Here is a 54,599-nt window from a genome sequence, read left to right on the forward strand (position 1 = left end):
CAGCAGGTCGCGCCGCTCGATCAGGCGCAGGTCGTGCAGCAGGAAGGCCATCGCGTCGCGGTGGCCGGGGTAGCGGATGGTCTTGTAGTCGAGGTTGCGCACCCGCCCGCGCAGCGTCTCGCACAGCGTGCCCAGTCCGCCCGAGGTGTTGAAGGCCTCGAAGGCCTCGGCGTCGAGCGTGAAGGTCTCGTGGCCTTCGAGCGGCTGCACGGTGGTCAGCTCGCCGTGCACGATGGCCTGGCAGGGGTTGCAGTATTCGTTGATGACGCCGTCGATGCTCCAGGTGAAGTTGTAGCGCAGGCTGTTGGTGGCGTTGCGCGTGAGCGCGCCCACGCGCAGGCGCAGGTCGTAGAGCTCGTCGAAACGCGCCGCGAGGTGGCCGCCGAGCATGCCGATCACACCCGGCGCCAGGCCGCATTGCGGCATCAGCAGCGAGGGCGCCGTGGCGGCGATCTGGCGGATGGTGGTGGTGGCGGCGATGTCTTCGGTCAGGTCGAAGTAGTGCACCTGCGCCTGCGCGGCGGCCAGGGCGACCCGCGTGGCCAGGTAGAACGGCAGCGCGTTGATGACGACCTGGTGCGCGCGCAGCGCAGCGGTCAGGGCGTAGCTGTCCTCGACGTCGAGGTGGATGGGCTTGATCGGCGCGTCGTCAGGCGCCACGGCGGGATCGAGCCGGTCGGCCAGCGTCACGGCGAGGCCCTGATCCGGCCCCGAGGCATCGATCAGCATGTCGGCGATCGTGCTGCCGACCTTGCCGGCGCCCAGCACCAGCACCTTGCGAAGTCCGGACGTGTCCATCTGACGACTCCCGAGCAGCGGCCGCGGCCTTGTGATGCCGATGTTAGGAGCGGCGTCTGGTGGACGGTAGCCTGCAGAACGCGCGATCGGCGGCCGATCCTGCCGTTTCGATCGGTGCGGCTGACAGTCCGCACAGGCCGGCCTGGGTGCGGCCTGGCGAGTGACTTCCGGCGGCTTGCGTCGGCTTGCCGATCATGCGAGTCTGGCCGCGACAATCGGGCCGCGGGACAGGAACAGGAGGTGCCATGGTCTACATACGCGTCGCATTCATGCTGCTGGCGCTGGTCCTCGGGGGCTGGTTGGGGTATCGCTGGGGCTCCGGCGACCTGGAGAAGGTGCGCGCCGAGATCGCCGCCATCAACCAGACCGGCCAGATCGCCCAGTCCGATTCGGAAGCGACCCAGAAACGCATCGACGAGCAGCTCAAGCTGCTGGCCGACGAACACGCCGCCAGGCTCAAGGAGCTGACCGCCGGCTTCGAGGCGCAGAAGCGCGAGCTGAGCGGCAGCCTCGGCCGTGCCAACGCCCGCATCGCCGCGCTGGGGGGTGAGCGTCAGAACATTGCCGCGCAGCTCGATCAGACCCGCAAGGAAATGGCCACCGCCACCGGCGCGCAGCGCGAGGCCTTGCGCCTGAAGGAGCAGCAGCTGGCCGAAATGGACGCCAGGCTGCAGAGCCGCCAGGAAGGCATCCGCTGCGAAGCCGTGGCGGTGCCGGAGAGCCACCTGCTCACCCTCAACAGCGTGCTGGGGCAACCATGAAGACAAACATGCTCTGGCTGGCCGCACTCGCGCCGCTGGCCGCCTGCACGACGACCCATGTGCCGGTGGTGCCGGACGCCGTGCAGTGCGAGGTGCCCGCCGCGCTGCTGCAGGCCTGCGATGCCCCCCAGCGCCTGAAGGACGGCACGACCTATGGCGAGCTGCTGCAGGTGCACCTGGCGGACCGGCAGGCGCTGGTGCGCTGCGCCGCCGATCACGACAGCCTGATGAAGGCGGTGACGCTCTGCCGCAGCGAGGTCGAGCGTCACAACGCCCGGCTCAAGGAACTGGACGCGGCGCTGAAAGCGCGCCAGTGACGCGCGCCGCTCAGATCTCGATCTTGCTGATGTAGTCCGTCAGGAAGGGCTGCACGCGCTGCGACACCGCGCCCTTGATGCTGTCGAGCCGCGCGCGCTGCGACTTGAGCGTGCTCTCGGCACGGCGCAGCGTGGTGGACTGGTCGGAGAACTTGAAGAACAGCACCTGCGTGACGCTGCGCTGCGCGTCGATCGCCAGCGCCATCAGCTTGATCTCGGGGTTGCCCTGGGCGTCGGCATCGACGAAGCCGAGCTGGAACTTGGCGCCGCTGGCGTGCTGGCTGGCGCGGTCGAAGACGGTGATCCAGGGGTTGTCCTTGTCCATTTCCTGCAGGCCCTTGAGCACCGCGATCACCACCGACGCAGCCGCCGCGGCCGGCCCGAGCATGGCGGTGATGACCGGGATGATGGCGGTGTGCATGTCGCCGTCGATCTGGGCGAGTTCCTGCGACTGGAACTCCATGTCGTGCACCAGCCAGCCCACGCCCTGCAGCACCTCGACGTACTTGCGGTACCAGGCGATCACGTCGCCCTGGTCGCCGGCCGCCTTGTTGGCCGCCAGCTGCGCGAGCAGCAGGCTGTCGGCCACGGCGGCGCGCAGTTCGGGTGTCACGGTCGGGCCGAATTCGGCGATCTGGGCGCCCACCGCCACCGCCTCGCGCTGGTCGGAGTAGGCGATCTCCGTCACGGCGGACTCGAAGGCCGGGCCGCTGTCGGGCAGCGCCAGCATCATCACGAAGTCACGGGAAACGGGCTGGCTCATGGGTCTCTCCTTCAATTGGATGTGAAAAATTTGAACAGGGCGATGCGGCTGAGTAAAGTCAATCCGGCACACGCGCGTCGTGTCGTTCATCCCTTTTCAGGGCGCCCCCGCGGCGCCGAGGAGTCACACCATGCCGTCCGCCGCCTATCTCCAGAGTCTGCCGTTCATCCTGCGTTGGGAGGGCGGCTACGTGAATCATCCGGCCGATCCGGGCGGTGCCACCAACAAGGGGGTGACGCAGAAGGTCTACGACGCCTGGCGCGCCCGCCAGGGCCTGGCCGCGCGCGATGTGCGCCAGCTCGCCGATGCCGAGATGCAGGCCATCTACGAAGCCGGCTACTGGCTGCCGCCGCGCTGCGACGTGCTGCCGACGGCGCTCGATCAGGTGCAGTTCGACACCGCGGTCAACATGGGCGTGGGCCGCTCGGTGCGCTTCCTGCAGCAGGCGGTGGGGGCGGGGGTGGACGGGGATTTCGGCCCGGGCACGCTCGGCCGCGTGCAACGCGCCGATCTGGGCACGGCGCTGGCGGCGTATTGCGACATCCGCGAGTCCTACTACCGCACGCTGGTGGCGCGCAATGCCAAGCTGGCGGTGTTCCAGAAGGGCTGGATGAATCGCCTCAACGCGCTGCGCAAGCAGATCGGCCTGCCGGGCTTCGAGGCCGATGTGCCGCTCGATTTCGGCGACGCCGGCTACGTGGCCAAGGTGCCCGATTTCGGCGAGGACCCGGACTACGACCTGCCGTGATGCCGTCCGCCGTCCAACCGGGAATCCACCGATGAGCACCTCCACCGCCGACTCCCCCGATCTCGATCGCCTGCGCGAACAGGCCACCGCCTCGCTGCGCCGCCTCGCGCAGCGGCCCGATGCCGACGAACTGGCGCAGGCCAAACACCAGGTCGAGGCGCTGCGCAACGTGCGCGAGCTCGACCTGATGGGCCGGCTGGCCGAGGCCGTCAGCCGCGTCGACCCGAAGGACGCGCGCAACCGCCGGCTCTACGCCCAGTACCTGATCGACAGCGGCAAGGCCAGTGCGGCGATCGACCTGCTCAAGCCGCTGGCCGCGCGGCTGGCCAAGGATCACCCCGAACACGCCGAAGCCACCGGCCTGCTCGGGCGCGCCTACAAGCAGATCTTCTTCGACGCCGGCGACACGTCGAGCGCGGGCGCCCGCGAGGCGCTCAAGCAGGCGATCGCGGCCTATCGCCGTCCCTACGAGGAGAACCGGCGCGCCAACGCCTGGCAGGGCGTCAACCTGCTGGCGCTGCTCAGCCGCGCGCGCAGCGTGGGGCTGCGCGTGGCACCGGATCTCCAACCTGCCGAACTGGCCGCCGAACTGGTGGCCACGCTCGAAGCCGTGCCGGTGGCCGAGCGCGACAAGTGGTATCTGTCGACCCTCACCGAGGCCCGGCTGGGCCTCGGTCTCGATGCCGGGCACATGGACGAGCTGGAGCGCCAGTTGCACGCGTACGTGAGCGCGCCGGGCACGGCGGCATTCCAGATCGCCAGCACGCTGCGCCAGTTCACGCAGGTGTGGGGCCTGGACGATGCGAGGCCGGCGGCGCGGGGCTTCGATCCGGCGGCGAACAGGGCCCGCAACCTGCCCCAGATCCTGCGCGCCCGCCTGTTGCAGCTGCCCGGCGGCGGGCTGGAGATGTCGTCCGGCCAGCTGCAGAGCCTGCGCAGCGCGCCGCCGCCCGAGGCCGGCCAGCTCGAGGCCGTGCTCGGCACGCAGGGGCCGCAGACCTTCGCTTGGTGGCGCGCCGGGCTCGAGAGTGCGCGCAGCGTGGCGGTGATCCGCCAGAAGCTCGGCCGGCGGCTGGGCACCGGTTTCCTGGTGCGCGCGGCCGATTTCGGGCTGACGCCGGGCGAGGAACTGCTGGTGCTGACCAACTTCCACGTCGTCAACGCCAACGGCGCGTCGCCGGGCATCAAGCCGGCGGCGGCCGAGGTGGTGTTCGAGGCCGCCGATCCGGGCCGGGTCTACACGGTGTCCGAGCTGCTGTGGAGTTCGCCGCCCGACCAGCATGACGCCAGCCTGCTGCGCCTGTCCACGCCGGTGGCCGACATCGCGCCGCTGGTCATCGCCAGCGAGCTGCCGCCACGGCCTGTCGCAGTGGCGGATGCATCAGCAGCAGGGGCTTCGGCCGATGCGCCGCAGGTCTATGTGGTCGGTTATCCGGGCGGGCGCGAGCTGTCGTTCTCGTTCCAGGACAACGAACTGCTCGACCACGAAGGCCCGGACGGCGGCCAGCCGCAGATCCCCGGCGTCTGCCGCGTGCACTACCGCGCGCCCACCGAGGGCGGCAGCTCCGGCAGCCCGGTGTTCAACGCGACCGCCTGGGAGGTGATCGCCCTGCATCACAAGGGCGGCAAGTTCGGCATGCCGCGCCTGAACGGCCAGCCCGGCACCTACGCGGCCAACGAGGGACTGGCGATCAATACGCTGATCGCGGCGATGCACGCCCGCTGAGCGGGGTGCGCGCCGGCCTGCCCCGGCGCGCGTGGGACAATCCGCGCCGTGAAGCAAGCCAGACCGCCGCTGGTGCCGGATCCGAAAGGTGGCACTGGAGGAAGGTCCGGACTGCACAGAGCAGCGTAGGAGGTAACACCTCTCCACCGCGAGGTGCGGATCAGAGCAACAGAGACGAGCCGGTTCAGTCCGGGTGAAACGGGCAATCTCTACGCGCAGCAACACCAAATAGGCCAGCATTGAAGCGGCTCGCTGAGCTGGCGGGTAGGTGGCATCGAGCCGGGTGGGCGACCCCCGGCCCAGAGGAATGGCGGTCACGGCGGGGGGTCTTTCGGGATCGTCTGCTGCACAGAATCCGGCCTATCGGCTTGCTTCACACTTTTCATTGACACCGGCTGAACCACCGGGATCACGGGCGGCCGTGCTGTCGTCGGGGCGTGCGCCATCGCACGACGGTCGAACTACCATCGCGCCCCCATGAGCCAAGACCTGTCCCACCAAGCCACCGTGGCCAGCGGCGTTTTGCCTTCAGCAGGCCCGATCACGGCCGAGGCCACCGAGCGCGTGCGCGCCAGCCACCTCGACGGCCGAGCCGTGCTGCTGCTCCTGCTGTGCTGCGTGCTGTGGGGCCTGAACCAGGTGGCGATCAAGGCGGCGATGCCCGAGGTGCCGTCGCTCGCCCAGCTGTCGGTGCGCAGCATCGTGGCCTTCCTGCTGGTGCTGGCCTGGATGCGCATGCGTGGCGTCGGCTGGTCGCCGCGTGACGGCACCTTGTGGCCCGGCCTGTTGTGCGGCCTGCTGTTCGCGCTGGAGTTCGGCTGCGTCTTCGTCGGCCTGCAGTTCACCACCGCCGCCCGCGCGGTGGTGTTCATCAACACCTCGCCGTTCATCGTCGCGATCGTCCTGGCCGCCATGCTGCCGGCCGAACGCCTGCGGCCGCTGCAGATCGCCGGGCTGGTGCTGGCGTTCGCGTCCATCGCGCTGGCCTTCGGCGACGCCGGCAGCGGCGGCTCGTGGCTGGGCGACGCGCTGATCCTGCTGGGCGCCGTGTTGTGGGGGCTGACGACGGTGGTGATCCGGCTGTCGTCGCTGCGCAGTGCGCGCTCGGAGCTGACGCTGGCCTATCAGCTCGGCGTGGCCGCGCTGCTGTCGCCTCTGGCCGCCATGGTGGCCGGCCACACCGATGCCTTCGCGCAGTCCGGGCAGTGGAGTCTGCTGGCCTGGGGCTCGCTGTTCTATCAGGCGGTGATCGTCACCTTCGCCAGCTACCTGCTGTGGTTCTGGCTGCTGACGCGCTACGCGGCCACCAAGGTGCAGGCCTTCGTGTTCCTGTCGCCGGTGTTCGGCACGCTGTTCGCCGGTGGATTGCTGGGCGAGCCGGTCACGGCCGCCTTGCTGCTGGGACTCGGTGGCGTGGGTGTCGGCTTGAGCCTGCTGAACCGGCGCAGCTGAGCGATCTATTCGGCCTGCTTGGGCTCCGAAACGGAAGCCCCGGCATCGTGCGGGCCGGTCGGGTCGAGGTGGTCGTTGTGCTCGCTGCCCTCGTCGCGCCGGTGCGCCCGCATGCCGCTGCGCAGGTAGCGGTTGTGGTGGTTGGGCCGCGGCACGTAGCGCGCGAGTTCGGTCAACGCCATCTGATAGACGTTGCGCTTGAACTCGATCACCACTTCCAGCGGTACCCAGTAGTCGTGCCAGCGCCAGGCGTCGAACTCGGGGTGATCGGTGGCGCGCAGGTTCATGTCGGAGTCACGACCGGTGAGCTGCAGCAGGAACCAGATCTGCTTCTGGCCCTTGTAGTGGCCGCGTGCGTCGCGGCGTATGAAGTGGTCGGGTACCTCGTAACGCAGCCAGTCGCGGGTGCGCGCAATGATGCGAACGTGATCGGGGAACAAGCCCACTTCTTCGTGGAGCTCGCGAAACATCGCCTGCTCTGGCGATTCACCATGTTTGATGCCGCCCTGCGGAAACTGCCAGGAGTGCGTCCGGATGCGTTTGCCCCAGAACACCTCGCTCCGCTGGTTGAGCAGGATGATGCCGACGTTGGGCCGGAAGCCTTCACGGTCGAGCATAATCAGACCTCAATTTTCAAGTTGAAGTCATTATTGCACCGGCCCAGTGCGGCGCAACCCCGGCAATATCCTGAGCGGGGCGGTGTGCAGACCCGGACCCCCATGAAAGCCTCCCAGTTCTTCATCGCCACGCTGAAGGAAGCGCCCGCCGACGCCGAAGTCAAAAGCCATCAACTGATGATGCGCGCGGGAATGATCAAACGGCTCGGTGCCGGTATCTACAACTACATGCCGATGGGCCTGCGGGTGATCCGCAAGGTCGAGGCCATCATCCGCGAGGAGATGAACCGCGCCGGCGCCGTCGAGCTGCTGATGCCGGTGGTGCAGCCGGCCGAGCTCTGGCAGGAAACCGGCCGCTTCGACAAGATGGGCCCCGAGCTGCTGCGCGTCAAGGATCGCCACGACCGCGACTTCATCATCCAGCCGACCAGCGAAGAGGTCGTCACCGACATCGCCCGCCAGGAGCTGCGCAGCTACAAGCAGCTGCCGAAGAATTTCTATCACATCCAGACCAAGTTCCGCGACGAGCGCCGGCCGCGCTTCGGCATCATGCGCGGGCGCGAGTTCACGATGAAGGACGCGTATTCCTTCGACCGTGACGCCGCCAGCGCAGCCAGGAGCTACGACGCGATGTTTGCGGCCTACAAGCGCATCTTCGACCGCTTCGGCCTGCAGTACCGCGCCGTGGCGGCCGACACCGGCGCGATCGGCGGCGACCTGTCGCACGAGTTCCAGGTCATCGCCGACACCGGTGAGGACGCGATCGTCTACTGCCCGACCAGCGACTACGCCGCCAACATCGAGCTGGCCGAAGCCGTGTCGCTGATCGCCGAGCGCGGCGCGGCCACCGAGTCGATGGCCAAGACGCCCACGCCGGGCAAGAGCACCTGTGCCGACGTGGCCCAGCTGCTGAACCTGCCGCTGGCGCGCACGGTCAAGTCGCTGGTGCTCGCCACCGACGAACTCAACGAAGCCGGTGACGTCGCCAAGACCACCGTCTGGCTGCTGCTGGTGCGTGGCGACCACGACATGAACGAGGTCAAGGTCGGCAAGGTCGACGGCCTGAAAGCCGGCTTCCGCTTTGCGACCGTGGCCGAGATCGAGTCGCACTTCGGCTGCAAGCCGGGTTACCTGGGCCCGATCGGCCTGAAGAAGCCGGTCAAGGTGATCGCCGACCGCACGGTGGCGCAGATGGCCGATTTCATCTGCGGCGCCAACGAGATCGACTTCCACCTCACCGGCATCAACTGGGGCCGCGACCTGCCCGAGCCCGACGCGGTGGCCGACATCCGCAACGTCGTCGAAGGCGATCCGTCGCCCGACGGCCAGGGCGTGCTGGCGATCCAGCGCGGCATCGAGGTGGGCCACGTGTTCTTCCTCGGCACCAAGTATTCGAAGGCGATGAACGCCACCTACCTCGATGAAAACGGCAAGCCGCAGTTCATGGAGATGGGCTGCTACGGCATCGGCGTGACGCGCATCCTGGGTGCGGCGATCGAGCAGAAGCACGACGCCCGCGGCATCCTGTGGCCCGATGCGATCGCGCCGTTCACGGTGGTGGTCTGCCCGATCGGCTACGACCGCTCGGCCGAGGTCAAGGCCGCCGCCGATGCCTTGCACGACGAACTGCAGGCGGCCGGCATCGACGTCATGCTCGACGACCGCGGCGAACGCCCCGGCGCGATGTTCGCCGACTGGGAACTGATCGGCGTGCCGCACCGGGTGGTGATCTCGGACCGCGGCCTGAAGGCCGGCCAGGTCGAGTACCAGGGGCGCTGCGACGAGGCGGCCAGCACCGTGCCCGCCGCCGAGGTGGCTGCGTTCGTGAAGGGCCGTCTGCGGTCCTGATCCGCATGCGCAGGCTTGCCCGGCCCGAGTCCACGCAGCGGCCTGATCCGCTGCGACGGGCGACCTTGCTGGCCGGACTGATGTCGGCGGCCTCGTCGGCCCGCTTGCTCGCTGGCGGTGCCGCCGGCCTGGGTCTGTGGCCCGCGCTGGCGCAGGCCGGTCGCCAGGCCGAGGAGCCGCTGGCCGATGCGGTGCGCAGCGCCTTGTCGGCGGCGGTGGCCGACAGCGCCCCGCCGCGGCTGGAGTTTGCGCAGATCGAGCAGCGCCTGGCGTACCTGCGCTGGCTTGGCACCACCGGTCAACGGCTGGTGCGGCGCAAACCCGATTTCGACGTGCGGCGCGAGTTTCTCGAGACGCTCTGGTACGAGAGCCGGCGCGCCGGGCTCGACCCGTCGCTGGTGCTCGGTGTGGTCGAGGTCGAGAGCGGTTTTCGCAAGTACGCGATCTCGAGCGCCGGCGCGCGCGGCTACATGCAGGTGATGCCGTTCTGGGCCCGCCTGATCGGTGATGGCGACGCCAGCCGGCTGTTCCATCTGCAGACCAATCTGCGCTTCGGCTGCGTGATCCTGCGGCACTACCTCGACCGTGAGCGAGGCGACCTGTTCATGGCACTGGGCCGCTACAACGGCAGCCGGGGCCAGGCGCCCTATCCGACGATGGTGCTGGGTGCGCGCAAGCGCTGGATGCATCCGGACGACGGCCTGCGCACGGCCGGCACTGCTGCCGCGGACACGGCCAACGCGGCACGCTGACGCAGCGGAGCCGCGCCCGACGCGATCAGAGCCCGGCCCAGGCTTTCGGGCTCGCCTGACCGATGCCGCTGATCTGCAGCACCCGCTCGACCGTCTCGTCGACCAGTTCGTCGATGCTCTGCGGCCGGTGATAGAAGGCCGGCAGCGGCGGGAAGACGATCGCGCCCATCTCGGTGGCGGCCACCATGTTGCGCAGGTGGGCCAGGTTGAAGGGCGTCTCGCGCACCATCAGCACCAGGCGGCGGCGTTCCTTGAGCGTAACGTCGGCCGCGCGTGACAGCAGGTTGTCGCCGAAACCGTGCGCCACCGCCGCCAGCGTCTTCATCGAGCAGGGCGCGATCACCATCGCCTCGGTGCTGAAGCTGCCGCTGGCGATGCAGGCGCCGACTTCGCCGGGCGAGTGGTGGTGATCGGCCCGGGCCTCGAGTTCGGCGCGGCCGAGGCCCATTTCGTGGTGCACGTTGAGCACGCCGGCCGAAGTCACGACCAGGTGGGTTTCGACGCCGAGTGCGCGGGCCCGGTCCAGCAGCCGCACGCCGTAGATCGCACCCGATGCGCCGGTGATGCCGACCACCAGGCGGGGGCGCGAGGTTGCTGCGCTCAAGCGCTCAGGCCTTCAGCAGCTCTTGCAGTTCGCCGGCCTGGTACATCTCCATCATGATGTCCGAGCCGCCGACGAACTCGCCCTTGACGTAGAGCTGCGGGATGGTCGGCCAGTTGGCGTATTCCTTGATGCCCTGGCGGATGCCGTCGTCCTCGAGCACGTTGACGGTGGTCAGGTCGCTGACGCCGCAGGCCTTCAGGATCTGGATCGCGCGGCCGGAGAAGCCGCACATCGGGAACTGGGCCGTGCCCTTCATGAACAGCACCACGGGGTGCGATTTGACGAGTTCGTCGATGCGGGTTTGAGCAGTGGTCATGGTTCAGGGACGTGGTCAAGCGGCGGGTGCCGCGATCCCGGGTTTATAAGCGAAAGCGGACTGCCGCTGCGGGCCAGGGGCCAATTTGTCGCACCGCGCCGGTGCGGTGCGCGCACGTCGACGTCAGAACGAGTACGACACGCCGAACTGCAGCATCGGCCGCAGGCGCAGCGTCTGCGGCCAGTCCGCACCGGTGTTGTCGCTCTGGCCCAGCCTGACGTCGGCCGTCTCGCGAGATGCCCGCAGGCCCAGGTCGGCCGACAGCCCCCAGCCCTGCGCGGGGTTGCCGATGCTGTAGCCCAGGCCCAGGTAGGTGGCGGTGCTGGCCTCGCTTTCGCCTTGCCACAGCCGCCCGCTGGCCGCCATCTCGCCCAGCCCCGGGGGGGTGCCGTGACGCATCTGCAGGCGACTGGCCCCCGGCAGGCTCGGCGTCAGCGCGGCCGGCCGGGTCGACGAACCGAGCAGGCCGCCGGTTGCACGCAGGCCGCCGATCGTCCTGAAGTGGTAGTCGCCCAGCAGTTGCCAGCCCGAGCGTCGCAGCGTGGTGCCGTCGTCGCTGGACGCTGGCGGGCGCAGATCGAAGCGTGCGCCCCAGAGGCTGCCCTCCACCCGCAGGCTGCCCGGGCCTGCGCTCGACAGGCGCAGGCGGTCGTTGTCGCTGGCGTGCGCGGCGCCGATGCACGCCATCAAGGTGGCCGTCACCATCACGGCTGTCGGGGCCCCCGACCGGGCCGACGCCGCTTGCGCGGTCGGGTTGCCGCAGCGAACTCGCGCGAGGTTGCTGAACACGGAAAACACCGCCATGTCGACCTCCTGAAGCGGCCGTGATCAGCCGCGTTTGTCGAATCGATGCTACGCCTGCCGACGGCGTCGCTGCGTTGTGTCTGCGCCGCGTTGTTTCAACTGTTTGCAAGACCGGGTGACACGGTTCGCACCAGCGAGCCCGCGACGGGCTGCACGTCGTTCAGTTGCCCGCTGCTGGCCACTGCCCGCCGCTGCAGCGGACGTGGTCGGCCAGATCGAGGCGCCGATCGACCTCGCGATAGCCCGTGCTGCGCAGCAGGTCCTGCACCGCCACACCCTGATCGTGGCCATGCTCGAGCAGCAGCCAGCCACCGGCGACGAGGTGCTGCGGCGCCTGCCTGACGAGGCTGCGGATGTCGTCCAGGCCGTCGGCACCGGACACCAGCGCCTGGCGCGGCTCGTGTCGCAGCGCCGGCATGTGCGGGTCGTCCTCGGCGATGTAGGGCGGGTTGCTCAGGATCAGGTCGAAGCGCTGGCCGGCCAGGTTCTCGAACCAGTTGCCGGGCTGCCAGTCGACGTCGAGGTTCAGCCGCGCGCCGTTGGCCCTTGCCACCGCCAGCGCCGCCGCGCTGAAGTCGACCGCGCTGACCTGCGCCGACGGGCAGCGGTGCTTGATCGCCAGCGCGATCGCGCCGCTGCCGGTGCCGAGGTCGAGCACGCGGGCCGGCCGGCCCAGCCGTGCGAGCAGCTCCAGGCCCCAGTCGACCAGCGTCTCGGTGTCGGGCCGCGGGTCGAGCACGTCGGACGTGATGTGCAGGGTCAGGCCGTGGAACTCGTGCCGGCCGGTCAGATACGCCACCGGCTCGCCGGCCAGTCGGCGCGCCAGCAGCTGTTGCCAGCGCGCCAGCTGGGCGGCGGGCAGCACCTGATCGTCGTTGGTGAGCAGGCCGGTGCGGCTGAGGCCGCAGACGTGGCCGAGCAGCAGCTGGGCGTCCAGCCGCGCCAGGCCGGCGTCGCGCGCCTGGGCCAGGGCCTGACCGATCGTCGGCGCGGGCGACGTCACGCCTGCGTCTCCAGCTCGGCCAGCTGCTCGGCCGCGTGCGCGGCCTGCAGCGCGCCGATCACCTCGTCGAGATCGCCCTCCAGCACCGCGCCGAGCTTGTAGAGCGTCAGGTTGATGCGGTGGTCGGTCAGGCGGCCTTGCGGGAAGTTGTAGGTGCGGATGCGGTCGCTGCGGTCGCCGCTGCCGATCAGGCTCTTGCGTGCCGCGGCGTCCTTGGCGGCCTGTTCCTGGCGCACGCGATCGCGCAGGCGCGCAGCCAGCACGGCCAGCGCGCGCGCCTTGTTGCGGTGCTGCGAGCGGTCGTCCTGGCACTCGGCCACCAGCCCGGTCGGCAGGTGGGTGACGCGCACCGCCGAGTCGGTCTTGTTGATGTGCTGGCCGCCGGCGCCGCTGGCGCGGTAGGTGTCGATGCGCAGCTCGGCCGGATTCAGCGACACCTCCTCGGCCTCGTCGGCCTCGGCCAGCACGGCCACCGTGCAGGCGCTGGTGTGGATGCGACCCTGCGCCTCGGTGGCCGGCACGCGTTGCACGCGGTGGCCGCCGGATTCGTACTTCAGCGCCTCGAACACCGCGTCGCCGATGATGTGCAGCACCACGTCCTTGTAGCCGCCGAGGTCGGACACGCTCTCGCTCATCAGCTCGGTCTTCCAGCCGCGCCGCTCGGCGTGGCGCAGGTACATGCGCGCCAGATCGGCGGCGAACAGCGCCGACTCCTCGCCGCCGGTGCCGGCGCGGATCTCGACGAAGGCGTTGCGGTCGTCGTCGGCGTCACGCGGCATCAGCGCGGTCAGCAGCTCGCTGTCGAGGCGGTCGAGATCGGCCTGCGCGGCGCCGATCTCAGCGCGCGCCAGCTCGGCCATCTCGGGCTCGTCGAGCAGTTCCTGCGCGCCCGCCAGATCCTGCTCGCGCTGCTCGTAACGCTGCCAGCGATCCACCAGCGCCGAGACCCGCGCGTGTTCGCGGTTCAGGCTGCGCAGCGTGCCGATCTGGCTGCAGACCTTGGGGTCGGCCAGCGCGGCGTCGATCTCGGCCAGACGCAAGGCCTGGCGGCTGAGCTGCTGGCGCAGGAAGGGGGTCATGTCGGATGCCGGAGGAGGTCGATCGAAGCTTCAGCGCACGCGGACGTGCCGAAGGGGCGGCCGGGCGGCGCATGGCCACCCTGTCTCGGCCAGCGGCGCTAGATCTCGCCGGCCGGCTCGGCCTTGCCGCGGCGGCTTTCGCCGCGCAGGAACAGCCGCGACACCACCTCGGCGGTGTGCGCGCGCTGCTGCGTGTCGGCGTTGTGCAGTTCGGCCAGCGCGCCGTGCAGCATCTTCTGCGTCAGGCCGCGTGACAGCGCCTCGAGCACCTCGTCGACGTCGGCGCCCCGCGCCAGCAGCTTGCGGGCGCGCGCCATCTCGGTGTTGCGCCAGACGTCGGCCTGGGCCTGCAGCGACTGGATCAGCGGCACGGTCGATCGCTGCGACAGCCAGTGCACGAAGTTCTGCACGCCCGACTCGATGATCGCCTCGGCCTGCGCCACCGCGGCTTGGCGCTTCTCGCCGGCGCTCTGCACCAGCGCGGACAGGTCGTCGACGGTGTAGAGGTAGACGTCGTCGAGCTGGCCGACCTCGGGCTCGATGTCGCGTGGCACGGCCAGGTCGACCATGAACATCGGCCGACGGCGGCGCGCCTTGATCGCGCGTTCGACCGCGCCCAGGCCGATCAGCGGCAGGGTGCTGGCGGTGCAGGAGATCACCGCGTCGAACTCGTGCAGCCGCGCCGGCAGGTCGGCCAGCCGCATGGCCTCGGCACCGAAGTGCGACGCGAGTTTTTCACCCCGTTCGAGCGTGCGGTTGGCGATCGTCACGTGCCTGGGCGCCTTGGCGACGAAGTGGGTCGCCACCAGTTCGATCATCTCGCCCGCGCCGACGAACAGCACGCGGATCTTGTGCAGGTCCTCGAACAGCTGGCCGGCCAGCCGCACCGAAGCGGCCGCCATGCTGATCGAGTGCGCGCCGATCTCGGTGGAGGTGCGCACCTCTTTCGCCACCGAGAACGAGCGCTGGAACAGCTGGTGCAGCGTCGTGCCCAGCGTGCCGGCGGTGTCGGCCTCGCGCACGGCCTGCTTCATCTGGCCGAGGATCTGCGGCTCGCCCAGCACCATCGAGTCGAGCCCGGAGGCGACCCGGAAGGCGTGGCGCGCCGCTTCCTGGCGCTCCATCACGTGGGTGTGGCGGCGCAGGTCGTCGGTGCTGACACCGCCGTGCGCGGCCAGCCAGTCGAGCGCGGGCACCACCAGCTGCGAGGTGCGCGCCGGGTCGGCGGCGATGTAGAGCTCGGTGCGGTTGCAGGTCGACAGGATCGCCGCCTCGGGCGCGGCGCGGTCGAGCCCGGCGCGCAGGCCCTGCAGCGCCGTCGGAATCTGTTCGAGCGTGAACGCAAATCGGCCCCGCAGATCGACGGGGGCCGTGTGGTGGTTCAGGCTGAGGGTGAACACGCTCATGACGCGATTGTAAGATTGCACGCTCCCGGGGTGGGCGCCAGGCCGGCGACCCTGTTGCCCCCGGCGACCGGTTCGGCGCCGCAGGCCCGCCGCAGACCGCACCGACAAACGACGACCGACTGCCGATCCGATGGGTTTTTTCGACGCGCTGGGCCACCTGTTCAACCTCTTCCTGCCTGCGCTCGGTGTGGCGGCGCTGGCGGCCCTGCTGGCCAAGGCCTTGTGGCGACGCGAGTTGAAGGGCGTGCCGTTGCAGCGCCTGGCCGCGCACGCCGCGGTTGCGGGCGTGGTGGCCACCTTGGCCGGCCTGATCGTGACGGGCCGCGACGGCCGCATCGGCAGCTATTTCGCGCTCGTGCTGGCCAATGCACTCGGCCTCTGGTGGGCCGCGTTCGGCCCCGGGCGACGCTGAATCGTCGCGCGGGCGCCGGCAGACGCTCAGGCGTCCAGCACCCAGTCGTCCACCTGCCTGAGCGCGCCGCTCGCCAGCAGCTCGGCCACCAGCTGCTCGCTCCAGTCCGGCAGGCTGCCGCGATCACGCGCGGTCTGCTGCGTGCTCGCCATCAACGGCGTGGCCTCGGCCCAGCGCAGCAGATCGGCGTGGCGCTGCCGGCCCACTTCCATCAGGTGGTACTTGACCAGCACCTTGGCGGCGTGGCGCGCATGCCGGGCCGGATCGGCGCGGAACGCCGCAAGCCGCTGACGTGCCCGCTGCAGCGCCGTCTTGACATCGCCGAACGCCGCGCCGTGCCCCGGTACCACGCGCCGCACCGGCAGACGCTCGATCAGGTCGAGCACCGCAGCCACGTCGTCGAAGGCCGACTCGCCCTCGAGCTCGGGGAAGACCACGCCGAAGCCGTTTTCCCACAGCGCGTCGGCCGACAGCAGCACGCCCTGTTCGGGCTCGAACAGCATCACCGAATGCGGATCATGGCCGGGCGCGGCGATCACCTGCCAGATCGCCGATCCCACGGTCAGTGCGGTGCCGGGTTGCAGCACGCCGTGCACCGCAAAGCGCTCGCAACGCTGACCCGTGGGCTGGTAGCTCAGCGCCGTCTCGTCCCAGGCCCGAGCGGCCTCGGCCTGACCGGGCGGCACCCGGACCGGCACCGCGTGGGCCTGCTGCAGGCGGGCGTTGCCGCCGCAGTGGTCCGAATGCAGGTGGGTGTTGACCAGCAGGCGCAACGTCTCGCCCTGTCGTGCGTGGTCGACCAGCGCCAGCGTCTGCGCGGCGTGCACGCAGTGGCCGCTGTCGACCAGCACCGCGCCTTCGCCCGGGGCGCCGTGCAGCAGGATGTTGTTGGACGACAGCCAGCCGCGCTCCAGCACGGTCAGGCCCTGCAGGGGTGCGTCGACCGGCATGCGGGGGGCGTCAGTCGCGCAGAACCGGCTCGCCACGCAGCGAGTGCGGATAGGCCAGCGTGATGCGGATGTCGATCATCCGACCGACCAGCCGCGCCGCGTTCGGGCCGCCGTCGAAGTTGACGATGCGGTTGCACTCGGTGCGGCCCATCAGCTCGTTCGGATCGCGCCGGCTCGGGCCTTCGACCAGGACGCGCTGCACCGTGCCGACGCGGCGCTCGCTGATGCGGCGCACGTTGTCCTCGATCGTCGCCTGCAACTGCTGCAGGCGCGCGAGCTTGACCTCGTACGACGTGTCGTCGTGCAGCGCGGCGGCCGGCGTGCCGGGGCGCGGGCTGAAGATGAAGCTGAACGACGCGTCGAAACCGATGTCGTCGATCAGCTTCATGGTGCGGGCATGGTCGTCGTCGGTCTCGCCGGGGAAACCGACGATGAAGTCGGTCGACAGGCTGATGTCGGGGCGGATCGCGCGCAGCTTGCGGATCGTGCTCTTGTATTCGAGCACCGTGTAGCCGCGTTTCATGCCCGACAGGATGCGATCCGAGCCGTGCTGCACCGGCAGGTGCAGGTGATTGACCAGCTTGGGCAGGCGGGCGTAGGCCTCGATCAGCGCCGGCGTGAACTCGTTCGGATGGCTGGTGGTGTAGCGGATGCGCTCGATGCCGGGGATCTCGTGCACGTATTCGAGCAGCGTGGCGAAGTCGGCGATGTCCGACGTGTCGCCCATCCGGCCGCGGTAGGCGTTGACGTTCTGGCCCAGCAGCGTCACTTCCTTGACGCCCTGGTCGGCCAGTCCGGCGACCTCGGTCAGCACCTCGTCGAACGGCCGGCTGAACTCCTCGCCGCGCGTGTAGGGCACGACGCAGTACGAGCAGTACTTGCTGCAGCCTTCCATGATCGACACGAACGCCGCCGCACCGTCGACCTTGGCGGGTGGCAGGTGGTCGAACTTCTCGATCTCGGGGAAGCTGATGTCGACCTGTGGACGGCCTTGACGGGCGCGCTGCGCCAGCATCTGCGGCAGGCGATGCAGCGTCTGCGGGCCGAACACCACGTCGACATACGGTGCGCGCTCGATGATCGCCGCGCCTTCCTGGCTGGCCACGCAGCCGCCCACGCCGATCAGCACGCCGCGGGCCTTGAGGTGCTTGACGCGGCCGAGGTCGCTGAAGACCTTTTCCTGCGCCTTCTCGCGCACCGAGCAGGTGTTGAACAGGATCAGGTCGGCCTGCTCCGGGTCGTCGGTGGGCGTGTAGCCCTCGGCGGCGGCCATGACGTCGGACATCTTGTCCGAGTCGTATTCGTTCATCTGGCAGCCGAAGGTGCGGATGTAGACCTTCTTGCCGGATGCGGCGGGCGCCGTGTCGTCGACCACGGACGTGGCGGTAGTCGGGGTGGAAGTGAGGGTGGGGGTGTGCATGGAAAGCGCCTCGGACATGGTGTAGAGCCAGCGGCTGCGCAGGGCAGGGATCAGAACGGACGATACAAAGAAAAACGGCCCGAGGTGGAGACCTCGGGCCGGCTTCATGTTGTTGTTTGGTGGCGCTTCAGGGATTCGAACCCCGGACCTGCGGATTATGATTCCGTCGCTCTAACCGGCTGAGCTAAAGCGCCAACAGCCCGCTAGTATATACAAAAATTTCCTCCGCGCCAGTGCCCATTGCGAAATCGATGAAATCTTGATGCCGGCGGGCGTCAGGCCTGGCTGGCTACCATCCGCACAGACTGGCGAAAGTCCGCTGTGGCCACCCTTCGGGATGCCGCATCGGCACGCGGCTTGCGTCGCCGACTGTCCTCCGAATCAACTCGAACCACCACACACCATGAGTCAACTGCACGCTGTTCCCGGCCGCACCAAGAAACTGCCTCCCTTGCGCGTGGGCGTCGGCGGGCCGGTCGGTTCGGGCAAGACCACCCTGGTCGAGATGCTCTGCAAGACGATGCGCGAGCGCTGGGATCTGGTGGTCGTCACCAACGACATCTACACCAAGGAAGACCAGCGCCTGCTGACGGTGGCCGGTGCGCTCGAGCCCGAACGCATCATCGGCGTCGAAACCGGCGGCTGCCCGCACACCGCGATCCGCGAGGACGCGTCGATCAACCTCGAGGCGGTGGACCGCATGCTTGAGAAATTCCCGAACGCCGACATCGTCTTCATCGAGTCGGGCGGCGACAACCTGGCGGCGACCTTCAGCCCCGAGCTGAGCGACCTGACGATCTACGTGATCGATGTTGCCGCCGGCGAGAAGATCCCGCGCAAGGGCGGGCCTGGCATCACCAAGAGCGACCTGTTCGTCATCAACAAGACCGACCTCGCGCCGCACGTGGGCGCGGACCTGTCGGTGATGGAGGCCGACACGAGGCGCATGCGGCCGAACCGCCCGTTCGTGATGAGCAATCTCAAGACCCGTCAGGGCCTCGACGAGGTGATCCGATTCATCGAGACCAAGGGCCTGCTGGTCGGTTGATCGGCCTCAGCCGTGCGCCGGCGCGGTCGACCCGAGCTTGCCGTCGGCCGTCTGGCAGGCCGCGTCGAAGACCTCGCGGGCGCAGTCGTGGCAGCAGCCGCAGCACGATGCCGCGCTGGTCTGATCCTTGAGCACCTCGAAATCGCGAACGCCGTGCACCTGCACGGCATGACGGATGTCGCGGTCGCTGACGCGGTTGCAGAGGCAGACGATCATGGTCGGTGGCGTTCGGAAGTGGGTTTGAACAAGCGCAGCGTCAGCTTAATCTAAACAAGAATCTTTCTCAATTGCCGGGCAAAAAATGGGGGCATGCCGCCCCCGTTCGTGTGCTGCCCGGCTCGGCAGCGTGTCAGCTGGCCGAACCCACCTGCGACTGCAGCCAGTTCTGCTCTCCGAGCTGAGCCACCAGCTCGATCTGGGTTTCCAGGTGATCGATGTGATCCTCGGTGTCGTCGAGGATCTCGACCAGGATCTCGCGCGAGACGAAATCGCGCACGCTCTCGCAGTGGGCGATGGCGTCTTTCAGCAGCGGGTGCGAGGCCATCTCGATCTTCAGGTCGCAGTGCAGCGTCTCGACCGCGTTCTCGCCGATGTAGAGCTTGCCCAGGTCCTGCAGATTGGGCAGGCCTTCGAGCATCAGCACCCGCTCGATCAGCTTGTCGGCGTGTTTCATCTCCTCGATCGACTCTTCGTACTCGTGCTTGGCGAGCTTCTCCAGGCCCCAGTTCTTCAGCATGCGGGCGTGCAGGAAGTACTGGTTGATCGCGGTGAGTTCGTTCTTGAGCTGTGCGTTGAGGAATTCGATGACCTTGGCGTCGCCTTGCATGGCGCACTCCTTCGCGGGTTGAGAAGAGGGCTTCCGAGAAGCAGCAACCGCACCGAGACAGCGTGTCTCAGTGGAGCTGCGGCAGGTTGCGCAGCGCCTTGACGGCGCCTTCGCCCACGGCGGCACCGAATCGCTTGGCCAGCCGTTCGGCCACGTTCTCGTGCGGCGTGTAGTCGATCACTTCCTCGGCCTTGACGATCTCGCGGGCCACGAACTCGAGGTTGCCGAAACCGTCCGCCAGGCCCTGCCGGACCGCTTCCTCGCCGCTCCAGAACAGCCCGGAGAAGGTTTCGGGGGTCTCTTTCAACCGTTCGCCGCGGCCATCCTTGACGACCTTGATGAACTGCTGGTGGATCTGGTCGAGCATGGACTGGGCGAAGGCGCGCTGCGATTCGGACAGCGGCGAGAACGGATCGAGCATGCCCTTGTTGCTGCCGGCGGTGATCATGCGGCGTTCGACGCCGAGCTTTTCCATCAGGCTGGTGAAACCGAAACCGTCCATCAGCACGCCGATCGAGCCGACGATCGACGCCTTGTCGACATAGATCGAGTCGGCCGCCACCGCCACGTAATAGGCCCCCGAGGCGCAGCTCTCCTCGACCACGGCGTAGACCTCCTTGTCGTGCTTGGCCTTCAGGCGCAGGATTTCGTCGTGGATGATGCCGGCCTGCACCGGGCTGCCGCCCGGCGAGTTGATGCGGATCACCACCGCCTGCGCGCCGCTGTCCTCGAAGGCGCTGCGCAGGCCCGACAGCAGCACGTCGGCGCTGGCTTCGGTGTCGACGGCGATCTCGCCGCGCAGTTCGACCAGGGCGGTGTGCGGGCCGTTGGGCGCGCTGGCGTGGTTGTTCTGCGTCAGCAGGCCCCAGGCCACCAGGGCGAACAGCAGCAGCCAGCCCAGGCGCAGCGTCAGGCTCCAGCGCCTGGCGTTGCGGCGCTCGCGGATGTACTCGTGGGCAAACTGCTCGAGCACGGTGTCGGTGGCGCTGCGTGCGCTCGGGGCCGCAGGGGCCACGCTCGGCGCGGCAGGGCGGGACGCCTCGGGCACCGGTGTGGCGGGCGAGGTCGGGGTGTCGTCTTCGGAGCTCATGTCGGGAGGGTGAGGGTGGCGCAGACGGGAGATCGCACTTCAGTCGCTGGGTTCAGTCGCAGAAGGCCGGCGCCAAGTCTTCGCGAGGATACCAATACACCCTGCCGTCACGCTCTTGCACCTGCAGCGGCTTGAGCGAGCGTCCGGCACACGGCCCGGCCACGCAGTAGCCGGTGCGCGGGTCGTAGGTGGCGCCGTGGATCGAGCAGATGATCCATTCGCGCGGGCCGTCGAGAAACTCGCCTTCTTTCCAGTCCAGCTCGGTGGGCACGTGGGCGCAGCGGTTCAGGTAGCCGACCACCCGACCCTCGAAACGCAGCACGAAACCGCGCACCGGCTTGCCGTATTCGAGCAGGTCGAAGACATGGGCCTTGCCGCTTTCGGCCAGGGCGTCGGAGGGGCAGAGATCCTGTGCGGGCGGGACGGGGCTCATGGTCGTCGGTGTGCGTGGGCGATCGGGGTGGCGCAGCGCATCAGCCGTGCTGCAGCAGCCAGCTGCGCAGTTCGGCCACGCTGTGGGCGACGTGGCGCGGCGCGTGTTCGTGCAGCTGCTCGATCTCGTGTGCGCCGTAGGAGACCGCGACGCTGGCGGCGCCGGCATTGCTGGCGAGCTGCAGGTCGTGGGTGGTGTCGCCGATCATCAGCGTCCGCTCGGGTTCAACCCCCAGCTCGGCCATCAGCTCCTGCAGCATCTGGGGATGCGGCTTGGAGCGGGTTTCGTCGGCGGTGCGGGTGGCGTCGAAGTAGCGGTTCAGGGCGGAAATCTGCAGCGCCTCGTCGAGCCCGCGGCGGCTCTTGCCGGTGGCCACCGCGAGGCTGTGCTGGCGCTCGCGCAGCGCCTCCAGCAGCTCGGGCACGCCGTCGAACAGCGTGATGGCGTGCTGGTCCTTGAAGTAGTGGTGGCGGTAGCGCTGCACCAGTTCGGGATAGCGTTCCTCGGCGAGCCCCGGCACGGCGTGCTGCAGCGCTTCCTGCAGGCCCAGGCCGATCACGTAGGCGGCGTCCTGATCCGACGGTGTGGCCACGCCCAGATCCCGGCTGGCGGCCTGGATGCTGCGCACGATCAGTGCGGTGGAGTCGAAGAGGGTGCCGTCCCAATCGAACACGATCAGGTCGTACTGGCGTCGGCGCATGGCGGTGGTGGGTTGGGGTTCAGAACGAGTCCAACAGTGTCGCGCACTCGGCGGGCAGCGCCGCCTCGAGCTCGATCCGTTCCCCGCTGGCCGGATGGTCAAACGCCAGCCGGCGCGCGTGCAGGAACATGCGCTCGAAGCGGCAGCCCGCCACCGCCTCGCCGCGCGCCATCGCCTTGTTGAGCGCGAAGTCGCCGTACTTGTCGTCGCCGACGATCGGGTGGCCGGCCTGCTGCAGGTGCACGCGGATCTGGTGCGTGCGCCCGGTCTTGATGGTGACGTCGAGCAGGGTGTAGCCGTCGAAGCGTTTCAGCACCTGCACCAGCGAGATCGAGCGCCGGCCGTCGGGGTGGTCGGCCGCCACCGCGCGCACGCGGCGTTCGCCGCCGGCGTCGGTGTACTTGTGCAGCGCCACGTCGATCACCTTCTTGTTCTCCGGCCAGTCGCCGATGACCAGGGCTGCGTAGGTCTTGCCGGTGTCGCGCTGGCGGAACTGATCCTGCAGCGCCGTCAGCGCGCTGCGTTTCTTGGCCACCAGCAAGATGCCGGAGGTCTCCTTGTCGAGCCGGTGCACCAGTTCCAGAAAACGCGCCTGCGGCCGCGCGCGCCGCAGTTGCTCGATCACGCCGAAGCTCACGCCCGAGCCGCCGTGCACCGCCACGCCGGCCGGCTTGGCGATCGCCAGCAGGTGCTCGTCTTCGAGCAGGATCGGGAACTCGCGCGGCGGCACGGTCGATTCGGCCGGATCGGGCCGTTCGGACAGACGCAGCGGCGGCACCCGCACGTCGTCGCCGATCGCCAGCCGGGTGTCTGCGCCGGCGCGGCCCTTGTTGACCCGCACTTCGCCGCTGCGGATGATCCGGTAGACCAGCGTCTTGGGCGCGCCCTTGAGTTCGCGCATCAGGAAATTGTCGAGCCGCTGCCCGGCGCCGGCCTCGTCGACCTGGAAATGGCGCACCTGGGGCGAGGCGGTGGCGACCACCGACACAGGCGTTGACGCCGGCACTTTGTCGGCTGTTTTTCTGCCGCCGGCCGGCCTGGCCTTTACCCCTATAATCCTTTGCACCACGTTCGCGCTGTAAGTGTTTGATTTGTCTGAGTTTAACGGCGGTGTATCACCGCCGTGCCGAAGTGGCCGCCGGGCAAGCCCTAAGGGCTTCGAGGTGAGCCGAGCAGATGAATCGAGCGCCTGCAGTTTCTGACGCGGTGCCGGCCCCGATGGCGTGCACACGGTGCATGTCGTTTCGGCCGGCTTACGCTGATGCAGTGCGACGCGTCTGGCATGGTGCCGGCTCCCAAGGTGAGTTGGCGGATGCGAGTGCGGCGCGCCAGAGACTTCGCAGTCTGAACCCCACGTCAAGGTTTTCAAGACTGCAGCATCCGTCCGACAGGGGCGCCCGGCAGATTGCCGCGCCCCTGTTTTGATGGTGCTGCAGTTTGTGTTGCGACAACAGACGCCATCCCATGGCCGAACCCTTCCATCCCCGTCCCTCGCCGACCGGACGCGCCTTGCGCGCCGGGTCGAGCTGCGCGCTCGCTGCGCGTGGTGGAGGCGTGGGGGCCGTGCCCTGCCTGTCCGATGGACGGCATCACGGCGAGCCGGATTGGGCCGAATCGGGGTCTGTCTTGTCTGCACGCGCGCCAACGCTGCGCTGCTGAGGCTTCCCCGCCTCGCACAGGCCCTCTCGTGGGGCCGCCACGCGCAGTCCAGGGCGATTCCTTCTCGGGCGGGCTGCGCTGTTCTCAGGCATCAAACAGGGGTTGTTCGCGGGTTCCGGCCTGCGAGCGACTGTTTGCATGACTCTGCTGCCGCGATGCGGAGCAGGTACGAGGAGAACGCATGAAACGCATGCTGATCAATGCCACGCAGCCCGAAGAGCGGCGCCTGGCGATCGTCGATGGCCAGAAACTGCTCGATTTCGAGACCGAGATCGAGGGCCGCGAACAGCGCAAGGGCAACATCTACAAGGCCGTCGTCACCCGCGTCGAGCCTTCGCTGGAGGCCTGTTTCGTCGATTACGGCGAAGACCGCCACGGTTTCCTGCCGTTCAAGGAAATCTCGCGCAGCTATTTCAAGGAAGGCGTCAGCGTCCGCGACGCCAAGATTTCCGACGTCATTTCCAACGGCCAGGAACTGCTGGTCCAGGTCGAAAAAGAAGAGCGCGGCAACAAGGGCGCGGCGCTGACCACCTTCGTGTCGCTGGCCGGCCGCTACCTGGTGCTGATGCCCAACAACCCGCGCGGCGGCGGCGTCAGCCGGCGCATCGAGGGCGAGCAGCGCGAAGAGCTCAAGGAAAACCTCGAGCAGCTCGACTACCCCAAGGGCATGAGCCTGATCGCGCGCACCGCCGGCATCGGCCGCAGTGCCGAAGAGCTGCAGTGGGACCTGAACTACATGCTCAAGCTCTGGACCGCGATCGACGACGCGTCCAAGGGTGGCCGCGGTGCGTTCCTGATCTACCAGGAGTCGTCGCTGGTGATCCGTGCGATCCGCGACTACTTCAGCGCCGACATCGGCGAGATCCTGATCGACACCGACGACATCTTCGAGCAGGCGCGTCAGTTCATGCTGCACGTGATGCCCGACACGGCCAACCGCGTGAAGCGGTATCGCGACGATGCGCCGCTGTTCAGCCGCTTCCAGATCGAGCACCAGATCGAGACCGCGTTCTCGCGCACGGTGCACCTGCCGTCGGGCGGCGCGATCGTGATCGACCACACCGAGGCGCTGGTCGCCGTCGACGTCAACTCGGCGCGCGCCACCCGCGGCGGTGACATCGAGGAAACCGCCACCCGCACCAACCTCGAAGCCGCCGACGAGATCGCGCGCCAGTGCCGCCTGCGTGACCTGGGCGGCCTGATCGTGGTCGACTTCATCGACATGGAGGAGAGCAAGAACCGCCGCGAGGTCGAGACCCGGCTGCGCGACGCGCTGCGCACCGACCGTGCCCGCGTGCAGTTCAGCTCGATCAGCAAGTTCGGCCTGCTCGAACTCAGCCGCCAGCGCCTGCGCCCGGCGCTCAGCGAAGGCAACCACATCACCTGCCCGCGCTGCAACGGCACCGGCCACATCCGCGACACCGAATCTTCCGCGCTGCAGATCCTGCGCATCATCCAGGAAGAGTCGATGAAGGAAGGCACGGCGGCGGTCCACGTGCAGGTGCCGGTCGAGGTGACCAGCTTCCTGCTCAACGAGAAGCGCACCGAGATCACCAAGATCGAGTTGAAGCAGCGCACCACCGTGCTGCTGGTGCCCAACAAGCACCTCGAGACGCCCAACTACAAGCTCGAACGCCTGCGCCACGACGATCCGCGGCTGGAGAACATCCAGGCCAGCTACACGATGATCGAGGAGCCGGAAGACGAAGTCGGCATCACCCGTCGCGAGAAGCTCAAGGCCAAGCAGGAGCCGCTGATCAAGGGCGTGCTGCCCGATCAGCCCGCGCCGGTGGCCGCGCCCAAGCCCGAGCCGGCGCCCGCGCCCGCACCGGTGGCCGTGGCTCGGCCCGCACCCGTTGCCGCGCCGGTCGCTGCCCCGGCCGCGCCGGCCGAAGGGGGTTTCTTCGGCTGGATCAAGAAGCTGTTCGGCGGTGGCGCGGCTGCGCCGGTCGTGGTCGCTCCCGAGCCCGTCGCGCCCCCGGTCGTCGCCAAGGAGACCACCGGTTCGCGCGGTGAGCGCACCGAAAAGGGCGAGCGTGGCGATCGCCGCGGTGGCCGTCGTGACGGCGCCGAGCGGGGTGGCGAGCGCAACGGCAGCGGGGCCGAGCGTGGCGAGCGCGGTGGCCGTCGCGGTGAACGCAATGGCGAGCGTGGCGCTGAACGCGGTGCCGAGCGCCAGGAAGCGCGCGCCGAGGCGATCAAGCCCGAAGCGCGTGAGGGCCGCGAGAACCGCGAACCGCGCGAACCGCGCGAAGCCCGTGAGCCGCGCGAAGCCGGCGGCGAGCGTCGCCCGCGTGGCGAGTCGCGGGGTGAATCTCGTGGCGAATCACGCGGCAATGGCGAGCGCCGCGAGCGCAACGTCGAGGTCGTCGCGGGCGAGGGTGATGCCCCCGCCACGCAGCGCCCGCCGCGTGGTGAACGTCGTCCCGCTCCGGCGCCCGTCGCCGCTGTGGCCGAGGTCGACACCAGCAACCTGGCCGAAGCGGCCAACAGCGGTTTCGAGGAAACCCAGCCCGGTTCGACCGACGGCAGCGACGCGGCCAACGCCGAGCGCGACGGCCGCCGTCGCCGCCGTGGTGGTCGAGGTGGCCGCCGTGACCGCGAAGAGCAGCGTCCGGAAGGCGCCGAAGGCCTGAGCACCGACGCCGTGGCACAGCCCGTCGCGGCTGCGGCTGATGCGCCGGTCGCCGTCGAAGGTGCTGTCGGCGTGTCGACCCAGGACGAAAGCGCCGCCGCACCGGTCGACGCCGAGTCGGCCGAGGCCCAGCGCGACGGCCGCCGCCGTCGCCGCGGCCGTGGTCGTGGCCGTGACGGTGTCGAGGGTGCTGACGCAACCGAAGCCGCCGAAGGCGCTGAAGTGGTCAGCGGCGTCACCGCCGCCGAGTTCAGCGAGGAGTTGCCTGCGCAAGCCGCGGTCGCTGCGCAAGCCGTGGTCGCCGAGCCGGTCGTTCAGATGGCGGTTCAGCCCGTGGCCGAGCCTGTTGCCGAGGTGCCCCCCGTGGCTGCTCCGGTGATCGCTGCGCCGGTCGTGCAACCGCCGGCGGCCGTGGTGATCGAGGCCCAGCCCGTGCCGGCGGCTTCGTTCGAGCCCGCGCCGACGGTGGTCGTCAAGCCCTATGCGCTGCCGCTCGACACGCTGGCCGAGATCGCACGCGGTGCCGGCCTGGAGTGGGTCAACAGCAACGCCGACAAGGTGCGCCAGGTTCAGGAGGCGATCGCCAACGAACCCAAGCCGGTGCGTGTGCCGCGCGAGATCAAGCCGGTGGTGCTGGTCGACGACGGCCCGCTGGTGCTGGTCGAGACCCGCCGCAACCTCGGCCAGGTGCAGCTGCCGTTCGAGACCGGTTCGACGCACTGATCGTCGCGTCTGCCGCGGTTCGCTGATCCGCGGCCCCCAGTAAAAAGCCGCCACGGTTCGCCGTGGCGGCTTTGTCGTTTCTTGTGGCGGCGGGCGCCGGGATTCAGCCCGGCTCGCCGATCAGTTCCAGCGCGCGCTGGTAGGGCGCGTGGTGCATCAGCTCGTCCCACGGCAGCGGCGGGGTCTGCGGCAGCAGGGCGATGCGGCGGGTTTCGCTGTCCGGGTCGGGTCTCCATCGGCCTTGTTCGATGGCGTCGCCCAGGCCGTCGAGCAGTTCATCGACGGCCCGGCCGCCGTCGCCGAGCGACTGGTTGCACAGCAGCACCATGTCGCAGCCCGCCTCCAGCGCGAGCAGCGCGGCCTGGCTGTAGCTCAGCTCGGCGCCGCCCTGCACGTCGGGCACCGAGCGCGCCGCCGCCATGCTGAGGTCGTCGCTGAAGACGGCGCCGGTGAAGCCGAACTGGTCACGCAGGATCTCCTGCAGCCAGCGCGCCGAGAAGCCGGCCGGGCGCGCATCGACCTTCGGGTAGATCACGTGCGCCGGCATCACCGCCGTCAGGCTGCTCGACAGCCAGGCGTAGGGCAGGGCGTCGTCGGCCAGGATGGCCTTGAGCGAGCGGGTGTCGCGCGGGATGGCGACGTGGCTGTCGGCCCGGGCCCAGCCGTGGCCGGGGAAATGTTTGCCGCAGTTGCCCATGCCGGCCTGCAGCAGGCCGTGCATCAGGCTCTTGGCCAGCAGCGTGGCGACGCGGGCGTCGCGGTGCAGCGCGCGGTCGCCGATCACGTTGCTGTGCGCGTGTTCGAGGTCGAGCACCGGCGTGAAGCTGAGGTCGACCCCACAGGCGCGCAGCTCCGCCGCCAGCACGTAGCCGGTGGCGGTGGCGGCCTCGCAGGCACGCATCGCGCCGCTGCCGGGCTGGCCGCGCTCGTCGCGCATCCAGCGTTCGCCGAGCGCGCGCATCGGCGGCAGGTGGGTGAACCCGTCGGTCTTGAAGCGTTGCACCCGCCCGCCTTCGTGGTCGACGCAGATCAGCAGGTCGGGCCGCAGGTCCTTGATCTCGGCGATCAGCGTGACCAGCTGGCGGCGGTCGACCCAGTTGCGCGCAAACAGGATCAGCCCGCCGGCGAGCGGGTGCTGCAGGCGACGGCGGTCGTCGGCGTCGAGCGTGGTGCCGGCGATGTCCAGAACGACGGGGGAGTGGTTCATTTACAGACCCTGGGTTTCGACCACCACGAAACTGGTGGCGTAGTCGGTTTCGTCGGTCAGGCTGACGTGGGCGATCAGCCGGCGCTGCGCAAACCAGTCGGCCAGCGCGCCGTGCAGGTGGATCTGCGGCTGGCCGGATGGTGCGTTGAGGATCTCGCAGCTGCGCCAGCTCATCGGCTGGTGCAGGCCCAGGCCGATCGCCTTCGAGAACGCTTCCTTGGCGCTGAAGCGGGTCGCCAGATACGACAGGCCACGCGCCTCGACCTTGGCGCGGCGATAACGGAACACCTCGATCTCGCGTGGCCCCAGCACCCGCTCGGCGAAGCGGTCGCCGCGCCGCTGCAGCGTGGCGGCGATGCGGCGGATGTCGCAGATGTCGGTGCCGACGCCGTAGATCACGATCGAGCCGGCGCGAAGGCGTTCTGGATGCTGCGCTGGTAGGCGCGGATGGTCTCGGCGTAACCGAGTTCGAGCGCGTCGGCGATCAGCGCGTGGCCGATCGAGACCTCCAGCACACCCGGCACCGCGCGCAGGAAGTCGCTCAGGTTGTCGCGGTTGAGGTCGTGGCCGGCGTTGATCTCCAGCCCGACCGCGAGCGCCGCTTCGGCGCTGCGCACGAAGCCGTCCAGCACCTCGGCCTGGCGCACGGTGCCCCAGGCGCTGGCGTAGGTCTCGGTGTAGAGCTCGACGCGGTCGGCGCCGACCTCGCGCGCGGCGCGCATCGCCGACGGGTCCGGGTCCATGAACAGGCTGACGCGCACGCCCAGCGCGTGGCATTCGTCGATCAGCGGGCGCAGGCGCTCGGCGTCGTCAGGCGAATTTCCACCGAGTTGCCAACCGTGGTCGGAGGTGAACTGGTCGGTCGAGTCGGGCACGAAGGTGGCCTGATGCGGCCGCACGGCGCGGATCACGTCCATCAGGTTGTGGAACGGGTTGCCCTCGATGTTGTATTCGACCTGCGGCCAGGCCTTCAGCAGTTCGGCCAGGTCGGTGACGTCGTGGGCGCGGATGTGGCGTTCGTCGGGCCGCGGGTGCACCGTGATGCCCTGCGCGCCGGCTTCGAGCACGCAGGTGGCCGCGCGCGTCACGCTCGGGATGCCGAGGTGGCGGCTGTTGCGCAGCAGGGCCACCTTGTTGAGATTGACCGACAGGGCGGTGCGTGCGCCACGGGCGGCGGCTTCGGGGGCGACGAGCGGATTCATCGGGTCGGCAGCGCCGCGGCGCCTGCGGGTGATGGGAGTGATGGGGACGGAAGGCTCAGTCGAGCAGCTGCTGGACCTCGATCATCAGCGCACGGGTGCGCAGCGCCGAGGTGCCGAGATGATAGTGAAGCAGGCCGCGCAGCTGGCTCTTCAGTTCTTGCGGTGCCGCCAGGCAGGCGCGCTGCAGGGCGGCCAGATCGCTGTCGTGCAGCGCCGCCTGCAGGGCGACCAGCGCGCTGCCGGCGATGCCGCTGTCGCGCGGGCCGGCGACGCAGACGCCCGCTTCGGCGTTCAGGCTGTGGCGGGCGTTGTCCTGCACCGGCGTCTGGGTGGCGGTGACGAGGTGGAGCTCGGGCAGCACGCCGGAGTCGGACAGCAGCCGGATCTCGAAAGCGCGCAACGCCGCGGCCACGCCGGCGTCGTCAGGCCCGCTGAGCGCGGGCAGGGTGGCGGCGTAGGCGTCGAAAAGATGCGGGTGCGGGTCTTGCCGGGCCAGGCCGCGCAGCAGGATCTCGTTGAGGTGCATGCCCGCCAGCAGCGCGGCGCCACCGGGCATCGCGCCGCCGCCGGCCCATTCGGCGCTGCGCAGCAGCTGCACTTCGGCGCCGTCCTCGATGCGCTTGCTGCCGAGGGCGATGTTCAGACGCTGGAACGGCAGCAGCACGCAGCGCAGCTGCGAGTACGGCCGCTTGGCGCCCTTGGCCACCGCCGAGATGCGGCCGAGTTCGCGCGTGAACAGCTCCAGGATCAGGCTGGATTCGCTCCAGTCGTGGTGGTGCAGCACATAGGCCCCGAGCTGGGCCGGCGCGGCACGGCGGGTCGCCATGCCTTATTCGTAGCCGTAGCTCTTGAGGCGCTTCTCGTCGTCGGCCCAGCCGGAGCGCACCTTGACCCACAGCTCCAGGAAGACCTTGCAGTCGCCCAGCTTCTCGAGCTCGACCCGTGCTTCAGTGCCGATGCGCTTGAGGCGCTCGCCGCCGTCGCCGATCACGATGCCCTTGTGCGAATCGCGCTCGACGATGATGGTCGCGGCGATGCGGCGCAGCCGGCCTTCTTCTTCGTACTTGTCGATCTGCACCGTCGAGGTGTAGGGCAGCTCGTCGCCGGTGAGGCGGAAGAGTTTTTCACGGATCAGCTCGGCGGCCAGGAACTTGTCGCTGCGGTCGGTCAGCGCGTCTTCGTCGTAGTACCAGGGCTGCTCGGGCAGGTAGGGGCGCACGATGTTGAGCAGGCGCTTGGTGTCTTCTTCCTTCGTCGCCGTCAGCGGCACGAATTCGGTGAACGGGTGGCGCGCCTGCATCTGCTGCAGCCAGGGCATCAGGTCGGCGCGGCGCTGCACCATGTCGAGCTTGTTGGCCACCAGCAGCGTCGGCCGCCCGGGCGGCAGCAGCGCCAGCACCTTGGCATCGTCGGGGCCGAAGCGGCCGGCCTCGACCACGAACAGCACCACGTCGACGTCACCCAGCACCGACTGCACCGTCTTGTTGAGGTTGCGGTTGAGCGCCGAGGTGCCGCGGTTGGTGTGGCGGGTCTGGAAGCCCGGCGTGTCGACGAACACGAACTGGGTGTCGCCGTGGGTGCAGATGCCGGTGATGCGGTGGCGCGTGGTCTGCGCCTTGCGCGAGGTGATGCTGACCTTCTGCCCGATCAGCGTGTTGAGCAGCGTCGACTTGCCGACGTTGGGCCGACCGACGATGGCGATCAGGCCGCAGTGCGGGTTCTCGTGCACGATCGCAGCGGTCTCGTCGCCGTCGTCCTCGGGCTCGTCGGTGTCGTCGGACTCGTCCGGGTCCTCGATGTCTTCCGGTTCGTCGGACGCGTCGAGTTCGTCGGCGTCCGGTGGCAGCATGTCTTGGGGATCGATGGGGTGGGTCATTCGGGTGTCGAGCTGAGTTGTTCGAGCACCAGGCGCGCGGCTTCCTGTTCGGCGGCACGGCGCGAACGGCCTTCACCACGCGCTTCGATGCCCGGGCCGGCGACGCTGCAGACGACCACGAAGGTCTGGTCATGGGCGCGGCCGCGGGTGGTTTCGATGCGGTATTCGGGCACGCTCTGGCGACGTGCCTGGAGCCACTCCTGCAATTGGGTCTTGGCGTCCTTGGCCCAGGCCTGCGTCACGGTTTCGGACACCAGCGGTTCGAACAGCCGTCGCACCAGCGCCTGCGCGGCTTCATAACCGGCGTCGCGGTAGACCGCGCCGATCACCGCCTCCATGGCGTCGGCCAGGATCGACGGCCGCTGCGCGCCACCGGCACGCGCCTCGCCGTCGGACAGCCGCAGCACCGCCGGCAACTGCAGCGACAGCGCCAGGCGATGCAGCATGTCCTGGCGCACCAGGTGGGCGCGCACGCGGGTCAGGTCGCCTTCGGGTGAATCGTCGAACTGGTCGAACAGCAGGTCGGAGACCGTCATGTTCAGCACCGCGTCACCGAGGAACTCGAGCCGCTCGTTGTGGTCGGCCCCGTGGCTGCGGTGCGAAACCGCGCGCAAGAGCAGGGACTGGTCACGGAAGACGTGACCGAGGCGAGCCTGAAGGGTGTCGAGCGGGTAGGTGGACAAGGTGCGGTGCGGGTGGGTTGAGGCAGCGTCAGCTCGAGCTGCCACTGTATTTGATCAGCAGGTAGACCGAACCGAACAGTTCGATCTCCTTGTCGTAGGCGAAGCTGACGATCACGCGATCGTTGTCCTTGCGGACCTGCAGGTCCTTGCCCGAGATCGCGGTGATCGAGTACTCGATGTTCTTGTAGCGGTCGAACGCGGCGCGGATCTCCGGCACGGTGTTGCCGCCGGTGATCGCGACCTTCTCGACCGCCGTGCGGATCGTGTAGTACTCGTTGATCGTGGGCACCACACGCAGGGTGACCAGTCCGACCATCGAGATCACGATGGCCCAGAACATCAGGCCGATCAGCGTGATACCGCGTTGGGTACGCGTGTTCAGCGCTCGCATGGGGGTCATTGCAGATCTCCTGGACATTCTCGGGTCAGGCATGGCGCCGGATTTTCAACGGAAAAACCCGATGCGCTTGAGGTCGCTGAAGTTCATCCAGACGAAAAAGGCCCGTCCGACGATGTTCTCATCCGGCACGAAACCCCAGTAGCGCGAATCTTCGGAGTTGTCGCGGTTGTCACCCATCATGAAGTAGTGACCCGGCGGCACTTTGCAAGTGACGCCGTCGGAGGTGTAGCGGCAGGCCTCGGACTGCGGGAACTGGCGCCCGCGCATCGCGTAGCTCGACGGCATCTGCGGGTCGACCAGCAGGCGGTGGGTGGTCGGGCCCAGATCGGCGCGGAACTGCTTGGAGAAGGTACGGCGGTCTTCGTCGTAGTAGTCGTCGAGCTGCTCCAGCGGCACCGGCTTGCCGTTCAGGCTGAGCTTCTGGTTGATGTAGCTGATCTCGTCGCCGGGCACGCCGACCACCCGCTTGATGAAGTCGATGCTCGGGTCGACCGGGTAGCGGAACACCATCACGTCGCCGCGCTGCGGGTCGTTGATCGGGATGATCTTCTTGTTGATCACCGGCAGGCGCACGCCGTAGTGGAACTTGTTGACCAGGATGAGATCGCCGATCTCGAGCGTCGGGATCATCGAGCCCGACGGGATCTTGAACGGCTCGAACAGGAACGAGCGCAGCACGAAGACCATCAGGATCACCGGGAACAGCCCGGCGGTCCAGTCCAGCCACCAGGGTTGCGCCAGCACCTTGTGGCGCGCCTCGTCGATGTCGCCATCCACCTTGGCGATGCCCATGCGCTGCAGGTCGGCACGCCGCAGCGTGTCTTGACGGGCCAGGTTTTCAGCGGCGGCGAGCCGACGCGGCAGGAAGTGGAAGCGCTCGGCCAGCCAGTAGGCCAGGGTCACGACGGTCAGGCAGAAGAGCAGCAGCGAGAAATTGCCACTCCACTTGCCGAGATACCAGCCCATGCCGTAGAAGACGAGGCCGGCGTACAGAATGCCAGTGAGGGTTCCCATCGATGATCCGGTTCGGTCAGTCTTCGACCTGCAGGATCGCGAGGAAAGCTTCCTGCGGCACCTCGACGGAGCCGATCTGCTTCATGCGTTTCTTGCCGGCCTTCTGTTTTTCGAGCAGCTTGCGCTTGCGACTGATGTCGCCGCCATAGCATTTTGCCAGCACGTTCTTGCGCAACGCCTTGATGTTCTCGCGGGCGATGATGTTGGCGCCGATCGCCGCCTGGATCGCCACGTCGTACATCTGGCGCGGGATCTGCTCGCGCATCTTGGCCGCCACCGCGCGGCCGCGGTACTGGCTCTGCGCGCGGTGCACGATGATCGACAGCGCGTCGACCCGGTCGCCGTTGATCAGGATGTCGACCTTGACGACGTCCGACGCCCGGTATTCCTTGAACTCGTAGTCCATCGAGGCGTAGCCGCGCGACACCGACTTCAGCTTGTCGAAGAAGTCGAGCACGATCTCGGCCAGCGGCATCTCGTAGGTCAGCATGACCTGGCGGCCGTGGTAGGCCATGTTGAGCTGCACGCCGCGCTTCTGGTTGGCCAGCGTCATGACCGGGCCGACGTAGTCCTGCGGCATGTACAGGTGCACGGTGACGATGGGCTCGCGGATCTCGGCGATCTTGCCCACTTCGGGCATCTTCGAGGGGTTCTCGACCTCGATCACGTCGCCGCCGTTGAGCTGCACCTCGTAGACCACGCTCGGCGCGGTGGTGATCAGGTCCTGGTCGAACTCGCGTTCGAGCCGCTCCTGCACGATCTCCATGTGCAGCAGGCCCAGGAAGCCGCAGCGGAAGCCGAAGCCCAGCGCCTGCGACACCTCGGGCTCGTAGCGCAGCGAACTGTCGTTGAGCTTGAGCTTCTCGAGCGCGTCACGCAGCTGGTCGTATTCGCTCGCTTCGGTCGGATACAGGCCGGCGAAGACCTGCGGCTGGATTTCCTTGAAGCCCGGCAGCGCCTCGGCGGCCGGGCCGGCGTTGTTGGGCAGCTTCTTCTCGAGCGTGACGGTGTCGCCCACCTTGGCCGCCTGCAGCTCCTTGATGCCGCAGATGATGAAGCCCACCTCGCCGGCCTTGAGCGCCTCGCGGTTCTCGCTCTTGGGCGTGAACACGCCCAGGTGCTCGATCGGATAGACCGAGTTGGTCGCCATCATGCGGATGCGCTCGCCCTTGCCGAGCGTGCCGTCGACCACCCGCACCAGCATCACGACGCCGACGTAGTTGTCGAACCAGCTGTCGACGATCATCGCGCGCGGCGGGCCGTCGGGGTTGCCCTTGGGCGGCGGCATGCGGGCGATGACGGCCTCGAGGATCTCGTCGATGCCCATGCCGGTCTTGGCCGAGCAGGGGATCGCGTCGTCGGCGTCGATGCCGATCACGTCCTCGATCTCGGCCTTGGCGTTGTCGGGATCCGCGTTGGGCAGATCCATCTTGTTGAGCACCGGCACCACCGTGACGCCGAGGTCGAGCGCGGTGTAGCAGTTGGCCACCGTCTGCGCCTCGACGCCCTGGCTGGCGTCCACCACCAGCAGCGCGCCTTCGCAGGCCGACAGCGAACGGCTGACTTCATAGCTGAAGTCGACGTGCCCGGGGGTGTCGATCAGGTTCAGGTTGTAGACCTGACCGTCGCGTGCCTTGTACTGCAGCGCAGCGGTCTGGGCCTTGATCGTGATGCCGCGCTCGCGTTCGATGTCCATCGAGTCGAGCACCTGGGCCTCCATCTCGCGATCGCTGAGGCCGCCGCACCGCTGGATGATCCGGTCGGCCAGCGTGCTCTTGCCGTGGTCGATGTGGGCGATGATCGAAAAATTGCGGATGTGGTCCATGGGTCGTCGAGACGCTCGGCGGCTCTAGCCACAACGGTGTCGGCAACACCTTGTCGGCTCAGATCGTGCAGCGATGTGAAGGCGCGCGGCGCCGGGGCAGAAACAAAAAAAAGGCACGCCCAAGAGATGACGCGCCTTCCAACAAAAAGGTATGGCAACTGCTTTGTTGGGACTTTATTGTAGCCAAAACCTCCCGGCGCAAGCAGTCCGGGCGGTTGGTGCCGGCTGCGATCAGGGCCAAGGTGGTGAGGGTTTCCGGCCGCGGTGGGCCCTCGTCCGCCGGGCGTGGGGCGTCCGGCAGGCGGGTGTTTCGTCAGTTCAGGGCGTGCCTGGATGCGTTCAAGAAGGCGTCGGAAATCCGACTGGCGTGCTGCGGTTTTCTTCGATGTGAAATCCCCGTTCGGGCGTCGAGGGATTCGAGCCGATGGCGCAGCACGCCGGATCGCTCATTTGCCGGGCCGGATCACCGCGTACTGGGCCCACTCGCCGCGGCGGAACAGCAGGTTGACCGGCTTGCTCTTGTCGAGCTTGCCGACCACCGCCTCGAACTGGCGCAGGTTGGTGATCTCGGTGTTGGCCACCGCCAGGATGATGTCGCCCTCGCGCAGGCCGGCCCGCCCGCCCGCGCCGTCCACCGCGTCGACCCGCACGCCGCCCTTGACCTTGAGCTCCTCGCGCTGCTTGGCACTCAGGTCGCTCACCGTCAGGCCCAGCAGGCTGACCGTGGCGGGTGCGGCCGGCTTGGCCGGTGCGGGCTCGGTGCTGGCCGGCCTGGCGGCGGCTTCGGCTTCGAGCTCGGCGACGGTGACGCTGAGATCGCGCATGCTGCCGCGGCGGAACACCTGGATCGTGGTCTTGGTGCCCGGTGCGGTCTTGCCGACCAGGCGCGGCAGGTCGTTCCACTTCTCGACCGGCTTGCCGTCGAAGCGCGTCACGATGTCACCGGCTTCCAGGCCCGCCTTGCCGGCCGGGCTGCCGTCCTCGACCGAGCGCACCAGCGCGCCGGCCGCCTTGCCCAGGCCGAGCGACTCGGCCACGTCCTTGGTGACCTCGCCGATCTGCACGCCGATGCGCCCGCGCACCACCCGGCCGCTGGTGCGCAGCTGGTCGGCCACGCGGCTGGCCTCGTCGATCGGGATCGCGAACGAGATGCCCATGTAGCCGCCCGAGCGGCTGTAGATCTGCGAGTTCACGCCCACCACCTCGCCGCGCAGGTTGATCAGCGGCCCGCCGGAGTTGCCGGGGTTGATCGCCACGTCGGTCTGGATGAACGGCACCAGGTCGCCGGTGTCACGCGCCTTGGCGCTGACGATGCCGGCCGTCACCGTGTTGTCGAGATCGAAGGGCGAGCCGATCGCGATCACCCATTCGCCGACCTTGAGACGGCTGACGTCGCCCAGGCGCACCGCCGGCAGGCCGGTGGCGTCGAGCTTGAGCACCGCGATGTCGGTGCGCTTGTCGGCGCCCACCACGCGGGCCTTGAACTCGCGCTTGTCGGTCAGGCGCACCGTGACTTCGTCGGCGCCCTCGACCACATGCGCGTTGGTCATCACGAAGCCGTCGCTGCTGACGATGAAGCCCGAGCCGACGCCGCGCGGCACCGCTTCTTCTTCGCTCTGGCCCTGGCCGGGCGGCCCCTGACGTGGGCCCTGGCGCGGGATCGGCACGCCGAAGAAGCGGCGGAAGAACTCCTGCATCTCCTCGTCGGCCGGGTTGTCCGAGCGCGCCGTGCGGGCCTTGGCGGTGGTGCGGATGTTGACCACCGCCGGGCCGACCTGCTCGACCAGTTCGGTGAAGTCGGGCAGTCCGCGCACCAGCGGTGCCGCCGCGCCGGCCTGGGCAGCTGCAGCCTGCGCGCCGCCCGACTGGGCCAGGGCCGGTGTCGGCAGCAGGCACGCCGCCGTCAGCAGGGGGGCGAGCCAGCGCAGGGCGGCAACGCTGCGAGGGGTGGAATCGGATCGCTTGTGCACGCTCGTGCGCGACGAATGTTCAGACATGCAAACCTCTCTGTTTGAGATCAGCGTAACAGGGCACGGTCTTTGTTGGCGCCGCGGGGCCGATTTCAAGCCCCCGCCGCGACGGCTGCGATCGCCCCGGCTGCGCCGCCGTGCGCAGCGGCCTCGTCAAGGCTTGCGACGCTCGATCTGCGCCGCAAACTGGCGCAGCGTGGCGCGCGGCACGTCGCCGACCGCCGTGATCCACCAGTCGCCATGGCGCTGGCCGATCGCCTGGGTCGCGCCCTGGCTGGCCGCCGGCGCCTCGCGCTGATGCCGGCCGGCGTCGTAGCGCTCGATGAACAGCGAGACCGTCGTCAGGCCGTCGCTGAACACCGCCTGCAGCACGCCACCTTGCGGGTTGGGTGCTGCTGCGTCGCCCGATGCGGTGCGCACCGCGTCGGGCGCGTGCGCGCCGTGCGACGGCAGGCCGGGGGGATGCGCGTAGGTGTGCAGCACCCTGAAACCGGCCACCGGCGTGCGCAGCATCCAGCCTTCGCGTTCGAGTTCGGTGTGCGTCAGCTTGGGCCGCTCGATGCGGTAGCCCTTGAGGCGGTGCATCTCGGCGAGCAGGGTCTGCGATTGCGCCTGCGTCTGCGATTGCGACCGGGCCGACCACTTCAGCTCGGAAAAGCCGGCGCTTTCGATCAGCTCGCCCTGCGGGCCGAGGATGTCGGTGCGCAGCAGCAGGCCGGTCTGGCGTTCGAGCCACAGGCGCTGGCCGTAGCGGTGCGCGTCACGCGGGCGCAGCTGCAGCACCTCGGCCTCCAGTCCGGCGACCCGGTCGATGCCGGCGCTCTTGAGCTCGTACATGTCGAGCCGGGCGGCCGAACCCGTCTGCAACACGGCCGGGTAACCCAGGCCGAGGTCGCGGTGCTCGATGATGGCGGCGTGACTGCGAGGCCACAGCACATGCACCAGATCGTTGTGGCGATAGACCTGGCGCATCTGACCGTCGAGCGTCTCGACACGCTCGATCTGGTTGTGGCCGTCGCTGACGTGGGTGATGCGCAGGCTCGTCATGGCCCCGCCGGCGCTGACGACGAAGGTGCCGCTGAAGCTGTGGCGGTTGGCCGCATCCTGGATGCGCCGGATCACGGTCGCCGGATCCGGGTGGCTCGACGGCGCCGAGGCCGCGGGCTGTGCCGATGCCACCGTCCCCGTTGCCGGCTGCGCTGCCAGGACGGCCGACTGCGCGCCCAGCGCGGCCCAGCACAAGCCGGCGATCGCCAGGGGCCGCAGCGGGCGCTGGCGTGACGGTGGCCGTTCGATCGACCCGATCGTGCGCTTCATCGAGATCCCGGCTCGTGGGCCACGCTGCGCATGAAACCCGGCGCCGGGCCGAACGCGGCCTTGGCCGGCACCATGCGGTGCGCGTTCAGGTAGGGCTCGAGCTGCTCGCGGGTGTCGGGCGCCAGCACCGCCACGGCCTCGGCCCGCGCGGCCGGTTCGACGGGCTGTGACGGTGGCGGCAGCGCCATCCGTGCCATCTGCTGCAGGGGCTCGGTGGCGGGCGGGCGCATCGTCCAGGCCAGACCGGCGACCATCGCGACACCGGCCGCAATGCCCACGGGTGTCACCCAGCGCGGTCGCCGCGCACGCAAGGGCGTGACGGATGCCGGCCTGCCATTGACGACCGCTGCGGCAGGGGCCTGCTGCGGCGGCTCGGGGCGGGCGGGCGCCAGCACGACCGGTTCGAGCGCCAGCCGCTCGCGCAGCGCACCCAGGAATGCCTGGTCGCGCGCCGGCGGATGGGCCAGATCGGTGGAGCGCAGCACGTCGCCGATCAGGCTGTAGGCGTGCCAGTCGGCGCGCAGCCGCGCATCCGTGCGCCAGGCGCGGCAGGTGTCGGCCACCTCCGCGGCGGCCAGTTCGCCGTCCACCAGGGCCGAGATCCGCTGTGCGGTGCTGTCCTCGGCTCGATCCGACTCGCTCATGATTGACTCCATGCCGTGTTTCGCTTCACCAGCGCTGCCCCTCGCGGGTGTCCAGCAAAGGCCGCAACCGCGTGGCGATGGCCTCGCGGGCGCGGAAGATGCGCGAGCGCACGGTGCCGATCGGGCAGTTCATCGCGCTGGCAATCTCTTCGTAGGACAGGCCTTCGACTTCTCGCAACAGGACCGCTTGGCGCAGATCCTCCGGCAAGGCCTGGATCGCCGCGTTGACGGTCGCTGCGATCTCGCGGCTGGCCAGGACCGCTTCGGGCGTCTCGTTGTGGCTTAGTTCGTGTTCGGGCCGGGAAGTTTCGTCGTCGTCCTGACGAGCCGCGGCAAGCGCGGATTCGGTCATGACCGGATCGCGCTTCAGGTCGGCCAGGGTCTTCTTCGCGGTGTTGACCGCGATCCGGTAGAGCCAGGTGTAGAACGCGCTCTCGCCGCGGAACTGTGGCAGCGCGCGGTAGGCGCGGATGAAGGTTTCCTGCGCCACGTCGGCGACCAGGTCGGTGTCGCGCACGAAGCGGCCGATCAGGCGTTCGATGCGCCGCTGGTACTTGACCACCAGCATCTCGAAGGCCTGCATCTCGCCCAGCTTGGCGCGCTCGACCAGCAGGGCGTCGGCGTCAGCGCTCATGGTCGCGCCCGTCACGGTCGGCAGGCCTGGCGCCATGCACCGCGCAGCGCAGCGCGTGCCAGTGCTGCCGCACGAGCGGCTCGGCGACGGGAATCCAGACCCTGCGGCGCAACGCCGGGCGGGTGCTCGGCGGGTGATCGAAGCGCAACAGCATCCAGTGGCCCAGATCGATCACCACGGCCAGATCGCCGGTCGAGGCCCGGCCGCCGCGATCGACGAGCGTCCACTCGGCGCCGCTCCATTGGATGGACAGGCAGTCGGGCGTGCGCAGTTGCCAGCCCTGTCGTGCGGCCCACGCTGTCAGGGCGAAGAGGCACAACGCCGCGCCGACGGATCCGGGGATCCACCAGGTGTCGCTGTTCAGGGTCCTGTAGGCCCACCATGTCGCCACGGTCAGCGGCGCGAGCAGGCTGAGCACCGCCAGTGCAAGCCGCCAGCGCGGCTCGGCATCGACTTGCACCGACACCGCTGGTGCCGTGTGCATGGTGGATCTCCGGTGTCAGGCTGGGGTTCAGACGCGGCGGAACACCAGCGTGCCGTTGGTGCCGCCGAAGCCGAAGTTGTTCTTGACCGCCACCTCGATGTTCATCTCACGCGCCGTGTTGGCGCAGTAGTCGAGGTCGCAGGCCGGATCCTGGTTGTCCAGGTTGATCGTCGGCGGCGAGATCTGGTGGTACAGGCCCAGCACCGTGAAGATCGACTCGATGCCGCCGGCGCCGCCCAGCAGATGGCCGGTCATCGACTTGGTCGAGTTCACCACCAGCTTCTTGGCGTGGTCACCGAACGCGAGCTTGATCGCGTTGGTCTCGTTGGCGTCACCCAGCGGCGTCGAGGTGCCGTGGGCGTTGATGAACTGGACGTCCGAGGCGTTGACGCCGGCATCCTTCAGCGCGAGCTGCATCGAGCGGCGCGGGCCGTCGACGTTGGGTGCCGTCATGTGATACGCATCGCCCGTCATGCCGAAACCGGTCAGTTCGGCGTAGATCTTGGCGCCACGCTTCTTGGCGTGTTCGTATTCTTCGACCACCATCACGCCGGCACCTTCGCCGAGCACGAAGCCGTCGCGATCGCGATCCCAGGGGCGCGATGCGGCCTTGGGGTCGTCATTGCGGGTCGAAAGCGCCTTCGCCGAGGCGAAACCGCCGATGCCCAGCGGCGAGATGGTCGACTCCGCGCCGCCGGCGATCATCACGTCGGCATCGCCGTGCGCGATCATCCGTGCCGCCATGCCGATGCTGTGCAGGCCGGTGGTGCAGGCCGTCACCATCGCCAGGTTGGGACCCTTGTAGCCGCACTTGATCGACACATGTCCGGAGATCATGTTGATGATCGAGGCGGGTACGAAAAACGGGGAAATGCGCCGCGGCCCACGCTCGCGGTACTCGTCGTGGGTGTTCTCGATCATCGGCAGGCCGCCGATGCCCGAGCCCACCATCACGCCGATGCGCTCGGCCAGCTCCTCGGTCAGCGCGTCGCCGGTGGGCAGCCCCGAATCCCGCACGGCCTGCAGCGATGCCGCAATGCCGAAGTGGATGAAGGCGTCCATGTGGCGGGCTTCCTTGGCGGGGATGTAATCCTCGATATTGAAGCCTTTGACTTCGCCAGCGAAGCGCACGGCCAGATTGGCCGCGTCAAAGCGGGTGACGTGGTCGATGCCGGAACGGCCAGCGATCAGGTTGTCCCAGGACTCGGCAACCGTGTTCCCGATCGGGGAAACAATGCCAAGTCCGGTCACGACGATACGGCGACGAGTCATGCGTTTTGCGTGCTGAAGGGGGGCGCGGGGCAAGTCACGCAGGCCGATCAGGCCTTGACGTTGTTCTTGGCGTAATCGATGGCGAGCTGGACCGTGGTGATCTTCTCGGCTTCTTCATCGGGGATCTCGATGCCGAATTCGTCTTCCAGCGCCATCACCAGTTCGACGGTGTCGAGCGAGTCAGCGCCCAGGTCGGCCACGAAGGCCTTCTCGCTCGTGACCTCTGCTTCGGCCACGCCGAGTTGTTCGGCGATGATCTTCTTGACGCGTGCTTCGATGTCGCTCATGAGGGGTTCTCCTCCGGGAGGGTAGTGCAAAAAACAGCCTGCGATTCTAAGGGCTCCGAAGATCCATTCTTCCGGAGTCACCCGAGGGCCGCGCAGGTCGGGAGTCGGCCCCCAAGGTCGGTCGGTGACGGCGCCTGAGCGCTTCAATTCATGTACATGCCGCCGTTGACGTGCAATTCGGTGCCGGTGATGTAGGCCGCGGCCGGCGAGGCGAGGAAGGCGACGGCCTCGGCGATGTCCGCCGGCGAGCCCAGACGGCCCAGCGGAATCTGCGCCATCAAGGCGGCCTTCTGTGCCTCGGCCAGCGATTCGGTCATGTCGGTGGCGATGAAGCCCGGTGCGACGCAGTTGACCGTGATGTTGCGGCTACCCAGTTCGCGAGCCAGCGAGCGGGTCATTCCGGCCACGCCGGCCTTCGAGGCGCAATAGTTGGCCTGGCCCGGGTTGCCCGACGCGCCCACCACCGAGGTGATGTTGATGATGCGGCCCGAGCGCTGTTTCATCATCGGCCGGATCGCCGCGCGGCAGGCGCGGAAGACGGCCTTCAGGTTGGTGTCGATGACCGCGTCCCAGTCGTCGTCCTTCAGTCGCATCGCCAGCGTGTCGCGGGTGATGCCGGCGTTGTTGACCAGCACGTGCAGACCGCCGTCCTGCTTGACGATGCCGTCGATCGCCGCGTCGAGCGCAGCGCTGTCGGTCACGTCGAGTGCCAGGCCACGGCCGCCGTAGGCGGCCAGTGCGTCGGCGATCGCCGCGGCGCCGGACTCGCTGGTGGCCGTGCCGATCACCTTGTAGCCACGCTGGGCCAGCGTCAGCGCAATCGCGCGGCCGATGCCGCGGCTGGCGCCGGTCACGAGGGCGATCTGGGCGGGGGTCGTATCAGCGGCGGGGTTCATCGTCGAGCTCAAGCGAGTTGTCCTTTTACGTCGGCGAGGCTGGCAGGGTCGAACAGGTTGATGGCCACCAGCTCGGCATCGATGCGCTTGACCATGCCGGCCAGTGCCTTGCCAGGGCCGCATTCCACCACATGAGTGATGCCCTGCGCCCTCAGCATCTGCACCAGTTCGACCCAGCGCACGGGGCTGAAGGCCTGGCGGTAGAGGGCGTCGCGGATCGCGTCGGCTTCGGTCTGCACCGCCACGTCGACGTTGTTGAACACCGGAATCTGCGGCGTCGCGATGCGCACGCTCAGCAGCCGCTCGCGCAGTCGCTCGGCCGCCGGCTTCATCAGGCTGGAGTGAAAGGGTGCCGACACCGGCAGCGGCAGCGCGCGCTTGGCGCCCAGCGCCTTCAGGACTTCGCAGCCCTTTTCGACCCCGGCCTTGCTGCCGGCGATGACGATCTGCTTGGGGTCGTTGAAGTTGACGGCCTCGACCACTTCGCCGCTTTGGGTGGCGGCCTGGGCGCAACCGGCGCGCACGGCCTCGGCGTCGAGCCCCAGGATCGCGGCCATGCCGCCCTGGCCGACCGGCACGGCGTCCTGCATCGCCTGGGCACGCAGGCGCACCAGCGGCAGCGCATCGGCCAGGCTCAGGGCGCCGGCGGCCACCAGCGCGGTGTATTCGCCCAGCGAGTGACCCGCCAGCGCGGCGGGTGCGGCACCGCCTTCGGCGATCCAGGCGCGGTAGCAGGCGATGCCCGCGGTCAGCATGACCGGCTGGGTGTTGGTCGTCAGGTCGAGCGCTTCCTTGGGGCCGTTGGCGATCAGCTCGGCGACGTTCTCGCCCAGCGCGGCGCTGGCTTCATCGAGGGTGCTGCGCACGGCGGGGTGGTCGCCCCAGGCGGACAGCATGCCCACCGACTGGGATCCCTGACCGGGAAAGACGAAGGCGAACGCGGTCATGTGCAGACTCCGATGGGTGTGTGTGGATGGAACGGCCCGTGCGTGGACGGATCGAGCGCGCGCACCGCGCGCCCGATCAGAACTCGACGAGTACGGCGCCCCAGGTGAAGCCGCCGCCGACGCCTTCGAGCATCAGGGTCTGGCCGCGCTGGACGCGACCGCTGCGCACCGCCTGGTCGAGCGCCAGCGGGATGGATGCGGCCGACGTGTTGCCGTGCTCGTCGACCGTGACGATCAGCTTGTCCAGCGGCAGCTTCAGCTTGCGCGCCGTGCCGTGCATGATGCGGATGTTGGCCTGGTGCGGGATCAGCCAGTCGATGTCGCTGCTGTCCTTGCCGGCCTTGGCCAGCACGGCCCGCGCGGCACTTTCGAGCACGCCCACGGCCAGCTTGAAGACCGCCTGGCCGTCCATCTTGAGCAGCGGATCGCCGAGGATCTGCCCGCCCGAGACGGTGCCGGGCACGCACAGGATCTCGACATGCCGGCCATCGGCGTGCATGTCGGTGGCCAGGATGCCGGGGGTGTCGCTGGCCGACAGCACCACCGCGCCCGCGCCGTCGCCGAACAGCACGCAGGTGGTGCGGTCGGTGAAGTCGAGGATGCGCGAGAACACCTCGGCGCCGATCACCAGGGCGTTGCGGGCGCTGCCGGTGCGGATCAGCGCATCGGCCATCGTCATCGCGTAGATGAAGCCCGAGCACACCGCCTGCACGTCGAAAGCCGGCGCGCCGTTGACGATGCCGAGCTTGCGCTGGACGATGCAGGCGTTGGACGGGAACACCATGTCCGGCGTCGACGTGGCGACGATGATCAGGTCGATGTCGGACGGCTGCAGGCCGGCCGATTCGATGGCGTGACGCCCCGCCTCGACCGCCAGGTCGCTCGAATTGACGCCGGCATCGACGAAGTGGCGCGCGCGGATGCCGGTGCGCTCGACGATCCATTCGTCCGACGTCTCGATGCCACGCGCAGCGAGTTCTTCGGTCAGCTGGGCGTTGGACAGTCGACGCGGCGGCAGCGAGCTGCCGGTTCCGGTGATGCGCGAATAACGGGGCAGGTGGGTGGTCATGCAGCTTGGCGCGGTGCGGGGGCCTCGGCCGCTCGATTGGCATTCGCGGGGTTTGTGTTCAGCGAAGCCTGCAAGGCGAAGTTGATGCGCTCATGCACCCGTTCGAGCAGCCCGTTGCGGGCGGCATCATACGCGCGGGTGAGCGCCGTCTCGAAGGCCAGTGCGTCGGCCGAGCCGTGGCTCTTGAACACCAGGCCGCGCAACCCGAGCAGGGCCGCGCCGTTGTAGCGGCGGTGATCGACGCGATCCTTGAAATGTTTCAGGACCGGCAGGGCCACCAGCGCGGCGAGCTTGGCGTAGGGCGTGCGCGTGAACTCCTGCTTGATGAAGGTCGACAACATCGTTGCCAGACCTTCGGCCGTCTTGAGTGCCACGTTGCCGACGAAACCGTCGCAGACCACCAGGTCGGTGGTGCCCTTGAAGATGTCGTTGCCTTCGACGTTGCCGCGGAAGTTGATCAGGCCCGACTCACCCGCCGCACGCAGCAGTTCGCCGGCGCGCTTGATGACCTCGCTGCCCTTGATGGCTTCTTCGCCGATGTTCAGCAGGCCGACCGTCGGGGTCTCCTTGCCGTCGACCGCCGACACCAGGGCGCTGCCCATGACGGCAAACTGCAGCAGGTGCTCGGCCGTGCAATCGACGTTGGCGCCCAGGTCGAGCATGGTGGTGAAACCATCTCGCGTGTTGGGCATCACGCTGGCAATCGCGGGCCGATCGATGCCGTCGAGCGTCTTCAGCAGGTAGCGCGCCACGGCCATCAAGGCGCCGGTGTTGCCGGCCGACACGCAGGCATCGGCTGCCGGCGGGGTGTCGCCGGCCTTGACCTGCTGGATGGCCACCCGCATCGACGAATCGCGCTTCTTGCGCAGCGCGATGTCGATCGGATCGTCCATCTCGACCACCTCCGACGCGGCCACGATGCGGCAGCGCGACCATGAGGCCGCGGCAGTCAGTGCATCAGGCTTGCCGACCAGTAGCAGTTCGGCATCGGGATGCTTGTCGAGAAAGGTGCGGCAGGCCGGCAATGTGATCGACGGACCGTGATCGCCACCCATGCAGTCCACCGACAGGCGAACAGGGCGTTGCATTGCGGTATTCGCGTCCACAAGAGGCTCGGAAAATCTGCGAGTCGAAGCCGTCGCGTCACGCAGCCCGGGCGACGACGCCCGGTCGGCAATGCGCGGCCATCGTGACCTGTGAGCGGCAGCGATCAGATGACACGCTGCGCCCGTCGGCCATGATCAGGCGTCAGCCTTGGTCTTCAGGACCTTGCGGCCGCGGTAGAAGCCGGTCGGGCTGATGTGGTGACGCAGGTGCACTTCGCCGGTGGTCGGCTCGATGGCGGTACCCGGGGTGTTCAGTGCATTGTGTGAACGGTGCATGCCGCGCTTGGAAGGCGACTTCTTGTTTTGCTGGACGGCCATGGCGGACTCCTGAAATCTGGGTTCCCGATCGGGAAAGCCTTCGATTCTAGCATTAGCCGGCGAGAAGGCCAATGCGGGTGTGTGAATGCGGCCTCTATCCGCCCGTGCCGCCGGACTTCTTCATGGCTGCGAGCTTGGCGAAGGGGTGTGGTTTTTCTGCTGCAGCCTCGTTTTCCGCAGCAAAACCGTCGGCTTCTGCGCTCATCGTCAAAGGCTGCGGACACGTCTCGTGGCGCGGAACGGGCGGCAGCGCCAGCAGCAGTTCGTCTTCGATCAGCGAGAGCAGGTCGAAGTTGCGGCTCAGCACCAGCACGTCGTCTTCTTCTTGTGCATCGAGCTCCGCGGCAGCCTCTTCGGTGGCCGCAAACTGGAACTGGCGGTCGAACGCCAGCGGGGTGAGCACGCTGCCGAGGCAACGCTGGCATTCGAGCGGGGCCACGGCCTGTGCCTGCAGCCGCAGCAGCGCTTGTGGGGGGGCGCCCCGGCGGATGCGGACTTCGCCGCTGGCCTGCCAGGTGGCGGTCGGCACGGTGCTGTCGGCCGGGTCAGGGTGAAGGCCGTCCTGCAGTCGCGGCAGCGCTGACAAGGGTGTCGTGCCCGAGAGCGAGCCGGCGGCCTCGGCAAACACCATGATGTCCAGATGCTTCGGGTTGAAGTCGTTTTTCATGGCGGGGAAGTTTAAGCGGCACCGTGCCCCGGCTGGCTGCAACAATCCCGCCCCATGCATGAACCCGTTCCCCATCTGATCCTGGCGTCGACCTCGAGGTATCGACGCGAACTGCTGCAGCGTCTGCGCATGCCGTTCGACGTGGTGTCGCCCGCGACGGACGAGACACCGCTGGCCGGCGAGCGCCCGGCGCAGTTGAGCGAGCGCCTCGCGATGGCGAAGGCCCGGGCCGTGGCCTGCTTGCATCCGTCATCGATCGTGATCGGCTCCGATCAGGTGGCCGAATGTGACGGTGAGTCGATCGGCAAGCCGCATGTGCACGAACGCGCGGTCGCGCAACTGCGTCAGATGAGCGGGCGCACGGTCGCCTTCCATACCGCAGTGGCCGTCGTGCACCTGGATGCCGGCTTCGCGCGTTGTGTCCGGGTGCCGGTCGAGGTGCGGTTTCGCGCCCTCGCGGATGCCGATATCCAGGCCTATCTGCGCCTCGAACAGCCTTACGACTGCGCCGGCAGTGCCAAGTGCGAGACCCTGGGCATCAGCCTGCTCGATGCGATCCGCTCGGACGACCCGACGGCCCTGATCGGCCTGCCGCTGATCGCCACCAGCGCGCTGTTGCGTGATGCGGGTGCCGACCCGCTTCGCTGGGCAGGAGCTGACCGTGGGTGCTGATCTGCCTTCCGGAGCCAAGAGTCCCGGGCGCCTCTATCTCGTGCCCAACACCCTGGATCTCGGCACGTTCGGGGACGCCGCCGTGCCCGACCTGCAGGAGGTGCTGCCGCTCGGTGCCCTGCGGGTTGCTGCCGGCCTGAGTCATTGGGTGGTTGAAAACGCCCGCAGCGCGCGCGCCCTGCTGAAGCGGATCAACGCCGTGGTGCCGCTGGCGCAGCCGCTGCAATCGCTGTCGATGACGGAGTTGCCGCGGCCCGTCAAGGGGGGCGGCAAGCCGGTGGACAAGACGCCGTGGCGTGAACTGCTGTCGCCCGCCTTGGCGGGACATGACATCGGCTTGCTGTCGGAGGCCGGGCTGCCGGCCGTGGCCGATCCGGGTGCCCGGCTGGTGCTCGAGGCGCACGCCTGCGGCGTGCCGGTCTGGCCGCTGTCCGGGCCGAGTTCGCTGATCCTGGCCGTCGCGGCCAGTGGCCTGAACGGCCAGAGCTTTGCGTTTGTCGGTTATCTGCCGACCGATTCGGCAACACGTGCCGTCAAGCTGCGCGAACTGGAAGCGCATTCGCGGCGCTTGCAACAGACGCAGCTGCTGATCGAGACGCCCTATCGCAATGCCGCTCTGCTGGATGGGCTGCTGGCAACGCTTGCGCCGCAGACCTGGCTCAACATCAGTTGCGGCCTGACGCTGGCTGGTGGCTTCAGCCAGACTCGGCGCATCGCGCAGTGGCGCGAGAGCGACACGCGTCTGCCGGCTGACCGGCCGGCGGTCTTCTCGTTTCTGGCTGGATGAGTGCCCTGGGCCGGCGTCGTGCCGGCCCGGTTCGATCAGGTCGGCAGCTTGCCGCCCAGCAGCGTCGCCACCTTGCGCTTGTGCTTGATGAACCGGCTCACGCCACTGCTGGGCACCGCCGGCGTGCTGTTGCCACGTTCCCACACCGGCGACGCGTCGGGGTCGGCCTGATAGGGGCGCTCGAAGAACGGATCGACGCTCGTGCGACTGGGCGGGCGGCTGTAACGTGGTGCAGGGGCATCCACCACGGCCACGTCATCGACGATCTCGCGACGGGGCGGCCGACGGGGGCGCTCGTCGTTGAGTTCGATCGCCTCGATCTCGATCTTCTTCTTGATCAGCTGCTCGATGTCGGAAACCAGCCGGTTGTCGTCATGCGACACCAGCGACACGGCCAGGCCCGATGCCCCGGCGCGGCCGGTGCGGCCGATCCGGTGGACATAGTCTTCCGCATTGAAGGGAATGTCGAAGTTGAAGACGGCGGGCAGGTCGGCGATGTCCAGGCCACGCGCGGCCACATCGGTGGCCACCAGCACGTCGACCTCGCCGCGCTTGAAGGCGTCGAGCGCCTTCAGGCGTTCGTCCTGCGACTTGTCGCCGTGCAGGGCCGATGTCCGCAGGCCGTCGCGCTCGAACGAACGAGCCAGGCGTGCGGCGCCGAGCTTGGAGTTGACGAAGACGATCGCCTGCGTGATCGAACGCTCGCGCAGGATGTGCAGCACGGTGCGGCGCTTGTCATCGTCGGTCACGCTGTAGAAGCGTTGCTCGACGTTGGTGGCCGTCGCGTTCGGGCGTGCCACTTCGACCAGCAGCGGGTCCTGCAGGTAGCTCTGCGCCAGCTTCTTGATCTCGGGCGAGAACGTGGCCGAGAACAGCAGCGTCTGGCGGGTCTTGGGCAGGTAGCTCAGGATGCGCTGCAGGTCGGGCAGGAAACCGATGTCGAGCATGCGGTCGGCTTCGTCGAGCACCACATATTCGACCTGGTTGAGCTGGCAGTTCTTGGCCTGGATGTGATCCAGCAGCCGCCCCGGCGTCGCGATCAGCACCTCGACGCCGCGCTTGAGCTCGGCCGTCTGGGGTGCCATGTCGATGCCGCCGAAGACGCAGGTCACTCTCAGCTGGCTGTGCCTGGCGTAGGTCTTGACGTTGTTGGCCACCTGGTCGGCCAGCTCGCGTGTGGGCGCCAGGACCAGGGCGCGTACCGGATGGCGCGCAGGCGATGCGCTGGCGTTTTCGTGCCGCAGCATCTTCTGCAGCAGCGGCAGCGAAAACGCGGCCGTCTTGCCGGTGCCGGTCTGGGCTGCGCCCATCACGTCTCGCCCGTCCAGGACGATCGGGATCGCCTTGGCCTGGATCGGCGTCATGGTCAGATATCCGGCGTCGACGATGGCGCGCAGGAGCTTGGGATCCAGCGGCAGAGAGTCGAAGCGGGCGGGGGCAGCTACCAGTTCGGCTGCGTCAGGGGTATCGGTCATCACCCGCGGATTATCCCGCGGACTTGAGAACAGCGGTTGAAGTGCCCTTGCGAACCAGCAGGCGGGGGGTCCTGAAGCGCACGATCGCGCGGTAGAGCGCCAGATAGCTCAGGCAGAAAAGCACGATGCAGATCTGCAGGGCGTGCGAATCGTTCCACCACAGCGTGGCAGGCACGGCAGCCAGCGAACACAGCGCCCAGAGGTAGGGCGACGTCATCGAGTTGCGGCGCAGCAGGGTGGACACGTCACGCTTGCCGACCGCCCAGCGCATCAGGCGGCGGTAGATCAGGCTGTGCAGGTGCGTGGCATCCGGCTGGCCCATCGGGTGACCGCGCACGATCTTGCGCCGGTACATCGTGAACACGGTTTCGAAGATCGGGTAGACACACAGCAGCAGCGGGAACATCGGCGAAACCGCGTCGTTGCGCTGAACCAACATGATGCTGAGCTCGGCCACCCAGAAGCCCATGAAGTAGGCGCCGCCATCGCCCAGGAAAACCAGGCCGAAGGGGTAGTTGAGCGCGAAGAACCCGAGCACGGCACCGAGTCCGATCAAGGCGCAGTTGAAGATCAGCGTGTCGCCGACCTGATGTGCCACGAACGCGAGCGCCGCCAGCATGATCGCCACGCACATCGACGCGAGTCCGTTGAAGCCGTCGATGATGTTGATCGAATTGGCCACGCCGGCCACTGCGAACAGTGTCAGCAGGACGGAGACGCCTGCAATCCCCAGCAGCGGGTCGAGGCCGGCGATGTCGGTGCGTTCGATTTCGGCGTTTGCCAGCCACAAGGCGACGGCCGCGGCAAGAATCATTGCCAGCATGCGCTGGCGCGGCGTCACGCGCTTCGTGAAGTCTTCGATCAGGCCCGCACTGAATGCGATGAAGCCCGCCATGCACAGGACGCTCTTCGTGTACTGATCCGTGCCCGGCAGGTTCATGGCGTAGAGCATGCCTGCGGCGACGCCACAGGCGATGCCGATGCCTCCGATGCGTGGCACCACCCGGGCGTGGAATTTCTGGGGGCCGCTCTGATCGGTGTCACCCGAGAACCGGGCGTGGCTTCTTGCGGAGCGAACGATGACCAGCGTGGCTAGAAAGGCTGCCACAAATGAAATGAACAACAATGTCATGAGGTGCCACGGGTCTCGGAAGGATGACTGATCATTCAGGCGGAACCCTTCATCACCAAGTGAAAAAGTCACGCACTTTTACTGCAGTGCACCATCGTCGCACAGATGCCCGGATCTGCGACTTACGGCGGTTACTGGCGCGGGCAGATGTTCTATCGTGTCGCACCAGCGTGATGCGTTGATTTGCACCTGTTTTTCGTCGGTTGTGACTATGTACATATAGACACATCTGATACCTCTTTTGCAAGGAATCGAATGATCCTCGTCACCGGCGGCGCCGGCTTCATCGGCAGCAACTTCGTACTCGACTGGCTGGCCCAGTCGGATGAACCCGTGCTCAATCTGGATGTCCTGACCTACGCGGGCAACCTGGAAAACCTCGCCAGCCTGCAGGGCGACGCGCGGCATGTGTTCGTGCAAGGCGACATCTGCGACCGCGCCCTGATCGACCGCCTGCTGGCCGAACACCGCCCGCGCGCCATCGTGCATTTCGCGGCCGAGAGCCACGTCGACCGCAGCATCCACGGCCCCGGCGCCTTCATGCGCACCAATATCGAAGGCACCTACACGCTGCTCGAAGCCGCGCGGGCGCACTGGAGTGGCCTGGACGATGCCGCCAAGGCCGCGTTCCGCTTCCACCACGTCTCGACCGACGAGGTCTACGGCTCGCTCGGTGCCAGCGATCCGGCCTTCACCGAAACCAAGGCCTTCGAGCCCAACAGCCCGTACTCGGCCAGCAAGGCCGCCAGCGATCACCTGGTGCGTGCCTGGTTCCACACCTACGGCCTGCCGGTGGTCACCACCAACTGCAGCAACAACTACGGCCCGTATCACTTCCCCGAGAAGCTGATCCCGCTGATGATCGTCAACGCGCTGGCCAGCAAGCCGCTGCCGATCTACGGCGACGGCCAGAACGTGCGCGACTGGTTGTACGTGTGCGACCACGCCAGCGCGATCCGCGCCGTGCTGGCCGGCGGACGCCTGGGCGAGACCTACAACATCGGCGGCTGGAACGAGAAGACCAACCTCGAGATCGTGCACACCGTCTGCGATCTGCTCGATGAACTCAAGCCCGACGCCGCCGGCAGCTACCGGCGCCTGATCACCTACGTCAAGGATCGCCCCGGCCACGATCGCCGTTACGCCATCGATGCCCGCAAGGTCGAGCGCGAACTCGGCTGGCGACCGGCCGAGACCTTCGAGACCGGCATCCGCAAGACGGTGCAGTGGTATCTCGATCATCCGGATTGGGTCGCACACGTTCAAAGTGGTGCGTACCGGGACTGGGTGTCGCAGAACTACGCCGAGCGCCAGGCGGATTGAGCGGTGGTGCAGCCCATGAAGATTCTCCTGCTCGGCAAGAACGGCCAGCTCGGCTGGGAATTGCAACGTGCACTGGCGCCGCTGGGTGAGCTGATCGCGCTCGATCGCCATGCCACCGACTTCGCTGCCGACCTGGCCCAGCCCGACTCGCTTGCAGCCACCGTGCGCGCGCTGCAGCCGCAGGTCATCGTCAACGCCGCTGCCTACACCGCGGTCGACAAGGCCGAGAGCGAGCCCGAACTCGCGCGCACCGTCAACGCCACCAGCCCGGGCGTGCTGGCCCAGGCCGCGGCCGAAGCCGGCGCTTGGTTGCTGCACTACAGCACCGACTACGTCTTCGACGGCAGCGGCACCGCTGCCCGCAGCGAAGACGCCGCCACCGCGCCGCTCAACGTCTACGGCCAGACCAAGCTCGAAGGCGAAGCGGCGATCCGCGCCAGCGGCTGCCGCCACCTGATCCTGCGCACCAGCTGGGTCTATGCGGCACGTGGCGGCAACTTCGCCAAGACCATGCTGCGGCTGGCCGGCGAGCGCGAGCGCCTGACCGTCATCGACGACCAGATCGGCGCCCCCACCGGCGCCGACCTGCTGGCCGACCTCAGCGCCCACATGCTGCGCCAGGCGCTGCAGCAGCCCGAATGCGCCGGCACCTATCACGCGGTGGCCGGCGGCGAAACCAGCTGGCACGCCTACGCCCGCCACGTGATCGAGTGGGCGCGTGCGCACGGCCACGAGCTGAAAGCGACCGACATCGCCGCCGTGCCCAGCAGCGCCTTCGCCACGGCAGCGCAGCGCCCGCTCAACTCACGGCTGTCGACCGCCAGGCTGCAGCAGGTCTTCGGCCTGCACCTGCCGCATTGGCAGACCGGTGTCGACCGCATGCTGGCCGAAGTGCTCGGCCGCTGAACCCGTTCCACGCATCAGGGAGTTCCCATGAACCGCAAAGGCATCATCCTCGCCGGAGGCTCCGGCACCCGGCTGCACCCGGCCACGCTGGCGATGAGCAAGCAGCTCCTGCCGGTCTACGACAAGCCGATGGTCTATTACCCGCTGAGCACGCTGATGCTCGCCGGCATCCGCGACATCCTGCTGATCTCCACGCCGCAGGACACGCCGCGCTTCGAGCACCTGCTCGGCGACGGCAGCCGCTGGGGCCTGAACATCAGCTACTGCGTGCAGCCCAGCCCGGACGGCCTGGCGCAGGCCTTCATCCTCGGGCGCGATTTCGTCGGCGGCGCCCCCAGCGCGCTGGTGCTCGGCGACAACATCTATTACGGCCACGACCTGCAGGGCCTGCTGAAAAGTGCTGCCGACCAGCCCACCGGCGCCAGCGTGTTCGCGTACCACGTCACCGACCCCGAGCGCTACGGCGTGGTCGATTTCGACGCACACAAACGCGCCCTCAGCATCGAGGAAAAGCCCGCCAAGCCCAAGAGCAACTACGCGGTCACCGGCCTGTACTTCTACGACAACCAGGTCTGCGACATCGCCGCCAGCATCCAGCCCAGCCCGCGCGGCGAGTTGGAGATCACCGACGTCAACGCCGCCTATCTGAAGCAGGGCCAGCTCAACGTCGAGATCATGGGCCGTGGCTACGCCTGGCTCGACACCGGCACCCACGACAGCCTGCTCGAAGCCGGCCAGTTCATCGCCACGCTCGAAAAGCGCCAGGGCCTGAAGGTGGCGTGCCTCGAAGAGATCGCCTACCGCGCCGGCTGGATCGACGCCACCCAGCTCGAGCGCCTGGCCCAGCCCCTGCTCAAGAACGGCTACGGCCAGTACCTGATGAAGGTACTGCGCGAGCGCGCGTTCTGATTCCCACGCATTTCGCACCGCCATGAACATCATCCGCACCGACATCGCCGACGTGCTGATCATCGAACCCAAGGTGTTCGGTGACGCACGCGGCTTCTTCATGGAAAGCTGGAACCAGAGCCGCTTCGACGCCGCCGTCGGCAGCCCGGTCCGCTTCGTTCAGGACAACCACAGCCGCTCGGCCCGCGGCGTGCTGCGCGGCCTGCACTACCAGCTGCCGCCGCACGCGCAGGGCAAGCTGGTGCGTGTCACCCGCGGCGTGGTGTTCGACGTGGCGGTCGATCTGCGTCGCAGCAGTCCGACCCTGGGGCGCTGGATCTGTACCGAACTCAGCGCAGATAACCACCGCGAGCTCTGGATCCCGCCCGGTTTTGCGCATGGATTCATGGTGCTGAGCGACAGCGCCGACTTCCTCTACAAGACCACCGACTACCACGCCCCGGACTGCGAAGCCGCCGTGCGCTGGGACGACCCCGAGCTGGCCATCGCCTGGCCCGCGCTCGACACGCCGCCGCTGCTGTCGGCCAAGGACCAGCAGGCGCCCGGCTGGCGCGAGGCCCGCTTGTTCGACTGAGCCGTGCACACCGGCCGCGTACGCCGGCCGACCCACCCTGAATTCCATCTCCCACCGAGGTTCACATCCATGAGCACACCCGTGCAAATCCAACCCGTCATCATGGCCGGCGG

The 54,599-nt window shown here is 68.3% G+C and carries 58 protein-coding genes, 1 tRNA gene and 1 other RNA gene (2 of these 60 only partly in view); 18 read left to right on the forward strand and 42 right to left on the reverse strand.

Annotated features, from left to right (window positions below; translation table 11 throughout):
* A protein-coding gene (locus LCHO_RS02845; RefSeq protein WP_012345603.1) for a saccharopine dehydrogenase family protein crosses the window boundary here: on the reverse strand, positions 1–798 show its 5' portion. Its footprint begins 360 nt before the window's first position; 798 of the gene's 1,158 nt are visible here — the first part of the coding sequence; the start codon lies at positions 796–798; its stop codon lies off the left edge, out of view.
* Positions 799–1,043: 245 nt separating this feature from the next.
* Here LCHO_RS02845 and LCHO_RS02850 point away from each other — a divergent pair, with 245 nt between their 5' ends.
* Together LCHO_RS02850 and lysC are read left to right on the forward strand one after the other, a co-directional pair.
* Positions 1,044–1,559, forward strand: a complete 516-nt coding sequence (locus tag LCHO_RS02850) for a hypothetical protein (RefSeq protein ID WP_012345604.1) — start codon at positions 1,044–1,046, stop codon at positions 1,557–1,559.
* Positions 1,556–1,876, forward strand: coding sequence for an Rz1-like lysis system protein LysC (gene lysC, locus LCHO_RS02855; RefSeq protein ID WP_012345605.1), 321 nt, complete (start codon positions 1,556–1,558; stop codon positions 1,874–1,876). The genes LCHO_RS02850 and lysC overlap by 4 nt, the downstream gene beginning before the upstream one ends.
* Before the next feature lie 10 nt (positions 1,877–1,886).
* On the opposite strand, the gene LCHO_RS02860 is transcribed toward lysC, so the two are convergent.
* Positions 1,887–2,639, reverse strand: a complete 753-nt coding sequence (locus tag LCHO_RS02860; RefSeq protein ID WP_012345606.1) for a hypothetical protein — start codon at positions 2,637–2,639, stop codon at positions 1,887–1,889.
* Between the two features lie 130 nt (positions 2,640–2,769).
* Here LCHO_RS02860 and LCHO_RS21915 point away from each other — a divergent pair, with 130 nt between their 5' ends.
* The 4 genes from LCHO_RS21915 to LCHO_RS02875 all read left to right on the forward strand — a co-directional run bounded on the left by LCHO_RS21915 (position 2,770) and on the right by LCHO_RS02875 (position 6,565).
* Positions 2,770–3,387 carry a glycoside hydrolase family 108 protein gene (locus tag LCHO_RS21915; protein WP_012345607.1) on the forward strand — a complete coding sequence of 206 codons (618 nt, stop codon included), beginning with the start codon at positions 2,770–2,772 and terminating at the stop codon, positions 3,385–3,387.
* A gap of 31 nt (positions 3,388–3,418) precedes the next feature.
* On the forward strand, positions 3,419–5,113 hold the full coding sequence (locus tag LCHO_RS02870) for a TRAFs-binding domain-containing protein (protein ID WP_012345608.1): 1,695 nt from the start codon (positions 3,419–3,421) through the stop codon (positions 5,111–5,113).
* A 50-nt stretch (positions 5,114–5,163) separates the two neighbouring features.
* Positions 5,164–5,492, forward strand: an RNA gene (rnpB, locus tag LCHO_RS22490) — RNase P RNA component class A.
* Between the two features lie 98 nt (positions 5,493–5,590).
* Positions 5,591–6,565, forward strand: coding sequence for a DMT family transporter (locus tag LCHO_RS02875; RefSeq protein ID WP_012345609.1), 975 nt, complete (start codon positions 5,591–5,593; stop codon positions 6,563–6,565).
* Between the two features lie 5 nt (positions 6,566–6,570).
* On the opposite strand, the gene LCHO_RS02880 is transcribed toward LCHO_RS02875, so the two are convergent.
* Positions 6,571–7,182 carry an RNA pyrophosphohydrolase gene (locus LCHO_RS02880; protein WP_012345610.1) on the reverse strand — a complete coding sequence of 204 codons (612 nt, stop codon included), beginning with the start codon at positions 7,180–7,182 and terminating at the stop codon, positions 6,571–6,573.
* Positions 7,183–7,284: 102 nt separating this feature from the next.
* Here LCHO_RS02880 and LCHO_RS02885 point away from each other — a divergent pair, with 102 nt between their 5' ends.
* Together LCHO_RS02885 and LCHO_RS02890 are read left to right on the forward strand one after the other, a co-directional pair.
* Positions 7,285–9,030, forward strand: coding sequence for a proline--tRNA ligase (locus LCHO_RS02885; protein WP_012345611.1), 1,746 nt, complete (start codon positions 7,285–7,287; stop codon positions 9,028–9,030).
* An 80-nt stretch (positions 9,031–9,110) separates the two neighbouring features.
* The gene (locus tag LCHO_RS02890; protein WP_012345612.1) at positions 9,111–9,782 is read left to right on the forward strand and encodes a lytic transglycosylase domain-containing protein; all 672 of its coding nucleotides are present in this window, start codon (positions 9,111–9,113) and stop codon (positions 9,780–9,782) included.
* A 25-nt stretch (positions 9,783–9,807) separates the two neighbouring features.
* Here LCHO_RS02890 and LCHO_RS02895 read toward each other — a convergent pair whose 3' ends face one another.
* The 6 genes from LCHO_RS02895 to hemA form a co-directional block, all read right to left on the reverse strand.
* The gene (locus LCHO_RS02895; protein ID WP_012345613.1) at positions 9,808–10,386 is read right to left on the reverse strand and encodes a UbiX family flavin prenyltransferase; all 579 of its coding nucleotides are present in this window, start codon (positions 10,384–10,386) and stop codon (positions 9,808–9,810) included.
* Between the two features lie 4 nt (positions 10,387–10,390).
* Positions 10,391–10,702 (reverse strand): Grx4 family monothiol glutaredoxin, encoded by a 312-nt coding sequence (grxD, locus tag LCHO_RS02900; RefSeq protein WP_012345614.1) that lies wholly within the window; start codon positions 10,700–10,702, stop codon positions 10,391–10,393.
* 123 nt (positions 10,703–10,825) lie between these two features.
* Positions 10,826–11,506, reverse strand: coding sequence for a hypothetical protein (locus LCHO_RS02905; RefSeq protein ID WP_012345615.1), 681 nt, complete (start codon positions 11,504–11,506; stop codon positions 10,826–10,828).
* 160 nt (positions 11,507–11,666) lie between these two features.
* The gene (gene prmC, locus LCHO_RS02910) at positions 11,667–12,509 is read right to left on the reverse strand and encodes a peptide chain release factor N(5)-glutamine methyltransferase (RefSeq protein ID WP_012345616.1); all 843 of its coding nucleotides are present in this window, start codon (positions 12,507–12,509) and stop codon (positions 11,667–11,669) included.
* On the reverse strand, positions 12,506–13,588 hold the full coding sequence (prfA, locus tag LCHO_RS02915) for a peptide chain release factor 1 (RefSeq protein ID WP_012345617.1): 1,083 nt from the start codon (positions 13,586–13,588) through the stop codon (positions 12,506–12,508). Before prfA ends, prmC begins: the two co-directional genes overlap by 4 nt.
* 98 nt (positions 13,589–13,686) lie before the next feature.
* A complete protein-coding gene (hemA, locus tag LCHO_RS02920) occupies positions 13,687–14,994 on the reverse strand; it encodes a glutamyl-tRNA reductase (protein ID WP_012345618.1) in 1,308 nt (435 codons plus the stop codon).
* Positions 14,995–15,124: 130 nt separating this feature from the next.
* Between hemA and LCHO_RS02925 the strand changes: the two genes are divergently transcribed.
* Complete coding sequence (locus LCHO_RS02925) at positions 15,125–15,406, forward strand: hypothetical protein (RefSeq protein WP_012345619.1); 282 nt, start codon at positions 15,125–15,127, stop codon at positions 15,404–15,406.
* A 26-nt stretch (positions 15,407–15,432) separates the two neighbouring features.
* On the opposite strand, the gene LCHO_RS02930 is transcribed toward LCHO_RS02925, so the two are convergent.
* The 3 genes from LCHO_RS02930 to LCHO_RS02940 form a co-directional block, all read right to left on the reverse strand.
* Positions 15,433–16,356, reverse strand: coding sequence for an MBL fold metallo-hydrolase (locus tag LCHO_RS02930; RefSeq protein ID WP_012345620.1), 924 nt, complete (start codon positions 16,354–16,356; stop codon positions 15,433–15,435).
* 10 nt (positions 16,357–16,366) lie between these two features.
* Positions 16,367–17,776, reverse strand: coding sequence for a tRNA (N6-isopentenyl adenosine(37)-C2)-methylthiotransferase MiaB (gene miaB, locus LCHO_RS02935; RefSeq protein ID WP_012345621.1), 1,410 nt, complete (start codon positions 17,774–17,776; stop codon positions 16,367–16,369).
* A 117-nt stretch (positions 17,777–17,893) separates the two neighbouring features.
* Positions 17,894–17,970, reverse strand: a tRNA-Met gene (locus tag LCHO_RS02940).
* 209 nt (positions 17,971–18,179) lie between these two features.
* Here LCHO_RS02940 and ureG point away from each other — a divergent pair.
* On the forward strand, positions 18,180–18,824 hold the full coding sequence (ureG, locus tag LCHO_RS02945) for an urease accessory protein UreG (RefSeq protein ID WP_012345622.1): 645 nt from the start codon (positions 18,180–18,182) through the stop codon (positions 18,822–18,824).
* A 6-nt stretch (positions 18,825–18,830) separates the two neighbouring features.
* Here ureG and LCHO_RS02950 read toward each other — a convergent pair whose 3' ends face one another.
* The 6 genes from LCHO_RS02950 to LCHO_RS02975 all read right to left on the reverse strand — a co-directional run bounded on the left by LCHO_RS02950 (position 18,831) and on the right by LCHO_RS02975 (position 22,861).
* A complete protein-coding gene (locus LCHO_RS02950) occupies positions 18,831–19,040 on the reverse strand; it encodes a (2Fe-2S)-binding protein (protein ID WP_012345623.1) in 210 nt (69 codons plus the stop codon).
* A 133-nt stretch (positions 19,041–19,173) separates the two neighbouring features.
* Entirely contained in the window at positions 19,174–19,650 is a 477-nt protein-coding gene (gene bfr / locus LCHO_RS02955; protein ID WP_012345624.1) for a bacterioferritin, read from the reverse strand.
* A 67-nt stretch (positions 19,651–19,717) separates the two neighbouring features.
* Complete coding sequence (locus LCHO_RS02960) at positions 19,718–20,740, reverse strand: S49 family peptidase (protein WP_012345625.1); 1,023 nt, start codon at positions 20,738–20,740, stop codon at positions 19,718–19,720.
* A 52-nt stretch (positions 20,741–20,792) separates the two neighbouring features.
* A complete protein-coding gene (locus LCHO_RS02965; protein WP_012345626.1) occupies positions 20,793–21,173 on the reverse strand; it encodes a Rieske (2Fe-2S) protein in 381 nt (126 codons plus the stop codon).
* Between the two features lie 40 nt (positions 21,174–21,213).
* Positions 21,214–21,873, reverse strand: a complete 660-nt coding sequence (locus LCHO_RS02970; RefSeq protein ID WP_012345627.1) for an HAD family hydrolase — start codon at positions 21,871–21,873, stop codon at positions 21,214–21,216.
* A 19-nt stretch (positions 21,874–21,892) separates the two neighbouring features.
* Positions 21,893–22,861, reverse strand: a complete 969-nt coding sequence (locus tag LCHO_RS02975; protein WP_012345628.1) for an RluA family pseudouridine synthase — start codon at positions 22,859–22,861, stop codon at positions 21,893–21,895.
* 852 nt (positions 22,862–23,713) lie between these two features.
* Here LCHO_RS02975 and LCHO_RS02980 point away from each other — a divergent pair.
* Complete coding sequence (locus LCHO_RS02980) at positions 23,714–26,890, forward strand: Rne/Rng family ribonuclease (RefSeq protein ID WP_012345629.1); 3,177 nt, start codon at positions 23,714–23,716, stop codon at positions 26,888–26,890.
* A gap of 103 nt (positions 26,891–26,993) precedes the next feature.
* Here the strand turns inward: LCHO_RS02980 and nagZ are convergent, their stop codons facing one another.
* The 22 genes from nagZ to LCHO_RS03090 form a co-directional block, all read right to left on the reverse strand.
* On the reverse strand, positions 26,994–28,097 hold the full coding sequence (gene nagZ, locus LCHO_RS02985; protein ID WP_012345630.1) for a beta-N-acetylhexosaminidase: 1,104 nt from the start codon (positions 28,095–28,097) through the stop codon (positions 26,994–26,996).
* Positions 28,098–28,496, reverse strand: coding sequence for a holo-ACP synthase (gene acpS / locus LCHO_RS02990; protein ID WP_012345631.1), 399 nt, complete (start codon positions 28,494–28,496; stop codon positions 28,098–28,100).
* Entirely contained in the window at positions 28,493–29,299 is an 807-nt protein-coding gene (locus LCHO_RS02995) for a pyridoxine 5'-phosphate synthase (RefSeq protein ID WP_012345632.1), read from the reverse strand. Before LCHO_RS02995 ends, acpS begins: the two co-directional genes overlap by 4 nt.
* Before the next feature lie 55 nt (positions 29,300–29,354).
* A complete protein-coding gene (recO, locus tag LCHO_RS03000) occupies positions 29,355–30,125 on the reverse strand; it encodes a DNA repair protein RecO (protein WP_012345633.1) in 771 nt (256 codons plus the stop codon).
* 3 nt (positions 30,126–30,128) lie between these two features.
* Positions 30,129–31,148 (reverse strand): GTPase Era, encoded by a 1,020-nt coding sequence (gene era / locus LCHO_RS03005; protein WP_083772662.1) that lies wholly within the window; start codon positions 31,146–31,148, stop codon positions 30,129–30,131.
* 23 nt (positions 31,149–31,171) lie between these two features.
* Complete coding sequence (gene rnc / locus LCHO_RS03010) at positions 31,172–31,858, reverse strand: ribonuclease III (RefSeq protein ID WP_012345635.1); 687 nt, start codon at positions 31,856–31,858, stop codon at positions 31,172–31,174.
* A gap of 28 nt (positions 31,859–31,886) precedes the next feature.
* Positions 31,887–32,258, reverse strand: coding sequence for a DUF4845 domain-containing protein (locus tag LCHO_RS03015; RefSeq protein WP_012345636.1), 372 nt, complete (start codon positions 32,256–32,258; stop codon positions 31,887–31,889).
* A gap of 45 nt (positions 32,259–32,303) precedes the next feature.
* Complete coding sequence (lepB, locus tag LCHO_RS03020; protein WP_012345637.1) at positions 32,304–33,272, reverse strand: signal peptidase I; 969 nt, start codon at positions 33,270–33,272, stop codon at positions 32,304–32,306.
* A 16-nt stretch (positions 33,273–33,288) separates the two neighbouring features.
* A complete protein-coding gene (lepA, locus tag LCHO_RS03025; RefSeq protein WP_012345638.1) occupies positions 33,289–35,097 on the reverse strand; it encodes a translation elongation factor 4 in 1,809 nt (602 codons plus the stop codon).
* A gap of 446 nt (positions 35,098–35,543) precedes the next feature.
* Positions 35,544–37,094, reverse strand: coding sequence for a DegQ family serine endoprotease (locus LCHO_RS03030; RefSeq protein WP_012345639.1), 1,551 nt, complete (start codon positions 37,092–37,094; stop codon positions 35,544–35,546).
* Positions 37,095–37,220: 126 nt separating this feature from the next.
* Entirely contained in the window at positions 37,221–38,384 is a 1,164-nt protein-coding gene (locus LCHO_RS03035; protein WP_012345640.1) for a MucB/RseB C-terminal domain-containing protein, read from the reverse strand.
* A complete protein-coding gene (locus LCHO_RS21920) occupies positions 38,381–39,028 on the reverse strand; it encodes a sigma-E factor negative regulatory protein (protein WP_012345641.1) in 648 nt (215 codons plus the stop codon). Before LCHO_RS21920 ends, LCHO_RS03035 begins: the two co-directional genes overlap by 4 nt.
* A 25-nt stretch (positions 39,029–39,053) precedes the next feature.
* A complete protein-coding gene (gene rpoE, locus LCHO_RS03045) occupies positions 39,054–39,662 on the reverse strand; it encodes an RNA polymerase sigma factor RpoE (protein ID WP_012345642.1) in 609 nt (202 codons plus the stop codon).
* On the reverse strand, positions 39,652–40,146 hold the full coding sequence (locus LCHO_RS03050; protein ID WP_012345643.1) for a hypothetical protein: 495 nt from the start codon (positions 40,144–40,146) through the stop codon (positions 39,652–39,654). Before LCHO_RS03050 ends, rpoE begins: the two co-directional genes overlap by 11 nt.
* A 27-nt stretch (positions 40,147–40,173) precedes the next feature.
* Complete coding sequence (fabF, locus tag LCHO_RS03055; protein WP_012345644.1) at positions 40,174–41,418, reverse strand: beta-ketoacyl-ACP synthase II; 1,245 nt, start codon at positions 41,416–41,418, stop codon at positions 40,174–40,176.
* A gap of 47 nt (positions 41,419–41,465) precedes the next feature.
* Positions 41,466–41,705 (reverse strand): acyl carrier protein, encoded by a 240-nt coding sequence (gene acpP / locus LCHO_RS03060; protein ID WP_012345645.1) that lies wholly within the window; start codon positions 41,703–41,705, stop codon positions 41,466–41,468.
* A gap of 143 nt (positions 41,706–41,848) precedes the next feature.
* Positions 41,849–42,601, reverse strand: a complete 753-nt coding sequence (fabG, locus tag LCHO_RS03065) for a 3-oxoacyl-ACP reductase FabG (protein ID WP_012345646.1) — start codon at positions 42,599–42,601, stop codon at positions 41,849–41,851.
* 8 nt (positions 42,602–42,609) lie between these two features.
* The gene (gene fabD / locus LCHO_RS03070; protein ID WP_012345647.1) at positions 42,610–43,548 is read right to left on the reverse strand and encodes an ACP S-malonyltransferase; all 939 of its coding nucleotides are present in this window, start codon (positions 43,546–43,548) and stop codon (positions 42,610–42,612) included.
* A gap of 76 nt (positions 43,549–43,624) precedes the next feature.
* Positions 43,625–44,605, reverse strand: a complete 981-nt coding sequence (locus LCHO_RS03075) for a beta-ketoacyl-ACP synthase III (protein WP_043704794.1) — start codon at positions 44,603–44,605, stop codon at positions 43,625–43,627.
* Between the two features lie 8 nt (positions 44,606–44,613).
* Complete coding sequence (plsX, locus tag LCHO_RS03080) at positions 44,614–45,705, reverse strand: phosphate acyltransferase PlsX (protein WP_012345649.1); 1,092 nt, start codon at positions 45,703–45,705, stop codon at positions 44,614–44,616.
* A gap of 153 nt (positions 45,706–45,858) precedes the next feature.
* Positions 45,859–46,041, reverse strand: coding sequence for a 50S ribosomal protein L32 (gene rpmF / locus LCHO_RS03085; protein WP_012345650.1), 183 nt, complete (start codon positions 46,039–46,041; stop codon positions 45,859–45,861).
* Between the two features lie 94 nt (positions 46,042–46,135).
* Positions 46,136–46,768, reverse strand: a complete 633-nt coding sequence (locus LCHO_RS03090; protein WP_223210492.1) for a YceD family protein — start codon at positions 46,766–46,768, stop codon at positions 46,136–46,138.
* Here LCHO_RS03090 and LCHO_RS03095 point away from each other — a divergent pair.
* A complete protein-coding gene (locus LCHO_RS03095; protein ID WP_012345652.1) occupies positions 46,763–47,380 on the forward strand; it encodes a Maf family nucleotide pyrophosphatase in 618 nt (205 codons plus the stop codon). The two genes, LCHO_RS03090 and LCHO_RS03095, sit on opposite strands and share 6 nt — an antisense overlap.
* Positions 47,370–48,167 carry an SAM-dependent methyltransferase gene (locus LCHO_RS03100; RefSeq protein ID WP_012345653.1) on the forward strand — a complete coding sequence of 266 codons (798 nt, stop codon included), beginning with the start codon at positions 47,370–47,372 and terminating at the stop codon, positions 48,165–48,167. Before LCHO_RS03095 ends, LCHO_RS03100 begins: the two co-directional genes overlap by 11 nt.
* A 35-nt stretch (positions 48,168–48,202) precedes the next feature.
* On the opposite strand, the gene LCHO_RS03105 is transcribed toward LCHO_RS03100, so the two are convergent.
* Both LCHO_RS03105 and LCHO_RS03110 read right to left on the reverse strand, forming a co-directional pair.
* Positions 48,203–49,642: a DEAD/DEAH box helicase gene (locus LCHO_RS03105; protein ID WP_012345654.1), complete on the reverse strand. Its 1,440-nt coding sequence runs from the start codon at positions 49,640–49,642 to the stop codon at positions 48,203–48,205.
* Positions 49,643–49,652: 10 nt separating this feature from the next.
* A complete protein-coding gene (locus LCHO_RS03110; RefSeq protein WP_012345655.1) occupies positions 49,653–50,774 on the reverse strand; it encodes an MraY family glycosyltransferase in 1,122 nt (373 codons plus the stop codon).
* Positions 50,775–51,029: 255 nt separating this feature from the next.
* Between LCHO_RS03110 and rfbB the strand changes: the two genes are divergently transcribed.
* From rfbB to LCHO_RS03135, 5 genes are all read left to right on the forward strand, one after another.
* Positions 51,030–52,097 (forward strand): dTDP-glucose 4,6-dehydratase, encoded by a 1,068-nt coding sequence (gene rfbB, locus LCHO_RS03115; RefSeq protein WP_012345656.1) that lies wholly within the window; start codon positions 51,030–51,032, stop codon positions 52,095–52,097.
* A gap of 15 nt (positions 52,098–52,112) precedes the next feature.
* Positions 52,113–53,003, forward strand: a complete 891-nt coding sequence (gene rfbD / locus LCHO_RS03120; RefSeq protein ID WP_012345657.1) for a dTDP-4-dehydrorhamnose reductase — start codon at positions 52,113–52,115, stop codon at positions 53,001–53,003.
* 27 nt (positions 53,004–53,030) lie between these two features.
* The gene (gene rfbA, locus LCHO_RS03125; protein ID WP_012345658.1) at positions 53,031–53,912 is read left to right on the forward strand and encodes a glucose-1-phosphate thymidylyltransferase RfbA; all 882 of its coding nucleotides are present in this window, start codon (positions 53,031–53,033) and stop codon (positions 53,910–53,912) included.
* A gap of 22 nt (positions 53,913–53,934) precedes the next feature.
* The gene (gene rfbC, locus LCHO_RS03130) at positions 53,935–54,486 is read left to right on the forward strand and encodes a dTDP-4-dehydrorhamnose 3,5-epimerase (protein WP_012345659.1); all 552 of its coding nucleotides are present in this window, start codon (positions 53,935–53,937) and stop codon (positions 54,484–54,486) included.
* Positions 54,487–54,555: 69 nt separating this feature from the next.
* Positions 54,556–54,599, forward strand: the start of a protein-coding gene (locus tag LCHO_RS03135) for a mannose-1-phosphate guanylyltransferase/mannose-6-phosphate isomerase (RefSeq protein WP_012345660.1). It continues 1,402 nt past the right edge of the window; the window shows 44 of its 1,446 coding nt (coding positions 1–44); its start codon is at positions 54,556–54,558; its stop codon lies off the right edge, out of view.

It is taken from the genome of Leptothrix cholodnii SP-6 (assembly GCF_000019785.1).
In the GTDB taxonomy this organism is placed as follows: domain Bacteria; phylum Pseudomonadota; class Gammaproteobacteria; order Burkholderiales; family Burkholderiaceae_C; genus Sphaerotilus; species Sphaerotilus cholodnii.

Bases quoted from the DNA above. Each gene is read 5' to 3' on its own strand.
- LCHO_RS02850 (WP_012345604.1), top strand. From the start codon at position 1,044: ATGGTCTACATACGCGTCGCATTCATGCTGCTGGCGCTGGTCCTCGGG.
- lysC (WP_012345605.1), top strand. From the start codon at position 1,556: ATGAAGACAAACATGCTCTGGCTGGCCGCACTCGCGCCGCTGGCCGCC.
- LCHO_RS02860 (WP_012345606.1), bottom strand. From the start codon at position 2,639: ATGAGCCAGCCCGTTTCCCGTGACTTCGTGATGATGCTGGCGCTGCCC.
- LCHO_RS21915 (WP_012345607.1), top strand. From the start codon at position 2,770: ATGCCGTCCGCCGCCTATCTCCAGAGTCTGCCGTTCATCCTGCGTTGG.
- LCHO_RS02870 (WP_012345608.1), top strand. From the start codon at position 3,419: ATGAGCACCTCCACCGCCGACTCCCCCGATCTCGATCGCCTGCGCGAA.
- LCHO_RS02875 (WP_012345609.1), top strand. From the start codon at position 5,591: ATGAGCCAAGACCTGTCCCACCAAGCCACCGTGGCCAGCGGCGTTTTG.
- LCHO_RS02880 (WP_012345610.1), bottom strand. From the start codon at position 7,182: ATGCTCGACCGTGAAGGCTTCCGGCCCAACGTCGGCATCATCCTGCTC.
- LCHO_RS02885 (WP_012345611.1), top strand. From the start codon at position 7,285: ATGAAAGCCTCCCAGTTCTTCATCGCCACGCTGAAGGAAGCGCCCGCC.
- LCHO_RS02890 (WP_012345612.1), top strand. From the start codon at position 9,111: ATGTCGGCGGCCTCGTCGGCCCGCTTGCTCGCTGGCGGTGCCGCCGGC.
- grxD (WP_012345614.1), bottom strand. From the start codon at position 10,702: ATGACCACTGCTCAAACCCGCATCGACGAACTCGTCAAATCGCACCCC.
- LCHO_RS02905 (WP_012345615.1), bottom strand. From the start codon at position 11,506: ATGGCGGTGTTTTCCGTGTTCAGCAACCTCGCGCGAGTTCGCTGCGGC.
- prfA (WP_012345617.1), bottom strand. From the start codon at position 13,588: ATGACCCCCTTCCTGCGCCAGCAGCTCAGCCGCCAGGCCTTGCGTCTG.
- hemA (WP_012345618.1), bottom strand. From the start codon at position 14,994: ATGAGCGTGTTCACCCTCAGCCTGAACCACCACACGGCCCCCGTCGAT.
- LCHO_RS02925 (WP_012345619.1), top strand. From the start codon at position 15,125: ATGGGTTTTTTCGACGCGCTGGGCCACCTGTTCAACCTCTTCCTGCCT.
- LCHO_RS02930 (WP_012345620.1), bottom strand. From the start codon at position 16,356: ATGCCGGTCGACGCACCCCTGCAGGGCCTGACCGTGCTGGAGCGCGGC.
- miaB (WP_012345621.1), bottom strand. From the start codon at position 17,776: ATGCACACCCCCACCCTCACTTCCACCCCGACTACCGCCACGTCCGTG.
- ureG (WP_012345622.1), top strand. From the start codon at position 18,180: ATGAGTCAACTGCACGCTGTTCCCGGCCGCACCAAGAAACTGCCTCCC.
- LCHO_RS02950 (WP_012345623.1), bottom strand. From the start codon at position 19,040: ATGATCGTCTGCCTCTGCAACCGCGTCAGCGACCGCGACATCCGTCAT.
- bfr (WP_012345624.1), bottom strand. From the start codon at position 19,650: ATGCAAGGCGACGCCAAGGTCATCGAATTCCTCAACGCACAGCTCAAG.
- LCHO_RS02960 (WP_012345625.1), bottom strand. From the start codon at position 20,740: ATGAGCTCCGAAGACGACACCCCGACCTCGCCCGCCACACCGGTGCCC.
- LCHO_RS02965 (WP_012345626.1), bottom strand. From the start codon at position 21,173: ATGAGCCCCGTCCCGCCCGCACAGGATCTCTGCCCCTCCGACGCCCTG.
- LCHO_RS02970 (WP_012345627.1), bottom strand. From the start codon at position 21,873: ATGCGCCGACGCCAGTACGACCTGATCGTGTTCGATTGGGACGGCACC.
- LCHO_RS02980 (WP_012345629.1), top strand. From the start codon at position 23,714: ATGAAACGCATGCTGATCAATGCCACGCAGCCCGAAGAGCGGCGCCTG.
- nagZ (WP_012345630.1), bottom strand. From the start codon at position 28,097: ATGAACCACTCCCCCGTCGTTCTGGACATCGCCGGCACCACGCTCGAC.
- LCHO_RS02995 (WP_012345632.1), bottom strand. From the start codon at position 29,299: ATGAATCCGCTCGTCGCCCCCGAAGCCGCCGCCCGTGGCGCACGCACC.
- recO (WP_012345633.1), bottom strand. From the start codon at position 30,125: ATGGCGACCCGCCGTGCCGCGCCGGCCCAGCTCGGGGCCTATGTGCTG.
- era (WP_083772662.1), bottom strand. From the start codon at position 31,148: ATGCTGCCACCGGACGCCGACGAACTCGACGCGTCCGACGAACCGGAA.
- LCHO_RS03015 (WP_012345636.1), bottom strand. From the start codon at position 32,258: ATGACCCCCATGCGAGCGCTGAACACGCGTACCCAACGCGGTATCACG.
- lepB (WP_012345637.1), bottom strand. From the start codon at position 33,272: ATGGGAACCCTCACTGGCATTCTGTACGCCGGCCTCGTCTTCTACGGC.
- lepA (WP_012345638.1), bottom strand. From the start codon at position 35,097: ATGGACCACATCCGCAATTTTTCGATCATCGCCCACATCGACCACGGC.
- LCHO_RS03030 (WP_012345639.1), bottom strand. From the start codon at position 37,094: ATGTCTGAACATTCGTCGCGCACGAGCGTGCACAAGCGATCCGATTCC.
- LCHO_RS03035 (WP_012345640.1), bottom strand. From the start codon at position 38,384: ATGAAGCGCACGATCGGGTCGATCGAACGGCCACCGTCACGCCAGCGC.
- LCHO_RS21920 (WP_012345641.1), bottom strand. From the start codon at position 39,028: ATGAGCGAGTCGGATCGAGCCGAGGACAGCACCGCACAGCGGATCTCG.
- rpoE (WP_012345642.1), bottom strand. From the start codon at position 39,662: ATGAGCGCTGACGCCGACGCCCTGCTGGTCGAGCGCGCCAAGCTGGGC.
- LCHO_RS03050 (WP_012345643.1), bottom strand. From the start codon at position 40,146: ATGCACACGGCACCAGCGGTGTCGGTGCAAGTCGATGCCGAGCCGCGC.
- fabF (WP_012345644.1), bottom strand. From the start codon at position 41,418: ATGACTCGTCGCCGTATCGTCGTGACCGGACTTGGCATTGTTTCCCCG.
- acpP (WP_012345645.1), bottom strand. From the start codon at position 41,705: ATGAGCGACATCGAAGCACGCGTCAAGAAGATCATCGCCGAACAACTC.
- fabG (WP_012345646.1), bottom strand. From the start codon at position 42,601: ATGAACCCCGCCGCTGATACGACCCCCGCCCAGATCGCCCTCGTGACC.
- fabD (WP_012345647.1), bottom strand. From the start codon at position 43,548: ATGACCGCGTTCGCCTTCGTCTTTCCCGGTCAGGGATCCCAGTCGGTG.
- plsX (WP_012345649.1), bottom strand. From the start codon at position 45,705: ATGCAACGCCCTGTTCGCCTGTCGGTGGACTGCATGGGTGGCGATCAC.
- rpmF (WP_012345650.1), bottom strand. From the start codon at position 46,041: ATGGCCGTCCAGCAAAACAAGAAGTCGCCTTCCAAGCGCGGCATGCAC.
- LCHO_RS03095 (WP_012345652.1), top strand. From the start codon at position 46,763: ATGCATGAACCCGTTCCCCATCTGATCCTGGCGTCGACCTCGAGGTAT.
- LCHO_RS03090 (WP_223210492.1), bottom strand. From the start codon at position 46,768: ATGCATGGGGCGGGATTGTTGCAGCCAGCCGGGGCACGGTGCCGCTTA.
- LCHO_RS03105 (WP_012345654.1), bottom strand. From the start codon at position 49,642: ATGACCGATACCCCTGACGCAGCCGAACTGGTAGCTGCCCCCGCCCGC.
- LCHO_RS03110 (WP_012345655.1), bottom strand. From the start codon at position 50,774: ATGACATTGTTGTTCATTTCATTTGTGGCAGCCTTTCTAGCCACGCTG.
- rfbB (WP_012345656.1), top strand. From the start codon at position 51,030: ATGATCCTCGTCACCGGCGGCGCCGGCTTCATCGGCAGCAACTTCGTA.
- rfbD (WP_012345657.1), top strand. From the start codon at position 52,113: ATGAAGATTCTCCTGCTCGGCAAGAACGGCCAGCTCGGCTGGGAATTG.
- rfbA (WP_012345658.1), top strand. From the start codon at position 53,031: ATGAACCGCAAAGGCATCATCCTCGCCGGAGGCTCCGGCACCCGGCTG.
- rfbC (WP_012345659.1), top strand. From the start codon at position 53,935: ATGAACATCATCCGCACCGACATCGCCGACGTGCTGATCATCGAACCC.